Annotated in this window: 40 protein-coding genes (1 of these 40 cut by a window edge); 22 read left to right on the forward strand and 18 right to left on the reverse strand. The window is 47.8% G+C overall.

Going from position 1 to position 47,114, the window contains the following annotated elements; translation table 11 throughout:
* From BUA34_RS15630 to BUA34_RS14005, 4 genes are all read left to right on the forward strand, one after another.
* A protein-coding gene (locus tag BUA34_RS15630) for a restriction endonuclease subunit S (RefSeq protein ID WP_083579806.1) crosses the window boundary here: on the forward strand, positions 1-512 show its 3' portion. It extends 751 nt beyond the left edge of the window; only the last 512 of its 1,263 coding nucleotides appear in the window; the start codon falls outside the window, past its left edge; it ends in the stop codon at positions 510-512.
* Position 513: 1 nt separating this feature from the next.
* Positions 514-1,491: a DUF3644 domain-containing protein gene (locus tag BUA34_RS13995; RefSeq protein ID WP_072830618.1), complete on the forward strand. Its 978-nt coding sequence runs from the start codon at positions 514-516 to the stop codon at positions 1,489-1,491.
* Between the two features lie 105 nt (positions 1,492-1,596).
* The gene (locus BUA34_RS14000) at positions 1,597-2,403 is read left to right on the forward strand and encodes an exonuclease/endonuclease/phosphatase family protein (protein WP_072830620.1); all 807 of its coding nucleotides are present in this window, start codon (positions 1,597-1,599) and stop codon (positions 2,401-2,403) included.
* Between the two features lie 14 nt (positions 2,404-2,417).
* Positions 2,418-3,089: a hypothetical protein gene (locus BUA34_RS14005; protein WP_072830622.1), complete on the forward strand. Its 672-nt coding sequence runs from the start codon at positions 2,418-2,420 to the stop codon at positions 3,087-3,089.
* A gap of 15 nt (positions 3,090-3,104) precedes the next feature.
* Here BUA34_RS14005 and BUA34_RS14010 read toward each other — a convergent pair whose 3' ends face one another.
* The gene (locus tag BUA34_RS14010) at positions 3,105-4,280 is read right to left on the reverse strand and encodes an AAA family ATPase (protein ID WP_072830624.1); all 1,176 of its coding nucleotides are present in this window, start codon (positions 4,278-4,280) and stop codon (positions 3,105-3,107) included.
* A 221-nt stretch (positions 4,281-4,501) separates the two neighbouring features.
* On the opposite strand from BUA34_RS14010, the gene BUA34_RS14015 reads away from it, so the two are divergent.
* The 3 genes from BUA34_RS14015 (at position 4,502) to BUA34_RS14030 (ending at position 7,204) form a co-directional block, all read left to right on the forward strand.
* Positions 4,502-5,728 (forward strand): nuclease-related domain-containing protein, encoded by a 1,227-nt coding sequence (locus BUA34_RS14015; protein ID WP_175545465.1) that lies wholly within the window; start codon positions 4,502-4,504, stop codon positions 5,726-5,728.
* A gap of 286 nt (positions 5,729-6,014) precedes the next feature.
* Positions 6,015-6,329, forward strand: coding sequence for a RhuM family protein (gene rhuM, locus BUA34_RS16025; RefSeq protein WP_254794497.1), 315 nt, complete (start codon positions 6,015-6,017; stop codon positions 6,327-6,329).
* A 215-nt stretch (positions 6,330-6,544) separates the two neighbouring features.
* Entirely contained in the window at positions 6,545-7,204 is a 660-nt protein-coding gene (locus BUA34_RS14030; RefSeq protein WP_072830630.1) for a fibrobacter succinogenes major paralogous domain-containing protein, read from the forward strand.
* A gap of 50 nt (positions 7,205-7,254) precedes the next feature.
* On the opposite strand, the gene BUA34_RS14035 is transcribed toward BUA34_RS14030, so the two are convergent.
* On the reverse strand, positions 7,255-7,977 hold the full coding sequence (locus BUA34_RS14035) for a tRNA 2-thiocytidine biosynthesis TtcA family protein (RefSeq protein ID WP_072830632.1): 723 nt from the start codon (positions 7,975-7,977) through the stop codon (positions 7,255-7,257).
* An 89-nt stretch (positions 7,978-8,066) separates the two neighbouring features.
* The gene (gene dnaN, locus BUA34_RS14040; RefSeq protein WP_072830634.1) at positions 8,067-9,188 is read right to left on the reverse strand and encodes a DNA polymerase III subunit beta; all 1,122 of its coding nucleotides are present in this window, start codon (positions 9,186-9,188) and stop codon (positions 8,067-8,069) included.
* 213 nt (positions 9,189-9,401) lie between these two features.
* Between dnaN and BUA34_RS14045 the strand changes: the two genes are divergently transcribed.
* The 3 genes from BUA34_RS14045 to BUA34_RS14055 are packed head-to-tail and all read left to right on the forward strand — an operon-like array spanning position 9,402 to position 11,487.
* Positions 9,402-9,686, forward strand: a complete 285-nt coding sequence (locus BUA34_RS14045; protein ID WP_072830636.1) for a hypothetical protein — start codon at positions 9,402-9,404, stop codon at positions 9,684-9,686.
* Entirely contained in the window at positions 9,673-10,494 is an 822-nt protein-coding gene (locus BUA34_RS14050) for a M23 family metallopeptidase (RefSeq protein ID WP_072830638.1), read from the forward strand. The genes BUA34_RS14045 and BUA34_RS14050 overlap by 14 nt, the downstream gene beginning before the upstream one ends.
* 18 nt (positions 10,495-10,512) lie before the next feature.
* Entirely contained in the window at positions 10,513-11,487 is a 975-nt protein-coding gene (locus tag BUA34_RS14055) for a haloacid dehalogenase-like hydrolase (protein ID WP_072830640.1), read from the forward strand.
* 10 nt (positions 11,488-11,497) lie between these two features.
* Here the strand turns inward: BUA34_RS14055 and BUA34_RS14060 are convergent, their stop codons facing one another.
* Positions 11,498-12,178 carry a hypothetical protein gene (locus BUA34_RS14060; RefSeq protein ID WP_072830642.1) on the reverse strand — a complete coding sequence of 227 codons (681 nt, stop codon included), beginning with the start codon at positions 12,176-12,178 and terminating at the stop codon, positions 11,498-11,500.
* Positions 12,179-12,401: 223 nt separating this feature from the next.
* Between BUA34_RS14060 and BUA34_RS14065 the strand changes: the two genes are divergently transcribed.
* Positions 12,402-13,937 (forward strand): Rne/Rng family ribonuclease, encoded by a 1,536-nt coding sequence (locus BUA34_RS14065; RefSeq protein ID WP_072830644.1) that lies wholly within the window; start codon positions 12,402-12,404, stop codon positions 13,935-13,937.
* Between the two features lie 142 nt (positions 13,938-14,079).
* On the opposite strand, the gene BUA34_RS14070 is transcribed toward BUA34_RS14065, so the two are convergent.
* Positions 14,080-17,820 (reverse strand): fibro-slime domain-containing protein, encoded by a 3,741-nt coding sequence (locus tag BUA34_RS14070; protein ID WP_072830646.1) that lies wholly within the window; start codon positions 17,818-17,820, stop codon positions 14,080-14,082.
* Positions 17,821-18,079: 259 nt separating this feature from the next.
* Complete coding sequence (locus tag BUA34_RS14075; protein ID WP_254794498.1) at positions 18,080-21,955, reverse strand: fibro-slime domain-containing protein; 3,876 nt, start codon at positions 21,953-21,955, stop codon at positions 18,080-18,082.
* Positions 21,956-22,231: 276 nt separating this feature from the next.
* Between BUA34_RS14075 and pta the strand changes: the two genes are divergently transcribed.
* Entirely contained in the window at positions 22,232-23,635 is a 1,404-nt protein-coding gene (gene pta / locus BUA34_RS14080; protein ID WP_083579807.1) for a phosphate acetyltransferase, read from the forward strand.
* Between the two features lie 366 nt (positions 23,636-24,001).
* Here the strand turns inward: pta and BUA34_RS14085 are convergent, their stop codons facing one another.
* The 7 genes from BUA34_RS14085 to BUA34_RS14110 all read right to left on the reverse strand — a co-directional run bounded on the left by BUA34_RS14085 (position 24,002) and on the right by BUA34_RS14110 (position 31,457).
* Complete coding sequence (locus BUA34_RS14085) at positions 24,002-24,841, reverse strand: hypothetical protein (RefSeq protein WP_072830652.1); 840 nt, start codon at positions 24,839-24,841, stop codon at positions 24,002-24,004.
* A gap of 8 nt (positions 24,842-24,849) precedes the next feature.
* Entirely contained in the window at positions 24,850-24,993 is a 144-nt protein-coding gene (locus BUA34_RS15960; protein ID WP_015731986.1) for a hypothetical protein, read from the reverse strand.
* Positions 24,994-25,014: 21 nt separating this feature from the next.
* A complete protein-coding gene (locus BUA34_RS14090) occupies positions 25,015-26,352 on the reverse strand; it encodes an ATP-dependent 6-phosphofructokinase (protein ID WP_072830654.1) in 1,338 nt (445 codons plus the stop codon).
* A gap of 155 nt (positions 26,353-26,507) precedes the next feature.
* Positions 26,508-28,427 carry a sensor histidine kinase gene (locus tag BUA34_RS14095; RefSeq protein ID WP_072830656.1) on the reverse strand — a complete coding sequence of 640 codons (1,920 nt, stop codon included), beginning with the start codon at positions 28,425-28,427 and terminating at the stop codon, positions 26,508-26,510.
* Positions 28,409-29,137 carry a response regulator transcription factor gene (locus BUA34_RS14100; RefSeq protein WP_014546027.1) on the reverse strand — a complete coding sequence of 243 codons (729 nt, stop codon included), beginning with the start codon at positions 29,135-29,137 and terminating at the stop codon, positions 28,409-28,411. Before BUA34_RS14100 ends, BUA34_RS14095 begins: the two co-directional genes overlap by 19 nt.
* A gap of 47 nt (positions 29,138-29,184) precedes the next feature.
* Positions 29,185-29,949 (reverse strand): hypothetical protein, encoded by a 765-nt coding sequence (locus BUA34_RS14105; RefSeq protein WP_072830658.1) that lies wholly within the window; start codon positions 29,947-29,949, stop codon positions 29,185-29,187.
* A 107-nt stretch (positions 29,950-30,056) separates the two neighbouring features.
* Positions 30,057-31,457: a COG3014 family protein gene (locus tag BUA34_RS14110; RefSeq protein ID WP_139255957.1), complete on the reverse strand. Its 1,401-nt coding sequence runs from the start codon at positions 31,455-31,457 to the stop codon at positions 30,057-30,059.
* Positions 31,458-31,463: 6 nt separating this feature from the next.
* Here BUA34_RS14110 and BUA34_RS14115 point away from each other — a divergent pair, with 6 nt between their 5' ends.
* Positions 31,464-32,360, forward strand: a complete 897-nt coding sequence (locus BUA34_RS14115; RefSeq protein ID WP_139255958.1) for a hypothetical protein — start codon at positions 31,464-31,466, stop codon at positions 32,358-32,360.
* 64 nt (positions 32,361-32,424) lie between these two features.
* On the opposite strand, the gene BUA34_RS14120 is transcribed toward BUA34_RS14115, so the two are convergent.
* Together BUA34_RS14120 and BUA34_RS14125 are read right to left on the reverse strand one after the other, a co-directional pair.
* Complete coding sequence (locus BUA34_RS14120; RefSeq protein WP_072830664.1) at positions 32,425-33,033, reverse strand: penicillin-binding protein activator LpoB; 609 nt, start codon at positions 33,031-33,033, stop codon at positions 32,425-32,427.
* A gap of 107 nt (positions 33,034-33,140) precedes the next feature.
* Positions 33,141-33,686, reverse strand: a complete 546-nt coding sequence (locus tag BUA34_RS14125; protein ID WP_072830666.1) for a PEGA domain-containing protein — start codon at positions 33,684-33,686, stop codon at positions 33,141-33,143.
* Between the two features lie 143 nt (positions 33,687-33,829).
* On the opposite strand from BUA34_RS14125, the gene BUA34_RS14130 reads away from it, so the two are divergent.
* The 5 genes from BUA34_RS14130 (at position 33,830) to BUA34_RS14150 (ending at position 39,618) form a co-directional block, all read left to right on the forward strand.
* A complete protein-coding gene (locus BUA34_RS14130; RefSeq protein WP_254794492.1) occupies positions 33,830-35,605 on the forward strand; it encodes an ABC-ATPase domain-containing protein in 1,776 nt (591 codons plus the stop codon).
* A gap of 106 nt (positions 35,606-35,711) precedes the next feature.
* Complete coding sequence (locus BUA34_RS14135; protein ID WP_072830670.1) at positions 35,712-37,094, forward strand: hypothetical protein; 1,383 nt, start codon at positions 35,712-35,714, stop codon at positions 37,092-37,094.
* Positions 37,095-37,267: 173 nt separating this feature from the next.
* Complete coding sequence (locus tag BUA34_RS14140) at positions 37,268-38,698, forward strand: T9SS type A sorting domain-containing protein (protein ID WP_072830672.1); 1,431 nt, start codon at positions 37,268-37,270, stop codon at positions 38,696-38,698.
* 126 nt (positions 38,699-38,824) lie between these two features.
* Positions 38,825-39,238, forward strand: a complete 414-nt coding sequence (locus tag BUA34_RS14145) for a hypothetical protein (protein ID WP_254794493.1) — start codon at positions 38,825-38,827, stop codon at positions 39,236-39,238.
* A gap of 5 nt (positions 39,239-39,243) precedes the next feature.
* The gene (locus BUA34_RS14150) at positions 39,244-39,618 is read left to right on the forward strand and encodes a hypothetical protein (protein ID WP_254794494.1); all 375 of its coding nucleotides are present in this window, start codon (positions 39,244-39,246) and stop codon (positions 39,616-39,618) included.
* 36 nt (positions 39,619-39,654) lie between these two features.
* Here the strand turns inward: BUA34_RS14150 and murJ are convergent, their stop codons facing one another.
* Positions 39,655-41,247 (reverse strand): murein biosynthesis integral membrane protein MurJ, encoded by a 1,593-nt coding sequence (gene murJ, locus BUA34_RS14155; RefSeq protein WP_072830678.1) that lies wholly within the window; start codon positions 41,245-41,247, stop codon positions 39,655-39,657.
* A 72-nt stretch (positions 41,248-41,319) separates the two neighbouring features.
* Here murJ and BUA34_RS14160 point away from each other — a divergent pair, with 72 nt between their 5' ends.
* Positions 41,320-41,889, forward strand: coding sequence for a hypothetical protein (locus tag BUA34_RS14160; protein WP_072830680.1), 570 nt, complete (start codon positions 41,320-41,322; stop codon positions 41,887-41,889).
* A 59-nt stretch (positions 41,890-41,948) separates the two neighbouring features.
* Here the strand turns inward: BUA34_RS14160 and BUA34_RS14165 are convergent, their stop codons facing one another.
* Positions 41,949-42,962 (reverse strand): hypothetical protein, encoded by a 1,014-nt coding sequence (locus BUA34_RS14165; RefSeq protein ID WP_139255959.1) that lies wholly within the window; start codon positions 42,960-42,962, stop codon positions 41,949-41,951.
* 45 nt (positions 42,963-43,007) lie between these two features.
* Entirely contained in the window at positions 43,008-44,174 is a 1,167-nt protein-coding gene (locus BUA34_RS14170; RefSeq protein WP_072830685.1) for an SGNH/GDSL hydrolase family protein, read from the reverse strand.
* Between the two features lie 208 nt (positions 44,175-44,382).
* Here BUA34_RS14170 and BUA34_RS14175 point away from each other — a divergent pair, with 208 nt between their 5' ends.
* The 3 genes from BUA34_RS14175 to BUA34_RS14185 all read left to right on the forward strand — a co-directional run bounded on the left by BUA34_RS14175 (position 44,383) and on the right by BUA34_RS14185 (position 46,991).
* Positions 44,383-46,077, forward strand: coding sequence for a vWA domain-containing protein (locus BUA34_RS14175; RefSeq protein WP_254794495.1), 1,695 nt, complete (start codon positions 44,383-44,385; stop codon positions 46,075-46,077).
* Between the two features lie 111 nt (positions 46,078-46,188).
* The gene (locus BUA34_RS14180; protein WP_072830687.1) at positions 46,189-46,713 is read left to right on the forward strand and encodes an adenine phosphoribosyltransferase; all 525 of its coding nucleotides are present in this window, start codon (positions 46,189-46,191) and stop codon (positions 46,711-46,713) included.
* Positions 46,714-46,799: 86 nt separating this feature from the next.
* Entirely contained in the window at positions 46,800-46,991 is a 192-nt protein-coding gene (locus BUA34_RS14185; RefSeq protein ID WP_072830689.1) for a hypothetical protein, read from the forward strand.
* Positions 46,992-47,114: the final 123 nt, after the last annotated feature.

The following is a 47,114-nucleotide window of genomic DNA, read 5'->3' on the forward strand; positions in this document are numbered from 1 at the left end:
GAAATTATGGCGGTGAAATTGTTTGGATAACGCCCAAAGATTTATCTGACCAGAATTGTAAATTCGTTTATCAAGGTGCAAGGAACATAACCCAAGCCGGCTATGATTCTTGCAGCACGACAATGGTTCCAAAGGGAACGGTTGTAATGTCAAGCAGAGCTCCGATAGGGCTTCTGTCTATCGCTCAATGTGATTTGTGCACAAATCAGGGATTCAAAAATATGGTTCCTAATGATATGACAGATTCTAAATACCTTTATTACACAATTCAACAACATATTCCGCAAATCCAAAATCTGGGAACCGGAACCACATTTAAAGAAGTTTCAAAAGATGAATTGGGACGATTTGCAATTCTTTATCCGCCGAAAAAGTTGATTGCCGCTTTTGAAGAAAAGGTGGCTCCCATCTTTGATGTTCAATTTAACAAGGTTAAAGAAATCTCTCGCCTTATAAAACTACGAGATAAACTTTTGCCGCTATTGATGAACGGACAAGTGGAGGTGAAATAAGATGACTATAAAAAGACATCGTTCTGTAGGATCCATAAAAAATGAATTATTACAAAAGAGTCGTGAGGCTATGCTCTCTGCAGTTCAGATTTATAATAATCCAAGCATTCAATTTAAATCAGAGACATATATAGTTCTTTCAATTATTGCTTGGACATATTTACTCCATGCTTATTACAGAAAAGAAAAGATTGATTATAGTTATTATAAATTATCTCCCAAAGGGAGAAAAATATACGATAAAACAAAGCATGGTGCAGTAAAGCATTGGGAACTTGAGAGATGCCTAGACGAAAAACGTTGCCCTTTGCAAAATGATGTGAAAGAAAACTTAAAATTTTTGATTGGAATACGACATGAAATAGAACATCAAATGACTTCAAAAATTGATGATGCCATAAGCAGTAAATTTCAGGCATGCTGTATTAATTTTGATCGTTTTATCTCTACAGAATTTGATACAAGATTTAGCATAAGGAATCATCTTTCTGTATCTTTACAGTTTTCATCATTGACTGAGCCTCAAGTAAAACAATTGAAAGATATGACGGATTTGCCTAAAAATATAGAGGCTTATATTAAAGATTTTGATGATAAATTACCGCAAGATGTTTATGAAAGTCCAAATTATGCATATAGAGTATTCTTTGTAGGGAAAAGTGTAAATCATAAAGGTCAGGCAGATAAAGTCATATCCTTTATTTCTGCTGATTCTCCTGAAGCAGAAGGATTGAATAAAAGTTATTGCCTTATTAAGGAACAGGAAAAGAAGAAATATCTTCCTAAACAAATTGTTGAAATGATGAAAAAAGAAGGCTACAAGAAAATTAATTATCATCATTTTGCGTGCTGCTGGAAAGAGATTGATGGAAAAAATCCTCAAAAGAAATTGGGTGTTTTGATAGGAGAGCGTCAATGGTTTTGGTATGATGGAATTCTTCCGCTTATACGGGAGTATTGTAAAAAGAATAAACTGTAAATACGCTTCATATTTAAAGTGTAAAATAAAAAAAGGATTGTTATGACTATTAAATGTTATATGTGTGATAAAAATATGTGTATTGTGCATAATTGAGGAAATGAGATGAAAATAACGATAGTGTCCTATAATATTTCAAAATCATTGTATTTGCAGCAGGCAGTTGAGAAGTACCTTAATAGCAAAAATGACAGAATTGTTTTTTTGCAGGAAGTTCCTAAAAATTTTAGTATAGGTAGTGGTTCTCCAAATATTTTTGTTCCCCAGATATCCGGTACGCCGAATGGAACCGTTGTAATGTTCTCGAAAAACATTACAAAGTTTTTTACAAAGGCGGAATACCGAAAAGGCTTTTTAGTTGTCAGGACTAAGTATGGAACATTTGCAAATGTTCATATGCCTAATATGTATATGAGGAATTCTCCAGATGAGATTGATCGTGCAAAAATAGAATATGCACAGATTGTAAAAAAGGTAAAGTCTTTGCGCAATTTAAAAATTGTTGGCGGAGATTTTAATTTAAATGTGTTTGATTCTTGTATGGGCTCCGCAGGGGAATGTATGTGGACCGCGAAACGATCTGTTAAGGAAAAACCTAGAGATTATGATATTTTCATAAATCCCTTTTGGAGCGTAATGTATTTAAAGAAAAATGAGACTCCGGTGGGAACGACAGAAGATACTCATCATACTAGTGTTGTGAGTAAGGTTGTATATGATCAATTTTTAATAAAACCAGATATGGTGAATGATATTTATTCGTATGGGATTATTGATAGATTGGGACGAACATCTATAAAACAGTTGAGTGGGTGGGCTAGATTAGCAAAAAAAAATTCTCCAATTAACGGTGTGTACTATGATTTTGATGGAAGCTACCATTTCCCAGTATATATAACATTAAAATTTTAATCAAGGAGTAAAAAATGGACTTTGAAATAATAAGACAATCTATTGAAAATTTCAACATTCAGGATGATGTTGAAAAACGATTTGAAACGGAATTAAATCAATTTGTTTCCTTCTTGAGTAAAGATGTATTCCAACAATTGAAGTGGTCTAATGAAAAAATGGATGTAAAGTATATTCCATCTTTCAGGCATTGGCTTGTTGTAGTTGGATCGTGCTTTTATAAAGATGATGAAACAACAATGTTCGTATATTCTTTAAGAGATGGTAGGATTCATCGTGAATGCCCGTCTTTTTTCCAAAATAACAAATATGAAGATTCGAATTTTGATGATTCTTTTTGGGAAAAACAAGCGCCAAAAGAATTTATGACACTTTTTAATCTTCCTACTTTTCAAAGAACGATGCGAATTTATGAAGAACTCTCGCAAAAAGATCCTTTTGAGTTGGAAATTTTTTTTGATAATGAATTTCGTTTTAGTCCCCACAATTTAGTTATCAATGTCTCTCATGACGAGTTTTTAACTTTGAGAAGGGATCGTTCAGTAGTTGTTCCGTATACGAGTGTGGTTCACCATCCTTATGTTTTGCAGGATTATATTAATAAATTGGGTGAATTAAATGGGTTTGTTTGTAGAATTGTTCAAATTGTTGATGCCAATCATATTAAAATTCAATTGGATGAATGAATTAATTGCCATTTATTACCTCCACACGACATCTTCTTCAGCCTTGCGGTTCACTTCTGCAAGGTTGATTTTCTTTTTTGGCTTGTGAAAGAGCAAGTTGGTTGCGTTCTGGGAACGGCATTTCTGGTGTTCCTTGGGGGCGATTTTTATTTGTCCGTCGCCATTCAAGATTCGTGACACTTGACTTTTCGATATGCCGGAGAGTATTTCTATTTCGCGGACGGTAAAGCCCTGCGTTTGCAATTTATGTAAGTCGTCGGGAGTGCTGCCAACGAATGACTTGTAAATATTCTTGAGATAGTCGCATTCAATAGATGCATCGCTGAATGTGATGTCTGCCTTAATGATTTTTCTCAGATTAGCTGGGCAAGGCAATTTCTTGTTTAAGCCGAGAATCTTTCGGAAAAGGCGCGGGGTTCTGCCTGCAATTTTGAAATCATCGAGGAATTTGTTCAGGATGGATTCTGCGATTTCTTGCAGGTCTTCTTGCGTGTATCTGTTGAAATCGACAATGGAATCGAAACGGCGAGAGAGAGCCTTGTCAAAATGCTTGAAAAGGTTTGTCGTGGCGATGATGGTAATTTGTTCGTTCAGGTTGTCGAAGCCCTTGAGAATGGCCGATGTGGCACGGCCCATTTCGCGAAGGTCGTGAGAGTTGGTTCTGTCGAGAGCAATGGCGTCTATCTCGTCGAACAGAACGAGGATTTTTTCGGGGTGCGCAAAATGGTTCAGTTCATCGAACAATGCGGCAATGTTCTTTTGCGTCTGGCCGAGCTTGCTGTCGATGATGGTGTCGAAATTGACGCAGAATAGGTCGCGCTCCAGAATGCGGGCGATTTGCCGTACGGATTCGGTCTTGCCTGTTCCGGGTGCGCCCTGGAACAGGAACTTGTTGATTCCCATGTTCCGCTGGATGGCGTTGATGATTCCGATAATGTCCTTTTCAATGGGCGTGGGGAGCGGCAGCGAATCGTGCGAAGGGGTGACCTTGCGGAAAAAAGTCATCTGGTCTTCGTGCATTTGCGGCACAAAGGCGTTCGCGCTGGACATAAGGGCCATGATGTATTCCGAAAGCTGAAAATCGCCGCTAGCGTCAAAATCCCGGGCAATTTCGTATGCCTCCTCGCGGAATGCGGGGTCGTTTTTCTCGGCGTAATAGCGAATCAGATTGATAACATTCTTCTTTTTCATGGACTTGACCTACCTTATTTCGTAATATAAATAATTACGGGACAAAATACAAGTATTTTGGGACAAAATGTTTGATTTTTGTCCTGGTGGCTTGTATTTATTTGATGAGATTTTGATGAAAAAACGTCGAAATTTGCCGAAAGAAAGTATTTTTAGACAAGAATCCCTTACTATAAATCCCCATGTCCTCCCCGTTCCTTACAATTCCTCGCGCGCGTAGCATGATTTGGCCCGGTTCCCAGCAGACCATGGGCGAACTTTTGGACCAAGACAAGTTGACTTGCAAAATGCTCCGCCAGGCGTCTGCCAAGGCAGAAAACGAGCAGGTCCGCAAGGCTGCCGAGGTTCTCCTTGTCGATAGGGAGCGCAAAATCCGCGAATACATCGATGGCGGCAATCTCCCCAGGAATATTGACGAGGCGGTCGCTGTCAAGGTCGCGGATAACGGCGGCTGGGCGACTATTAGGGAACTGTGGTACAGGCACAACGGCTGCATGGATTGGAACCGCCTGCATTCGCTCATGGGCGAAACCCAGAGTGCCCAGATTCGCTCGGCTTGCGTCATTCTGCTGGGTTACCATTATCAGGTTGAACGCCAGAAGATTCTGGACGGCAATGGCCCGCTGCTGGTGACTTCTCCAAAGAGTTCGTATCTGCTGCGCAAAACGGAACGTTACCTTATAAGGGAAGGGCTCGTGATTGGCGCTGCCTTGGGGCTCTGCGTTGCGTACTTGCTGTGGTATGCGTACAAGGCGTTTTTCGTATATGATTATTCGTCGCTTGCCGATTTGAATTGGCTTGCCTGGGTGATTATCGGCGTTGGCGCGGTGCTCATGCTTGTTGCAGGCTATTTTGTAATTATAAGGCCTCTCGACAAGATTATCAATTATCTCGATTCCAAGATTGCATCGTTCAAGAAGGGCTTCGAGGGCGAAGACCACGTTGTCGATGCCCTGAGGGAAACGCTGGACGGCAGTTGCCATATTTTCAGGAATCTGCATTTTAACGGTCGCAAGGAAGATATCGACATCGCCCTTGTTTCGCCGTGGGGCGTGTTCGCAATCGAGGTAAAAAACCGTTCCGGGACTTTTGAATATTCCGGCTCCGATTTCTACGAGAAAAGAAAAACTGGATACGAAAAAGTTGACGATCGATTGAATCCCATTAAACAGGTGAGAAATAACGCCAAAGCCTTAAAAATATTTCTTGATCCTGAATTCAACCGGAACAAGGAACGGGCTTTCGTTGAATCGATTGTTGTTTGGGCAAACCCCGAAATCAAGGTATATCATAAAAAGTCGACGGTCCCTCAAGGCCCATACAGCCAAGAAACTAGGTGCTGGCGGATAGAAGACCTTTCCTTTGAGTTGGATTCCATACGCTGCAAAAATAGCCTTTCTGAGAAGGCTCAACGTGAGATAATAAAGAAACTGGAAGGCTGCTATTGAGGGGGTGTTGATGGATTTTTTTATCAGTTTGTCATTTCTTGTCATCCACTTGTAAGTATATTTAACGACCAGATTGCCGAACTTTTTGACACCTCAAAGCAAAATATAGGTCAACATGTGGCTAGTGTCTTGCAGGACAAGGAATTGGACAAAAATTCAGTTGTAAAGTGTTACTTTACAACTGCCGCAGATGGCAAGAATTACAATGTCCGTTTTTACTCCTTGGATATGATCTTGGCTATCTTCTGTAGTTCGCAAGCTGGATATTTATATTGCCAAGAATTATCTGACTCACGACGAAATTGATTCGCTGAACCGTTTGACGGTGCTGTTCCTGGATTCTGCGGAATTGCGCGTGAAGGAACGTCGGGACTTGACACTGGATTTTTGGCGCAATAATGTAGATGCCCTGCTTAATTTCCAAAATAAAAATGTATTACGCGATGCGGGGCACATTTCAAATAAGCAGATGGAATCGCATGTTTCCGAGATTTACGACGAATTCGCTCTCCGTCGCAAGAATCAAGAGGCAATTGATGCGGATAAAGCAGACATGGAAGAATTGCGACAAATCGAGCAAGAGGTTGGGCGTAGAGGGTAAGGACTTCGTTTTCTTTACCCCCACACAAGTTCTTCTGCGGCCTTGCGGTATAGTTTTGTTGAATGGCTTTGATAATCCCGATGATATTGAAATCATACAAACCTGACATTTTAAGTGGTTCGTATAGTTTCTAAGAAAACGGGATATTGGGAAATTAGGAATAGGTCTGTTCCCCGCAATTCTTATGATGAAAAACATTTTTTTAAATTCTCCCTATGCGCATCCCTTTCCACACCTCTCTCGCTATCGCCACACTCTCTTTCCTCCTCTCGGCTTGTTCCGAGTCTTTCACGGATCCGCGTGACGGGCAGAGCTATGATGTTGTGAAGATTGGTGATCTTACATGGATGGCGGAAAATCTGAATTACGAAACGGAGACAAGTGCTTGCCCGGATGGCGACTCGCGAAATTGCAAACGCTTGGGTCGCCTTTATACGTGGGCAGAGGCGAAAACGGTTTGCCCTGAGGGTTGGCGCCTCCCGACGAAGGCTGATTTCGAGGCTTTGGTGAACGCGGCGTCTGGGGATGCTGCGCAGTTCCACAATGGCAATTCTGACGCGGTTTCGAATAAAGTTGGCGCGGCTTTAAAATCTCGCGATGGTTGGTTCAAAAAAGGTAACGGCACCGATGACTTCGGATTTAATGCACTCCCGGCGGGGTATCGCGGCGCAATCTCGAAGGCGGATGACGGTGCAATTACGGGTGGCAAGTTTGATGGCATCGGTGGTTACGCGTATTTCTGGAGCGCGACCGAAGACTCTGAAAATCCGGAATCGAATGCGTATTATTTGTTCTTGTCGTTCAGCAGTGATGTGGCGAGTATAAATGCGTTTGCAAAAGAGGATTATCGCTCGGTAAGATGTGTAACGCCATAAAGGAGGTGCCCGCTCGGAGGCGGGCATGACAATGTCGGGCGCGCGCATTCCTATAGCAAATAATCCATCCTGATATTTCTCATGCTTTCGAACAAGTTTGCCTTGAGCGTGGAGCTTCCTTTCGTTAGGCTTTTGATTTCTTCGCGGATGGTTTTGCGGTGGCTTGCTTTCGAGAATTCGCAGGTGCAGGTGAACTTGCGAATGTCCGCGTCCTCGGCGTACGCGATGATTTCGCTTTCTTCGCAGTAGCAAAGCGGGCGGATGATGCTGCACGGATATTTCTCGTACGGTACCATCGGTGGCATGCCGCTGAATTCGCCCTTGTACAGCATGTTCATCAAAAGCGTCTCAACGATGTCGTCCATGTGGTGGCCGAGCGCAATCTTGTTGAAGTTGTTTTCGCTTGCGAATTTGATGAGTTCCGTGCGGCGCTGCGTGCTGCACCAATAACAGTTGAGCTTGCGGCCTTCTTTGAGGCGGGCTTCCACAGCGACGTCTTTAAAGTAGAATGGCACTTGCGGATATTCTTCTGCCATGCGCTGCAAAAATTCGCGGGGAGCCTTGTCTGCAAAATCGCTTTGGATGTGGATGGCTGCAAGTTCACACTTGGGCCCGAATTTGCCGAGTCGAGCAACGAGCTCCATCAACAGCACGCTTGAATCCTTGCCACCGCTTGCGGCGATGAGCACGCGGTCTCCGTCTTCAATCAAGTTGAAGTCGTGAATGGCTTTTGTGATTTTCTTATTGACTCGTTTACGAATTTGACTTGACATAATTACTTTATCCAAAGCGCGCGCATTTCCCTAACATTTCAACAAAAAAGGCTCTCTCTCGAGAGCCCTTAAATTTGTCCGAACTGCGGTTAGTTGTCCGTCAGGTGTGTCGGCATCAACAAGAACGAGAAGTTCATGTTTTCGCCAACCGGTTCGATGATGCAAGCGCCGAGCGGGTTGTTCATCTTCATGATGACTTCTTCGCTCTTGCACATGCCGAGGATTTCTGCGAGGAACTGGCCGTTGAAGCCAATGCAGAAGCTGCCTTCGCCGTTGTGCGTGATGGCGAGTGCTTCACGAGAATCGCCGCCGACATCCGGGTCCGTTGCGCTGAGTTCGAGGATGTTGCCGTCGAACTGCAAGCGGATCTTGCGGGTGCGTGCGTTGGCCATAGAAATCACGCTGCGGATCTTGTTCTGGAATTCCGTGGTGTTGGCCTGTGCGGTGCGTTCGAACTGTGTCGGGATCACGGAGCGGTAGCTCGGATACGGTCCTTCGTACAGCTTAGAAATCACCTGGATAGAACCGGTGTTAAAGAGGATGTGCGTTGCGGAGGTGCGAACTTCGACAGTGGAATCGCCCTTGGCCATGTGCAAAATGTATTGCAATGCCTTGTGCGGGATAATGACACCGTTAGAAAGTTCTGCGCCTTCCTGGTCGATGGCTGCGCGGCCCAAGCGGTGACCGTCTGTTGCAACCATAGAAATCTTGCCGTCCTTAGCTTCGAGGAACACGCCGTTCAAGCTCAAGCGGGTAGAATCGGTAGAGGTTGCAAATAAGGTCTTTTCGGCGAGGAATGCAAGTTCGCTTGCAGCGATGTTGAGCGTTTCGCCATTTTCGATTTCCGGGAACGGCGGGAAGTCGTTTGCATCAAAACCGATAATGCTTGCTTTACCGCGTTCGCTCCACTGGATCTTGACCAAGTAATCCTGTGCATCAAAAGTAATGTTCGTGATGCTCGGGTCCACGAGGCTCTTCACCTGGTCGAACAACTTGCGTGCGTTGATGACGACTGCGCCATCACGTTCGCCCTGCACTTCCACCTTGACCCTGATACCGAGGTCCAAGTCGGTGGCGCTCACTTCGAGGAAGTTGCCTTCGAGACGGAGTGAAAAGTTGTTGAGGATCTGAATGGTGGACTTGTTCGGGACGGCGCTAATCGCTGCCTGCAAGGCATCCTGCAATACATTCTTTTGGATGGTAAACTTCATGAATTAGCCCCTCTGGATGATCATGGTTCCTACGAAAAATACAACGACGATGATTGCGAGGGCCACGATAACTCGTTTATCCAGCGCATTAGACTTCTTTGGTACGAATTTTTTGACGTTTTGCTTTGCTCTTCTGCGATCGCTACGACTCATAGGAAATTCTCCGTTGTTTTATATCGAGAAATCTACTATTTTAGAGGCAGGTCGAATGATATGATAAATGAAAATACTCTAAATAAGCTGAAAAATACGGCTAAGGACTGTGCGTCTAACGTACTTTCGCGTGTTGAATTGTCGATGGTGGAGTCTAAGCTCAAGGCCAAGTTCCAGTTGCTCGGACAACATGTTTACGAGGCTATTCAGGAAGGCCGTCTCGATTCCATCAAGGATGACCCGTCTACGGTCGAGGCCGTGGGGGCTATTTTCGAAATCAAAAAGCAGATCGCCGAACTTGAACAGAAACTGAACAAAGCCGAAGGTCCTAGTGAAAAAGCTTGAGGTGCACATTTATCCGAACCAGGATACCAAAGGGCGCGATATAACGTTCTCTGTCCGTAAAGTTGTAATTTACGTTGTTCTAACTATTTGTGCAATTTTGGGCTTTATTATGTTCTCGCCATTTCAGATTGTGGAGAACTTGTCGAACGGCAACTTGATGGACGTCTATCACCAAAATTCCGTTATCAAGGATGAAATCAAGAAAATCCGAACGGTGGTGGATACGACGATTTTGAAGATTGAAGAAACGCGCATGGTTCGCGATAGTTCCATGAAACTTGGCGGGTTGGGGTTCACTCTTGAAGGTGGCTCAGAAGACGATGGCTCCCCGAAAAAGAATTTGCCTGAAATGAGAGCGACGCTTCGCAAAACGTTGAATATTTTGGAAAGAGATTCTGCGCTTGCGGCGCGCGTTCCGGTGCTTCATCCGCTCAAGAATCATCATGATATCAAGAGCCGTTTTGAAATGGTGTTCGATGCGTTTACCGACCAGGAACTTCCGCATAGAGGTGTGGATTTTCTAGCTGCAGAAGGCGATACGGTTTACGCAACTGGCGGCGGGACGGTCGTTGAAGTTCGCAAACATCGCGGTTTCGGATTGACCATGAAGATTGAGCACATGGAACATGTAAAGACGTTCTACGCGCATCTTGGTGAAGCACTTTTGAAGCCTGGCGCTAAAGTTCGTCGTGGTGACCCGATTGCAATTATTGGAAAAAGTGGTCTCCAGTCGAGTCTTGGCTTGCATTACGAAATCCGCGTAAATGGTGTCCCCGTCAACCCCGAAGATTATTTTATAACGAAATAAATTTTTTCGATTGGAAATATGAAATCGCCTTTTGAACAAAATATCATTGCTATGGTGTGGGATTGCGACAAGACCCTCATCAGTTCTTACATGCAGGAACCGCTTTTCAGGCATTTCAATGTCGATGGCGGCAAGTTTTGGCAAGAGGTGAATGCGCTCAAGGCCTATTATGGCAAGCAGGGAATTTCCGTCAATTCCGATACGAGCTATTTGAACCATATCTTGACTTACGTGAAAGCGGGGCTTTTCAAGGGCTTGAACAATGCGCTTTTGCGTGAGTTTGGCAAGGAACTCAAATTTTATCCGGGGTTACCGCAATTTTTTGGCGAGGTAAAATCGCTCATCAACGATGACGAAAAATACAAGGCGTTCGATATCCGCTTGGAACATTATGTTGTAAGCACTGGATTTGCCGAAACGATTCGCGGGAGTGCAATTGCTCCGTTTGTCGATGGAATTTATGGTTGCGAATTTATTGAAACTCCGGCCCAGCCGGGATTCTTGAATAGTGCAGATGTCTCGGATGCCGCGGACATTCACGACGCATCTCGAGAAATTTCGCAGATTGCATCGGCGCTCGATAATACTTCCAAGACGCGCTATCTTTTTGAAATCAACAAGGGTAGCAACAAGTATCCCGAAACGATTGACGTGAATTCCTCCATTGCTCGCGAAAGCCGTCGTGTGCCTTTCGAAAACATGGTGTATATTGCCGACGGTCCGAGCGATGTTCCGGCATTTAGCATCCTCAATTACAATGGCGGTAGCACGTTCGCCGTTTACCCCAAGGGCGACGTGAAGGCTTTCAGGCAAGTCGATGCGCTTCGTCGTGATAATCGCGTGCAAATGTTTGGCGAAGCCGATTACGAGACTGCAAGCCAGTCATGGCTTTGGCTCACCGAAAAAGTCCGCGCCATCGCGGATTCCATCGTCGAACGCAAGCAGGCCGCCATCCGCAACAGCGCCGGCGCCCCGCCTACGCATTTGAACTGATTTTTCGCTGTTACCCCAGCCAGCCGATTTGTTCGACTGCAATAGTTATCAACAGCAATGGCCATGCGTTATCGAAAAAACGCCCGGTATGTTTTCCGGTGAATATGTTGTACATAAATACTAACGAAAACGTGGCAACGATACCGCCGATAACTCGAGAAAGAGTGGCTCCTGGTGTTATGAAAAATCCAGGATAGCTCCCCAAGAACAAGCCTGCTGATGCTTTAGATAAACAAAATCCGGTGATGCCTAAGTCGAAAGTTCTGTTCTTTTGGCGCAGATAGCTCCATAAATAAGCTAGAATAATGCCGACGACTGCGCTTACGTAAGGAAAGTATGGCAAGACTTCGAGGTTACTGATTGTTTTGAGAGCGTCTGATGAACCAAACTGCTTGTTTTGCAGGAAATAAGCGATTTGTTTTGCCGCATAAGCCCCACCAAAAACAACACCTAGGGGCCACAATCCAATGGCTCTTTTGAGTTTTTCCTCTTCTTCTTGGAGCTCCTTTTTCTTTTTTTCAATCGGCTCAAGTTCGTCAATCCGTTTTTCGACGATTGCAATGCGTTCCTCGGACTCTGCTTTTTCGGCGGCGTCTAGCTCGTCATAAAGTTCATCGTACGAGAGCGTGCGAATACGCTTCTTGAACGCTTCCAAAGATTCTTCTGCTTGATTTTCGGCACAATTTTTCATCGCGGATAAATATAATTTCTTCCAATTCCTAATTCTCCCTACAAATCTACCAACTATTAACCACTAACCACCAACCACTTGTTATATTTATGGTCCCCAGGCTTTGCAATGCAGGCGGGCGGTACTTTCCGTCAAGAAACAAAGGGAGCTCGGACACGGTCCATACTTTTGGACTGGTCTTGGGGATATCTATCAAGTTTTGCTTTACCCTTTAGGAGTTTTAATGGCAAATAAGTGTAAGCGCGGAATCTTGATTAGTAAAACGCCGTACGAAAAGCGTATCGCCATCATGGAAGATGGTGAACTCGCAGAATTGGTTGTTGAAGGTGTTTCGTCTAATCGAGTTCTGGGCAATATTTATAAGGGTGTCGTTCAGAAGGTGCTTCCCGCACTCAAGGCGGCATTCATTGACATTGGTCTTGAGAAGGCTGGCTTTTTGCATCAGGAAGACGCCATGGACCGCAACGAATTGTTGCGCCGCGAATATGGTGACGATGATGACGAAGGCGATGCCTCTAAGGAAATTTCGATCGACGAAATTCTCCAGGAAGGCCAAGAAATCATGGTGCAGGTGGTCAAGGAACCGATTAGCACCAAGGGTGCCCGTTTGACGACACACTTGAGCTTTGCTGGCCGTTTCTTGGTTTGCATGCCCGGTACAAATTTTGTGGGCGTCTCCAAGCGTGAACGCGATCCGGTCAAGCGCCGCGAGTTCAAGAAGGCCGTCCGCCGTCTTAAGGGCCGCGATGTGGGTTACATTGTCCGCACTAACGGCCTCAACGAATCCGAATTCGAAATCAACAAGCAGATGCGCGAACTCGAAAGCAAGTGGGAACAGACGAAGTACAACTTCGAAACCATGCCGCCCGAGACCTGCATTTACGAAGAATCCGATTCTATCGAACAGACTGTTCGCGAATACTTCGGTGACAACACGGACTACGTGTACATCGACAACCGCGACGAATACTTCGCTCTCCGTGATTATCTGAAGGTTCTCTCTCCGGATAAGCTCGACAAAGTGAAGCTCTGGAGTTCCAGCGAAAGCTTGTTCGAATACTTCAAGATTGAAAACGACTACGCTCGCTCTTTGCAGCGCCAGGTTCCGCTTCCGCGCGGTGGCAACCTCGTCATCGAACAGACCGAAGCTCTCGTCTCTATCGACGTGAACACCGGTCCGAAGGTTCATGGCAAGGATCAGGGCAAGATCATTCTCGAGACAAACCTCGATGCTTGCCATGAAATTGCAAAGCAGCTCCGTCTCCGCGATGTGGGTGGTCTTATCATCATCGACTTCATCGATATGGAAACGGACGAAGACCGCGAAGCCGTTTATCAGGAATTCCGCAAGGCAATCCGCCGTGACAAGGCCCCGATTAGCCCGGCTCCGATTAGCCAGTTCGGTCTCATGGAAGTGACCCGTAAGCGCGTCCGCGTGAACCTCATGACCGAGAAGACCGAGTGCTGCCCAGTGTGCAACGGCAGTGGCCGTATTGCCACACTGGAATCGACGCTTGGTATGATTGACCGCTGGCTTGCACGTGCCCATACCAAGGGTCGTCTCCGCGAGGTTACCCTCGTGGTCAGCGCTCCGGTCATCGATGTTCTTTGCAAGGACTTGAACCGTATGTTCAACTATCTGGAATACAAGCATAACATCAAGATCTCCCTCGTGGAAGATGAATATGCCCACATCAACCAGTTCTGGATGTACGACAAGAACAATGAAGACATTACGGATTTGTACAACTTCGCATAAGTTGTCGTCCGCGATTCTCGCGCAGACATTCCCGCGTTAAACGCAAAAAGTCCCGGCTCTGCCGGGATTTTTTTATTCTAAAAAATACGCACAAAAAAAGACGCCTGCCCATCGCAGGCGCCTTTAGAGAGAGGAGGAAGTCCTAGTAGAGCTCGAGAGTAAAGCCTTTTGTCTTTCCGTGACGCACGCCCCACAAGAAGTCCTGCGTACGGTCTACAATGACTCTTTTCCCGATTCTAATCTTATATGTAAGTCTTGCAATATAGACGCCTGTGCCAACGAGTCTTCCGTTCTTGGAACGCATGTTCCAGGCGAGGAATATCTTGCCATCGTTATTGCTATCGAGGCAGTTCCCGTTGTAGAGTGTATCTGCACATGTCAGCGAGCCGGAATTGCTGTTCACGAATATACCAAGGCTTGTGAAGTACTGCGTATGGTACTCAAGCGAGGTCTTTGCTGCAAGATCATTCTTGATTTTTTCGATTACAGAGGAATTGCCGTTAGCAATGCCTGTCACATCGGTCGCGTTAATGACGTTGTTCTTATAGGCATCCACGATTTCGTCGCCAAGATGGAATGTCTTGTTCGCCTGATCGATACTCATTGCACCTGCTTGCACCTGAATGAGCACTTCTTCGAGATGCGGGCCGCCCTTTTCGACGCTCGAGGCGTTGAAATTCTTGACCGCAGCTTCAAGGTTTGTGACTTCATCCTTCACCAAGCTAGATAGACTCAAGTCGCCAAGATAATGCCCTTGCGCTCCGTATTCGGTTGCGACTTCCTTTGCCGTTTTGGGCTGGTCTTCGGGTACAATCTTCGGGACTGTTGTCGTGGGGCTCGTGATGATTTCTCTAGAAGTTTCCGTTTCGCCAATCGTTACGACCGGAGCGCTTGTAACAACAACCTTCTGTTCGCCGGAGATGCGGACAAACGGGTTGTTAAGCGGAGTGCTTCTGTGGAGAAGGTCTGTGTGAACACCAGGAACGAGCTTGATGGAATCGCCCATGACCGGGATGTTTTCCTTGTCGTTGCTGGAACTCCTAAAGATGAGTCTCCATCTGTACTTCTTTTCTTTTGCAATGATGTCCGGGACAATGTCATGTCTTTCGAGACCTGTTTGCTTGAAGAAGTACGTGAAGTAACTTGCATCGACATCGTTTTCGCAGTCAAGCCCTTCGCTGAATGTGACTTGAAGGACTGTCGAACCGTCATCGCTGTAAGAAATTTCTGCTGCTGTAATGACTGGGCCAACGGAGTCGGCGACATCGCTTGTGAGGCTTATTGTTGTCGGGGTGGCTCCTTCCGTATATTTCCAGAACGGCGTAATCTTTCCGCTATAGACTGATTCTCCGCCACCGGTGAATGGAACTGTTCCGAAGCCGCCGAGTGCCGTGATTATCATGGTGCTGTCAAAATCGTTTGTTGCAATGCTGCTCGGGTCGATAATGGTCGGGAACGTTTCGCCAAATTCCAACTGCACGGAATCCATGCTGACAAGCATTTTGTTCAAAGTGCCAACGGGCTTGTTGAGCTTTGCATAAACGCTGTCGCCGCGACCGTCACCGTCTCTGTCGAAGATGCTTGCATAAACAATCTGCGGTACAGGCGGTTCCTTGAACGAAATGTTCTTCCAAATGGCTTGCTGTGTTTCGTCTGCGCTAGAGACAATGAGCTTGATTCCTTGAACCGGAGCGGTTGCCTTGACGTAGAATGTCGCCTTACCGTTCTTGAGCGTAATGGCGGTAATGGGGTTGCCGTTTTCGTCGCAGGGGGTGACTGCAACATTGTTTGTGATGACATAGACGACATCGTCAAATGTAGCCCATTCTTCGAACATCACGTTTACAGGGTAGCGCGTGTTGACCCACTTGCCGAGCGTATCAATGGTTCCGTCGACTTCGTTGGCGCCGGTGGCCATGTTCTTGGTTCCGATCGGAGTCCATTTGTTTTGATTATCGACGCGAGCGTAATAGATTTCGGGGGAGTCGTACTTGTCGATGACAAATGTAATTTCGTTGTACTGGGTTTCATCGGTTTGCAAGGAGAAGCGCAATTGGTAAGTTCCCGGCGGGAGCGTACGCATTTGACGAATCATCTCGGTATTGATGGTAAATCCTGTGTAGCCCGGTTTGATGGTAATGCCGCCGTACCAGACGCCAACGCTATCCAGAGGAACACCCTCGGCGTATGCGCCGCTGCCAATCAAGGTAAAGTTCGAAGGTGCCACGACTGTATCTGTAGTCGTTGCTCCAGAAAAGTCGCAAGAAAGAGCCTGCTTGCTGACGCGCTGGTAAATCTCGTAATTGATAAGCCCGGCCTCAGAGAGGTCTTTTGCGAGAATGCTTGCTTCGGTCTTCAAGTCGATAGATGTTTTCATCTTGAAGTTCGATTCGGAAGTATGGCGTTCGGCATAGAAGATATGGAACGGATAGTTGACACCTTCTTGAAGTCCGAGCGTATCCAAATCAACGGCTCCCGCAACTTGTGCGTGCTGGCCACCGATATCCACAACAAGGCGGTTGTTGATGAACACCCACACGTCGTCATCGCCAAAGAATTCGAAGTACTGGCCAGGAACGTATTCGAACGTGGCCTGGATCTTCATAGTAAAGCCGTAGTTGTGTCTCTTGCCGCCGCTAGAGATATTGTCGAAATAGGGGTTGGGGATAGTTCTTTCTGCATCGAGGTATTGGAAGTCATCGAGCAAGAAGAGGCCGCCTTCTGGGCTAGACTTGTCTTTTTGTCCAAGCCAAAGACCGTCGTTGTCAAGATTGAGTTCGATGGAACGGCAAGTGGCGTTTGTAACGGGCTGTCCATTCTTTTGGGCAATGACTTCGGGCAAGAACCATTGTCCGAGATGTGTTGTAATCTTGCAGTTTTCGGGGAAGTTTGCTGCCGGTACAGGGACTCCGTTTGGACTAAGATATTCTTCGACCATTCCCTTGGTATGGTGGGCGCATCCGCCAGAACCGAAGTCGGCGCTCACTCCGTTTGCAGGGTCGCCGTTTTTGCCTTCTGCGTCGCCATCGCCCTTTGTGCCATGCAACCAGTCAAACATCATCACGGGGAGTGTTTTGGTGGGGCAGTCGCCTAAAACACCGGGGTATTTTGTATAGACGGTCGTTGCGGCTCCGATATCCTTGCCTGCCTTGACCCAGATGGTGTCTGCTTCGGCAGCGGCTTCGTCGAGCGAGAGCAAAGTCGATTGCGTAATTGGGGTTATCTTGATGGAATTGTGGATGTCGGTGACGTATTGGTTGCCGATGGTCTGCTTAAAGTAGACTTGCAAGGAGCCTTGGGGCGGGGTAATCCTCGCTTCAAACCATCCGCAGTAATTTTTGACTGTGGTCATCTTCGCGGAATCGCCGCCAGCGACATAGAGAATTGCAGATGTGTTGGTCCACGGAGCGAAGAAGCGTATGACTTTTCTCTTGACTTGCGGTGGTGGGTTTGTGCCGGGGCCGTCGCCGGGACTCGTTGGAGCGGTAATCGGTTCTGCACTGTTGACCTGTGTTATTCCGTCATCGCTAATCGTGAGGATGAAGTTTTCGGCAACGGGTTCTGTACCTGCCAACGGGGAAACAGAACCGATAGAACGATTGTTGCTGCAAGTACGGTTCGTGTAGAATGTCAATTTGGGCTCATCGGCGGCATCGATTGTCGCCTTGACATAAAACATGTCGTCGCCATAGCTTCGAAGAGCCGTACAGCTTGATCTTTGGGTGCGCCCGGCTGCGTTTTTGTATTGCAAAACAACGTAGAGGTCCGCTCCACTGTTTTTCGTCGTCCCGTTTACGACAAGAATATTATACTCGCCAGCTATCGATGAAATAGCTGTAAACAGAAGCAAAACTATGCTGAAGAAAATATTTTTACACCGCATCCACGACTCCCTGTACAATAAGCCTATATCAATATTGAAAATACACTCAATATTGTGATATTAATCAAAAAAAATTTACCAAAATGTAAAATAAATTGTGAAGAATGCAACGCTGGGGTGAAAATTCCCCAGGGAGGGCGAAAAGTTCCGTTTTTTTGCGCAAAAATGTGTAAGAATGGCGAATTGCGTAAGAATGGCGTTTTGGGGTACAAAAAAGGCTCCCGAAGGAGCCTATTAAAATAGATTGCCTAGTTGCGAATTATGGATTCAGGTCAAAATCGATAACTGCAAGTTTGCCGTGGCGGAATCCCCAGAGGAAGTCCTGGGTGCGTTTGGTGATTCTCTTTCCGTTCACGATGAGGCGGATTTCGAGGCGTGCAATGTACACACCTGTGCCGGCAAGGCGGCCTTTCTTCGAGCGCATGTTCCAGGCGAGGTAAAGGTGCCCTTCGTTTCCGAGGCAGTTTTTGGCGCCGTCCTTCTTGAAAATATCGTCGTTGCAGGCAATTCGACCTTCATCGCTATTGACGAAATGACCCAGGCTGGTGTAGTAGATCGTCTTGTAGCTGAGTTCAGTCTTGTCGGCCATGGATTCGGCGATGGTCTTGATGTCTTCAGGAGTGCCATGCGTGTAGTTCTGCAGGTTATCCTTGGTCAAGAGCTCGTTCTTGTAGGCGTTGATGATGACATCGCTTACGCCGAACCTTTCCTTGGCTTCCTTGGGGGTGATCTCCTTCCGGTCCATCATGGAGATAATTGTTTCGAGCGTGACGGAGGTCGACGGGCTTCCGTTCTTGACGGCATTCTTATCTTCGTAGATGGTGTTTGTCTTTACGACTTTCGCAATTTCGCTGATTTCGTTTTCGACAAGCTCAGACATGTTCATGTCGCCGAGGTAGTGACCCTGGGTACCGTAAATTTCGCCGACCTGGGTTGCCGTAAGCGGCTTTTCGCTTTGAACAAGGATAGGAACCGTTGCAGAATCGCTGCGGACGATTTCCTTGGTCTTTTCGAAGTTGGGGGAGTTCTTGTCCATGGTGACGACTGGCGGGCTTGTCACGGTAATGCGCTGTTCACCCGTGATGCGTACCCATGGGTTCTTGACATGTGCCGGAGTGCCAACGAGATCGACTACGAGTCCGCCTTCGATGGGGGACTTGATGCGTATGGAATCGCCGACGATGGGAACGATGTCAGAAATACTCTTTTTGGAGAAGATGAGCTTCCAGCGGTTTGGCGGAGTCGTTGCCACGTAATCGGCTTCTTGAACAATCGTTGAAAGCGTGCCGCTGCCGTAGCTGCGGTAGCCGAACAAGCTGGAGCTAGCTGTTGCAGCGACAATGCCTTCGCTGAAGGTCAGTGTAAGCGTCGTCTTTCCGTCATCGGTGTACGAGATTTCGGCGGCCATAATGATGGGGCCGATGGCATCGTTGAGGGCTCCGTCTACAGAGAAGTTCGAGATGGTATGGTCTTCAGGATTCGTGTACGTGTAAAGTGCAGTGATTTTTCCGGCGTAAGGTTCAAGTGCGCCGCCCGTGGATATGGCAGGGCCAAATCCATCGCCTTCGGCGGTGAGCGAAAGCTCGCGGGCGCCTTCGGCATAGTTGATGCTTGCAGTTTCGTAATGCGTGAGCCCGAACGTGAACGAGATGGCGTTGAGCACGCTGTTGCCGCCAAGTGGCTTGTTGAAGCTGATCCAGACGCTGTCGCCGCGACCATCACCGTTTCTATCGTAGATGTATGCTGTTTCGATTTGCGGGACCGGCGGTTCTGCGATGTTGATGTTTGTCCAGTTGACGCTCTTGTTCTTTGCGACTGTCGAAGAAATCGTAAGAGTTCCGTTGATAACGGCTCCTGTCGCTTTCACGTAGAATGTGTTCTTGCCTTCGATAAGTACAAATTCGTTATTCGGGAGCGGAGAACCGACTGAATCGCAGGCGATGAGTTTCGGATCGTTTGTCGAAACTTGAACAGTCATACCGCTGTAGCTGTGGGCCCATTCTTCAACATAAGAAACATTGACGGGGTAGATACGGCCTGCCCAAAGTTTTTCGTTCTTGTTCATGTTGATGGGGAGCGTGTCGCTGCTGATGTTGCGGCTGACTTCGTTTCCGAGCGGTTTCCAGTACTTGTCGAGACAGAGCGTGTCTTGATTTACGATGTCGGCAATAAAGCAGTAGTTGGAGTCAATGATATCTGCAAATGCGAGGTTCGGAAGTTCCGTGGGCGGAATCGTGAAGTAAACGTCCTTGAATTCGTTCGGGTTGTTCTTGAGCGATACACGGACGTAGTAGGTTCCCGGCGGAAGAGTCTGCATGCGGGAAATCGTCGTCGTGTTGATGGTGAGCATCGTATAATCGTTTGTAATCGTGATGCCGCCGTAGTATGCGGTATCGAGCTTGCCTAAGGCAACTCCTGTCATCGGGAGGCTCTTTCCGAACAACGTAAAGTTAGACGGGCCGCGTTCCGTACGCTTTTGTTCCGAGTTTGCGGAGAAGTCGCAAGCGAGTGTCTTTTCGCGGATGTTCTGCCATACTTCTTTCTTGATGAGCGTCGTATCCGTAGAGAGGTTCGTGAGGAACATGCTGGATTCGACCTTCAAGTCGATGGATGTACGCATCATGAAGTTGGACTGGGTGCGCTTGCGTTCGGCATAGAAAATGTGGAACGGATAGGTTTCGCCCGGCGTAAGTCCGAGGTCGTCCAAGTTAACGGATTTCTTGACTTTTCTATGTTGTCCGCCAATATCGACAACGAGTTTGTTGTTGATGAACACCCACACGTCATCGTCGCCATTGAATTCAAAGTATTGGCCTTTCACATAAACGAATTCCGCTTGAATCTTCATCGCAAAGCCATAGTTGTGATGGCCCGGAACATCGTTTCCGCCGCTGATAGAATCGTAATACGGGTTTTCGATTGTCTGTGCTGCATCGAGCCAGCGGAAATCGTCGAGCAAGAAAAGACCGTGTTCGGGACTTTCGTCATCCTTTTGACCAAGCCAGAAACCGTCATCCGTGAGCGTGAGTTCAAGGTCACGGCATGTGACGTTTGTATAAGCGTTCACACCGTCATTGTAGATAACTTCGGGGAGGAACCAGTTGTTGAGGTGCGAGGAATTCTTGCAGCCGCTGGGGAAGTTCTTTGCCATCACAGGGACGCCGTTGATGCCGAGTTGCTTTTCGACCATGCCTGTCATCGGGGAACCTTCGCAACCGCCTTGACCAAAGTCTTCACTTGTGCCGATGCCATACATGGGAGTGCCTCGCATGTCAAAGCCTGTGCGGCCTGCACCGGACTTGTGGTTGTAGAGGCCGTCCTTTGAACCATCGGAATTCACGGAACCGTCGTACCAGTCGAACATCATCACGGGGAGGATTTTCGGGAGGCATTCGCCAAGAACGCCCGGATATTGAACGTGAACTTCGGGTGCACCATATTGGTAGGCGACGACCCAGATTGTATCGCTAACAGCGAGTGCGGAATCGAGTAATAGCGGGACGAGGGCTGAATCACCATCAACGGCGCCATCGGCTCCAACATAAGTTGTACCGATGGTCTGCTTGAAGTAGACCCATGCGCTGTCGGCGGGCTTTGTAACCTTGCTTTCGAACCAACCGCAATACGGGGATCCCACTGCGCTCATGTAGTTTTCCATGCCGTTCAGGAACATGATGGCATTGGTGTTGGTCCATGGAGTCAAAAAGCGGATGTGTTTCTTAGGCTTGACCGCGACCACCGGTTTAGTGTCGGAAATCGTCAACGTTTTGTCATCGTTGATGACAATCCAGATTTCCATCTTGTTGTAAATGTATTTTCCGTCCTGGATGGAGTTTTCCCTGTACTGGGGGAATAGTTGTCCAAGGAGAGGCTTGTTGTCGGGACTTAAGTCTGTATGGCATGTGTTGCCGTTACAGCCTACCCCGAATTGCAGGTGGCGGACGTCTTTTTTGCCGTTTGCCAGGCGTTCGTCGGTGAATTCGATGGTAAACGTGCCGTCGTCGCCCTTTTCAAGGGATTTGTACACGAAATTGCTTTCGTTGTCGGCATAGTATAAGACATTGCCGTCGTAAATGATGTGTGCAACTGCAACCGTCTGCGCAAGCGCACAGGCACAGAATACCGCCAAACACACCAAACTCCTGGAAATTAGCCCACTGATCCTCATCCGTGACTCCTAATATTTAAGTCCCCCCTCCTATTCCACAGTTTTTTCCCATACACTTTGCGTAAAAAATAGTAATAAAGTATTGTGGTCTAGGGTTAAAGGATATAAAAGCAGTCGGTTTTTGCGTAATAAAAATGAAAGTTTCTATTCGAGGTTTTATTATGAAGTTTTTTTCATAAAAAGGGTGCTAGATTGGGTCTAAAATCCTACTTTTACACTTGTAAATTCAAAATGGAGAAAAAAATGAATCGTGTTTACCTAGTTGCCACGGCTGCCTCCAAGATGGAAGCCAAAGTCCAGGAAATTGTCGACGCAGTAACGAAGGCTGGCCTCATCGCCGCTGTCTACAAGCCGCTCAGTGTTATCAATGCCGCTGATAGCGTGGAAGAAATCAAGGCAGGCAAGTCTGCTGTTCTCATGGAAAAGATTTGCGCTGATTTCCTTGCCCAGAATTTCGATGCAGTCGATGCTGTTGTCGTAGAAGGTGCAATAGGCATGAACGATGTCATTGCTCACAAGTATAACGACGATCTTGCATCCGCTCTCGATGCCAAGATTTTTGCCGATGGCGAAGATGCTGAACTCTTCTGCCCGAAGCGTTTGCTCCGTTGCGAAAAGTGCCTCGCCGGCGATCTCGCAGCTCCGGCTGCCGAACGCCGCGTTAGCCAGGCCATGTTCCGCGCAAGCCTTCTCTCTAAGGCTTCCAAGTGCGTGAAGCGCATTGTGCTTCCGGAAGGTTCCGAACCGCGTACCGTGCAGGCTGCATGCCTTGCTGTCGAACGCAATATCGCTGTGCCGGTCCTCATCGGCAAGAAGGCTGATATCGAAGCTACTGCAAAGTCTGTAGGTGTAAAGCTCCCGGCCAACATCGAAATCATCGAGCCGAACGCCGAACTTGCTGAAAAGTATGTGCCGACTCTCGTGGAACTCCGCAAGGCTAAGGGCATGACTCCGGAATCTGCACGCGTTGCTCTTTCTGACAACGTAATGCTCGCTACGATGATGCTCAAGTTCGGTGAAGTGGACGGCCTCGTTTCCGGTGCCATCCACTCCACAGCGGATACGCTGCGCCCGGCTCTCCAGATTATCCGTACCGCTCCGGGTGTCAAGTCCGTGAGCTCTGTGTTCTTCATGTGCATGAAGGACAAGACATACATCTACGGTGACTGCGCTATCAACCTGAACCCGCTCGCCGAAGAACTCGCCGATATCGCTCTCCAGTGCGATGACACTGCAAAGGCTTTCGGCCTTCCGAGCCGTGTTGCTATGCTTTCTTACAGCACCATCAATTCCGGCAAGGGTCCGGATGCTGACCTCGTCGTGGCTGCTACTGCTGCTGCAAAGGCTGCCCGCCCGGAAATGCTCGTCGATGGCCCGCTCCAGTACGATGCTGCTACCGTTCCGAGTGTTGGTGCCCTCAAGGCCCCGAATAGCCCGGTCGCTGGCAAGGCTACCGTGTTCGTGTTCCCGGACCTCTCTGCCGGTAACATCGGCTACAAGGCTGTACAGCGCTCTGCCCATGGCACGATCGCTATCGGCCCGATGCTCCAGGGTCTCGCCAAGCCGGTGAACGACCTTTCCCGCGGCGCCCTCGTTGAAGACATCGTCTACACGATCGCTCTCACCGCCGTTCAGGCTCAGAAATAAGACCGTTCGGCTCTATGTGAGGTATAACCTCCGACTTCGCCTCACTCTCGCCGCCATGCCTCGTTGATACGAGGCACTTGTGGCTCACGGAAGACCGCTCGCGCTTAGATTCATGTAGAAATATGTGAGCAGCGCTCGCTCTCGCAAAAGCGTGCAAAACGAGTGTCGCAAAATTATGCTTGCATAATTTTATGACTGAGTGCAGCCGCGGACGCCAAAGGCGTCAACCGCGCCTCGTTAATACGAGGCGCTTGTTGCTCACGGAAGACCGTTCGTGCTCTGCATTTGTCACCCCGGCCTCTGTGCCGGGGTCGCCATTACAAAAAAAACGGACTTTCAAAGTCCGTTTTTTTTGTTTATAAGAAATTATTTCTTCTTGTTCTTCGCTCTCAGCGCTTCGATTGCTTTTCGGATGTTTTCGCCATCTTCAAGATGCTTTGGCGAAAGTTTGTCCCTATGCTTGTAGTCAATCTTTTTCCAGAGCTCTTTCAAATGCCAGCGGGCGCGCTTGTCTTCAAGAATGTAACCGGGGCGCACGCCTGCATCAAGGCCTTGCACAATCAGTTCCACGGCGTCATCAAAGCGGTCTTGGTCATAGCGCAAGTCGGCAAGGAAGTAATAGTTGTAAATATCCTTGCGGTTCTTTTCAAGCGCCATTGTCAAGTATTTGTCTGCAAGCTTTTCATCGGGCCATGAAAGAATCAGCGGCACGTAGGGCAGTACAAAGTGCGCGCGTCCAAGAATCTGCCAGTCTTCGGCCTTGGTGGCGACATCGCGTACTTTCCCCGCAATGCCTTCCTTGATGGACGAAAATACGTTGCGTTCGGAGCCCCACATCGAAAGTGTCGAGGCGTAGACGTGTGCAATTTCTTTGTTCTTAGGGAATTTCTCGTAGGCGCTCTTGCTTGCATCCATCAGCGTGTCCAAATGGAGCTGGCGCTTCTTTTCGTCGAACTGCACAAATCTAAAGCAAAAGTATAGCGTCTTGACGTAGCCTTCTGTAGCTTGTTCCAAAACGGTGGAATCTTCCATCGCCTTGCGGTAATTCTCCTTCATCAATTTTGCATTCTTGGCGTCGGCTTTATCGCCATTGGCGCGCAGAGCACGTGCTGCATAGCAGGAATCCGCTATGTGCAAATACTCGTTTGCACTTGCGAAACAAATCGCAAGTAGCAATGCAAAAATAATGTTCCGCGTAATTCTCATGAATACGCTTAGACTTTCCAGTTCTGCAATAACTTGTTCACCGTGGCAATGCGAGTTTTTTCTTCGTCAGTGCCGTGGAATGTCTTGAACAGGAGATTGCGGTATTCCATGAGTGCGGTACGGATGATGACTTTTTCTTCTTTTTTGAGCATGGTGATAAAATAATTAAAGGATTACTTGCTGCGTTTGCCCTTGCCGGAGAAATAGTCCTGCTGGCGTGTGATACCGAGAACGGCATGCCACAGGGGGCCATTGGGGTTGATTTTCTTGCGTTCGCTGACGGCGTATTCTATAGGCACGTGCGAGAATACGTTGTTCATGCTGCCAACGACCATGTCCGTCTTGCCTGCCATGCCTGCATGTACTGCGTTTTCTGCGAGCTGGAAGCAGAAAATGGCGTCTGTGCCCTTGGCGGGGATGCTACGCACCGTGTAGCTCGGGTCAAAGTACTTGATGTTGATTTCCTTGCCGACGCTATCGAAATGTTCCTTAATCTTGTGGGTCAGGAATTCACCGATATCGTTCTTCAGGATATTGCCGCTAGCGTCCCTGCGTTCTTCCTGGTTCTTGAAAAGTTCCTGTCCGGCGCCTTCGGCGACGGCGATGACGGCGTGAGTCTTGCCGCTGGCGTAACGGCTTTCGAGCGCCTTGAAAAGCCCGTCCAGCGTAAAGGGAACTTCGGGGACAAGGCAGATGTTCACAACGGTCGTTGCAAGCGATGCATACGCTGCGATAAAGCCGGAATCGCGGCCCATGAGTTTCACGAGGCCAAGGCCATTGAACGCGCCGTTTGCTTCGATATGGGCGCTAGTAATTACATCGGTCGCGCTGAGCACGGCGGTTTCAAAACCGAACGTCCTGTCGATCAAGTTCAAGTCGTTGTCAATTGTCTTCGGGATGCCGATAATCGAGATGGGCTGCTTACGCTTCTTGACTTCTTCTGCAATGGCGTGTGCGCCGCGGAGCGTTCCGTCGCCGCCGATGCAGAACAACACGTTGATGTTTAAGCGCATAAGCGTATCGACCATGATAGCCGGGTCCTGCATGCCGCGGGAGCTACCGAGAATCGTACCGCCGTCTTCCTGGATGGCATCGACCACGTCCGGGTCAAGCACAATGGGGGAGTAACCGTAATTCGGGTTCAGGCCACGGTAGCCGTACGGGATGCCGAAAATGTTCCTTACGCCATAGTCGAACCAGAGCACTTGTACAAGGCCCTTGATGACGTTGTTAAGGCCGGGGCAGAGGCCGCCGCAAGTGACGATACCTGCGCGCGTCCAAGCGGGGTCATGGAAAATTGTCTGTCGGGGGCCGGCCACTTCGAGGGACGGTACCGGGATACCCTTCGTCAAGTATTCAGAGATGAGATTGACGTCAGTGGTAAGGCTGACCTTGTCGTTTTCCGAAACGAAAGGAATGCCGTTCATCGGGGACTTGAGCGTGCCCTTGCCAACGGTTTCAATGGAAAGATCATAATCCGACGGATTCTTAATGATATCGTCCTGAGTCATACCGCGCCTCTTTGAATTTTAGAGTTTCCGCCTTGTGAACGGAATACATCAAAAAATATAGTAAACGAAAAAAAGCGAGTTGATGTTATTAAAGCTACTAGAATGTTCTGAAAATCTCTAGTACATCTTAACTATTCTAGTAACTAGTAACTTTATTAAATCGACAAGCTCGGGAAGTGTATTTTTGTACGGAGGCCGGGATTTGCATTTTCCAATTCAATGGTCATATTGCAAAGCGTGCAAAGTTTCTTGACCATCGAAAGACCAATGCCCGTGCCGCTTGTCTGTCTTGTCATTTCGTTTTCGACTCTGTAGAATTCCTGGAATACCTTCTTCATTTCGGAAGGCGGAATACCCGGACCGTAGTCGCGCACGGCGAGGTACATGTCGGTACCCTTGATTCTCAGTTCTACGTTGATCATCTTGTAATCGGCGTTCTTGGAGAACTTGAGCGAGTTGTCGACAAGGTTCATCAAAATCTGCATGATGGCATCGCGGTCAATCATGAGACTGATGTTGTCTGCATCCGTATCCGAAGAAACGGTGAGCTCAAAGCCTTGCTTTTCGACGTTCTTGCTGTAAGTGGAGATAAAGTCATCCAGGACTTGCTTTGGCTTGTCCATGCGGAGCTGTACATTCCAGCGGTTTCCATCGAGCTTTGAAAGGTTCAGCACGTTTTGAATGAGTCGTGAAAGTCGGTCGGCTTCGCTTGCAATTTGTCCGTAATACTTCTGTTTCTTTTCTTCGCTCGCGACCCAAGAATTCTGCAGCAGTTCCGCATACATCTTGATGGCTGTTAGCGGTGTCTTGAGTTCGTGCGTAATGGCAGAGACAAAGTCTTGGCGTTTGGCGGCAAGCTTCACGCGGCTCTGTGTCACATGGTAAATCGAAATCAAACCGATAGCGAGCACGGCAAGCATCAAGAATCCGATGAAGAATACGAATTCACCGCCGGGGGCGCGTTGCGTCGTGTACATCTTGAAGGTAATATCCGAGAGCGGTGCCTGCAACGTTTCAGAGAGAAGTTCCGTCGTGATGTTGTTGCGTTCGCCAAAGGCCACGAAAGCCTTGTTCTTGTGGAAGAATGCGAGCACGAGCGGATCTTGCTGGTTACCCTTTGTGACGCCCTTGTATTTTTCGATTTCGTTTTTGACAAGGTTCGTGAGGTAAGCGCGGGCTTCTACGATAAAGCCTTGGATAAATACTTCGGGGCCGCGTCTAACAGTGCGGTGGAAAATGATGTAGTTCGAATCGACGATTGCCTGGAAAAAGTCAATTTCTGCTTCCATGGAGTGCGTAGCTTCGTTGTTGATCAAACGCACGAGGAGACCTGTTGTATCAAGCTTTGTAGATTCGACACCGAAAGCGAAATCGCCAGTTTCGGTAATGTGTTCGACGCGGGGCTTGTTAGTCTTCTTTTTCTTGCGTGTACTTGCAATGTCGAGGTCTTGCTTGTAAATCTGGTCGATGAGCCTGCTGTCGTTCTTTTGCGTCGAGTCGATGTTCTTTTCGGCGCTGCTCGAAGGCGTTACATTTGTTGTTGAAGAAATTGCAGAGAATCCCGAAGTGTTGAGAATCTTGCTTATTTTGTTACGAATCGCCAAGCGTTTTTCCCTATCGACCATAGGGATTTTTTCAAGGACGCCATCGGGAAGCACAGGCGTACTCAAGTTGCCGGACGGGTCAATCTGGAAATGCCCGATGAGGCCAATGTAATGGCTCCTCTGCGGAAATTCCGCAAGTTCGGACATGGTGATTTCTTCACCGCCAAATACAGGAACGGAGCGAATGAATCGGTAGTCGGCGTAAGAGCGCCTGTCTTCAATCGCTAGGTCTGCTGTAATGTTCTTGTTCAAATTCTGGAGCACAGAGAACGCATGTTCCTTGTAACCAAAGAGCGAAGACGTTTGCAACTGTGCGTAAGAATGGCTTAAAAGCATTATTACGGGAATCGCAATAACGATAAAAATCGCCACAAAAATGAGACGATCTTTAGAGGCAAGAATAAGGCTCCGAAGAGCCTTGTACTTGCTAGAGAGGTATGTTGAGAATTTATTTATACTGATTTCTCGCATTCTGGTGCCGAACGCATCTGGTAACCTTCACCGCGGAACGTGACGAGCAACTTCGGATGTGCCGGATCGTCTTCGATCTTCTTGCGGAGCTTGGTGATGTGGATGTCGACTGTACGGGTATCCACGGATTCGGCATTTTCGTAACCCCAGACCTTGCGGAGGAGTTCGGAACGCGGAATAGCATGGTCGCGGTTGTTCCAGAGGTATTCAAGAATTTCGATTTCCTTGCGGGTGAATGCAAGTTCTTCTGTACCGCGTACGCCCGTGTATTCACGGAAGTTCACGCGGAGGTTGCCTGCTACAAGCTTGCCTTCATTTTCCATTGTCTGGCGGCTACGGCGAAGCACTGCTTCGATACGTGCAAGGAGCATCGGAACGGAGAACGGCTTCGGGATGTAGTCGTCGGCGCCGAACTTGAGCCCGTTGATGATATCGTCATCGGAATTCTTTGCAGAAAGGATGATAATCGGGAGGCTCTTGTCCTTTTCGCGGATCTTGTCGCAAACGGTAAAGCCGTCCATGCCCGGAAGCATGAGGTCCAGAAGTACGAGTCCGTACTGTCCGGAAAGAGCTTCGGCAAGGCCGCTTTCGCCGTCAACAACGTGCTTGACGCGGTAACCGTTGAGCTCGCAGAGGTCTACGAGGCCTTCGGCAATGGCAATTTCATCTTCGATGATGAGGATGTTCGTGCTGCTTGTATTTTGAGTCATTCTTGGATACCTACTCTCTTCTAACCAACTTTTTTTAATCTACAAAATTAAAGGGCAAAACCGCCACCGATTTCGAATGCAAAATTACCGGCGTCGATGTCGCTATCGTAGTCACCGCCGAGATAGCACTTGACGTTTGCATAAGCTGCAATCGGGATAATCGGGAGCTTGAAGCGGACACCGGCGAGCAAGTGGATACCGATGCTCTTGGTGAGGCCTTCGTCTTTGGCGTAGTCGACAACCTTGTCCTTAAGTGCCTTTACGAATTCGTCTTCGTCTGCAGGATAGTTGCCATCTGCAAATGCCTTGTCCATCACGTTTTCAACAAATGCCTTGTTCAAGACGAACGTGTTCCAGTGGATGGTGAGACCGCCACCGACATACGGACGGATCGGGAAAAGCGGGATAGAGAACGGCTTTGTGACGGAGAGGTCTGCGTTCATGGCGATGTACTTCGGAGTTGCCTTGGCAAACGGGGTACCGCCGAGTTCAATTTCGAGAGGAATCTTGCGTGCGTCTTCGCCTTCACCTACCCAGAGTGCTGCATTGTAAGATGCAAACTGGATGTTGAAAGTGGCTTCGATATCGACGAACGGGAGAACATCGACCCATGCCTTGAAACCGAAACCCTGGATGTAGTCGAAGCTACCGTGGCTAAAGCCGATTTTGCCGTCGGTTCCCTTGATGTCTGCTCTTTGAGCTTCTTTAAGGGTGGTTCCAACTGCCGGGGTGTAGTGGGCGCCAATACCTGCAATAGCAAAGGACTGGGTGGCAAGCAAAGCTGCTGCTGCGAAAATAAGTTTGAAATTCATTGATTATTGCTCCTAGGATTGTTTTTTCTTGAAACTAAATAATTATTTAGAAAAATGGAGTTTACAATTTAGAAAATGGTGCTTTTTCGCCTATTTTATGTCTTTTTTTACTTGATTGCAGGTACAAAGATGAACTTCTTTTCGCCTTTTTTCACGTCAACATTGCCGAATTTGAAAATGTTGACCGTGTTTCCTTCGCTTCCTTCGGCGGCCACAGTGACTTCGTGTGAACCGGGTTCGACCGGGATTCGCGTCATCTGGAAGGAGTTCGGCAAAAAGAGTGCAATACGCAAATCGGCCTTTTCGAGCTGGTCTTGAGCAATATCCGTACCGATACTTGTAAAGAGGTTTAACAAGGCGTTGTCCGACTTCAAGGCTTTCTTGGCTGCCTGTGAAGCGATTGTGCGGAGGACGACGCGGATGGCTGTACGGGTCATGGTGTTCGCAAAGTCATCCTTGAGGTTCATTTCGAGTTCCTTGTCGATAGCCATTACCTTTTCGGGGCGGATTCCGGACTGGTTGTCTACGGATACGTTAAAGCGGTGGACTAGGCTTCTGAAAGAATGGGCTTCGGGGAGAGCTAATGAAATGTGGAATGTTTCGCCATTGCTTGCTCCTGCAACGGGCGGTGCGCCTACGTTAGTGCTTACCATTTGGCCTGTCTTTCCATCTTTGTAGGAAAGGTTCAAAAGGCCTCCGTTTACATAAGTTCCCGACATGCGCAGTTCGTTTAGAATCGGGCCGTGTCCAGCGTAACCCACAACGATGATTTCTTGACCGAGGTCGTAGGCGGCTTTGGCCTTGGAAGTTTCGGTCGCCATATCGAGTCCGAGTGTCCTGATGTCGTCTTCGCGGTCTGTGCGCTTTAAGCTTTCGATAATAAACTGGCGAGCTTCTTTCGGGAGGTTCAGGATGTTTTCGTTGTAAGCCTTGACCGTCTTGTAGTAAGCGATGGCCGCTTCGTCGGGTTCACCGGCCATTTCGTAAACGATGGCGGTGAGGTAGCGCAAAAAGCCGTTGTCGTTTGTCTTGCCGTTGTCTTTTTGGTAGAGTTCTGTCATTGCCTTTTGGGCGCGGTTGACTTCGACCAAGGCTCCATCGACGTTCTTTTGTGCGAGGAAGTTCAATATCTGCAATTCATGGAGCACAAGCACTTCGAAGGGGCGAGCCCTGTACGGGCGGATGTTGTCGTTTGTGACAATGGCTGCAGCTTCGTTTGTTACGGAGTGGGTGTAGAGGTCATCGTAAATCTTTTCGGCCTTTTCCAAATTGGCGGCGCTTTCTTGATAGTTCCCGCTGTAGTGGTAGAGAACGCCCAAGTCAAAGTAATAGAGAAATTCGGTCTTTTCGCCGTAAAGGTCTTCTTGCTGTTTCTTGACTTCGTTAATAGTCGCTTCGTAGCCTTTGTGTTCAAAAACAGGGGCGAGAGCCTCGTAACGCGTCATGGACTTGTTCGCACAGCCGGAAAAAAGTAAAACTGCCGAAAGGATTAATAGGAGTCTTTTCATAATCTTATGCGAATTTGTTGTTTATTGTTAAATCTACAAAAAAAATATTATGGTATTCTTTTTTTTAAAGATTATATGAAGAAAAGGGGATTTATAGAAAAAAAGTTTTTTGCTATCTTCGTCAATATGATGAATAAACGAGTTGTTTTGAGCAGTTTGCTTACGGTGTTTCTGTTGGCCTTTGTTGCATGCAAGCCTTCAGAAATTAAACCTAAAGTCAAGATTGAATATATGAAAATGGCCGAATGGCCTGGATTTTTATTAAAAGATGCTGTTGAGTGGTATGTGACGGATGCCGTGTGGACTGTCAACGATTCTCACTCTGTCGATGTTTCGGGGAAAGCTCTTTTTCGAGATAGTTTGGTTAATATTGTAATTCAAGCCCTGTTGCCTGCAAATGATTCCCTTTGGGCTTTAAAAATGTTTATTGATGGGCGTGCCGCAGATTCTTCAGAAACAGAGAACATATACGATAATATGGCTCGTGGTGTCGCGAATGCTTTGTACCAATCCATACGTGAAGGTATGACCGATTCCAATTTGACGAAACAGGAACTAAGTCCATTTGCAAAGTCTAGTCTTGCAATGGCAATGCAAAATTGTAAGAGTTATATCTCTGAACCTGAATCCTTTAAAAAAATGGAACCAATAAAACAGAGCGAAAGAGTTTTGCATTTATCGGAATGTGTAATAAACAACACCTCGAATAAGGAAGTTATTGGTTTTTATGCGAGATCTTTGAAAACAGCTAGATTGGGTTTTGCTGCTACTTATGCGCCTAAGAAGACTTCTTTTTATTTAGATGAATTAATCGCAGCCGATTCTTCTATGATGAAACTTTATGGGCTAAAAAATGAGAATGGGGTTTTGAAAAGGGAAGAATCTGAAATCCCCCAAAAATAAGCCCGACAAAGTCGGGCACTTTCTTATCTAAGCTTTGCTAACTATGTTCTGCCAACTATTCAGACTAGAACTTCACGCTGCTTTTAGCTACGTACTTCTTGATCTTCTTGTCGCCAAGCCAAACCTTGCGGTGGCTCTGGATATCGGTAAGTTCCATGTCGATCTGGTAGAAGACCACCTGTTCGCCGCCTTCCTGGTCAATGACGGAGTTGATGGATCCGGTAAGCATGAGGTCAGCACCGATTTCCATGCCGGCATCTTTCTGGGTTTCTTCGGTGACGTTGCCCTGCTGGTCTGCAAGTTCGTCGCGGAGGTCGGCGCGTTCGTTGGAGTTTGCTACGAATTCAGCCTTGCCGGAATTGATGAGGGCGCGTTCGATATCCTTGATGAACGTTTCAACACGGATATGTTCGTGGCTCTTGTTGCGGACTTTGCCAATCACGATAGTCGGTACGGAACCCTTCTGGGCGGAGAACTGGCTATACCACGGACGACCGAGGCAGTCGTTGATCATTTCTTCGGCGACAAGGCGAGAATCGGTATCGTTCCAGCTGCCAGAGAGGTCGGTAACAGAGTTTGCATCGAGGCGGGTTACTTTTTTGCCACCGTCACTAGCGCAACCAGAGAGGAAAGCAAGGCCTGCGCAGAGGGCGAAAATCCAAATTTTTGACATTTTTTTCTCCTAGATTGGAAACATTATGTTATAAACATACAAAAAAAAACATAAAAAAAACTCCCCAAACGGGGAGTTCTTTGAAAAAAGTCGCGTTTTCGTGCGAATTAGCGTTTCTTCTTCTTGGAGCCGGTTGTAGCGTCAAGATTGACTTCAACGGTTTCTTCGCCCTTGACGGTCACGAGTGCTTCTGCGCTCTTGCGGTTGCTGCACTGTGCGCGGACCATGTGGTCACCAGCGTCAAGGTTGTGGACAACGAGTTCTGCACCGTCGGTCTTGTCTGCCTGTTCGCCATCAACGAAGATGAGGCAGCGCGGCGGATTCGTCGTGACCTTGATGTGGCCCTTCGGAATTTTGGTGCTGAAGTCGAAGTTGTTGCGGCTGTCCTTGCCCGGCCAAATGTTCACGCGCTTGTTCACGAGTTCAAAGCCCTGGTCAATAACGACGAGCGTCTGACGACCGGACTTGACTTGCATGTCTTTAATCGGGCTCTTGCCGAGAGGTTCACCGCCAAGGAACACGTCGCTGTTAGGCGGTTCGGTAATGATGTTGATGGTTGCGGCCTTGCCACGCGGAGGTGGATCTTCTTCGTCTGCAACGACGGTCGTAAAGAGGAATGCCATCATCAAGGCAAAAATATACAGCTTTTTCATGGGTTGTACTCCTGATTTGCATGTAAAAGAGTTAGTTCACCTCTAGAATTTAATTCTTTTTTTACAGGACAAATGTTAAAGTGCCGTAAAATGTGCGTAAATATTAGGTGTATAATTGGTCTAGTTTAACTACTTTTGTGTATATGAAAGCGCTTTATCAAAAAATTCGCAGTTTACAAGGGAAAAATTACGGGCTTTATAAATCCTTAGCCGACAGGACGTGGGATTTTGGTGACTTTGTGCTGGAATTCTTGCATGTGCAGGGTGACCCGTACGCACCGGCTTCGCGCGTGATGATCAAGGCTAGCTTGCTTATGCTTGGTTTCCCGAGCGAATGGGGTGGCTCTTTTGAACGCCGCCTTGCGCTGAGCGATTACCTTTACCGCAGGCTTTCATCACTTGTTCGTGAAAAGTACCCCGATAGGGATGCTGCGGTTGTTTTTGATACCGCTGGACCTGAAATGCTGGTGCGAAACGCACTGTGGGTCGATAACGGAGAATTGCGAGCCTGCTTGCAAGTGCGTTTGCCGGGCGATGGCCGCAAGATTCAGGCCGAAGCTGCTGCCGAAATTTTGACGATGGTGCTCCCGGACTTGGTGTCGGCTGCGCTTTACAATTCGGGTGAATCGAAGAAGGACGGCGTGGAGACCGAGCTTGTTGAACATTACCGCGTGCTTGCCGAGCGCAAGGAAATCTTGTCGCAGCTCGAAGAACGTGGACTTTGTGCGTTTGTGCCAGATGGTGCTGTGCTCCCGCGTGCATCGGGTTTGAGTGAACTCCCGATGGAAGGGGCTGTTCCGTTTACTGCTCCTGAAGAAATGGCGGTGACGCTTGTCGCAAATGGACGTGAAATTCGCGGCATGGGAATCCCGAAGGGAATCACGGTGATCTCGGGCGGGGCTTTCCATGGAAAATCGACATTGTTGCAGGCTTTGACGAAATCGGTTTACCCGCATATCCCAGGAGACGGTCGCGAAGGCATTGTCGTGAGCGAATCGGCGGTGCGCGTGGGCGTCGAAGATGGCCGCAGCGTGCGTGGCACGGACCTTTCGCAGTTTGTACGTGACCTGCCGGGTGGAATTTCGACAAAGAACTTTACGACTGCCTGTGCGTCGGGCTCGACGAGCGAGGCCGCAAACTTGATGGAAGCGATGGAAGCGGGGAGTGATGTCTTCTTGATTGACGAAGACTCTTCTGCGGTGAACTTCCTCATTCGCGATGTCCGTGTGCGTAAGCTTTTGGGCGATGACCGCGAACCGCTTATCCCGCTCACAGATCGCATCCGTGAAATCAAGGGCCGTAGCTTTATTCTGGTGGCGGGCGCCTGTGGAGACTTTTTGGACTTGGCGGACAACATCATCGTGATGGCGTCGTACAAGGCGGAATGTGCAAGAATCAATGGAAAGAATGTGGCGGCTGGACTCGGTGAAACTGGGAATGGTGCCGATAATGGCTTCGGTGATGCTGCTGGTGATGTCGCAAAAATCGTGCCGGGATTGCCTGCGTTTGTGGAACCTGAGTGTCGTGACTTTGCAGAATACGTGAAGCCGTTGCTCCCGTCACTCCGCCCTGCATCTGCTGTGGAACGCCAAGTGAAAGTGAAAATCTCAGGTGATACGTTATTGCAAATTGGTTTCCTTGTCTCGGATACGTCTAAGGCAGGTGCGCTTGTGGATAAGCAACAGCGATTCGGTGCTGGCTTTATGTTGTTAAATCTCTGCCAGAACGCCGCAAGCAATAACGATGTTAATGGTGAATCTGCGAAGGCGACGATTATGGAACGCATCAATGCGCTCTGCGAAAAAATCAAGAACGTCGGATTCCGCAATTTGCCGCAAGGCCTGAGTCGCGAAATGAGCTTGCCTCGTCCAATTGACATTGCCTGTGTACTTTACCGCTTGCGCGATAACGGAAGGTAAATTGTCCACACTCTTTTGCTTTTTTCGGTCCTGTTTACGTTATAATTGTTTATTTTCTGAAGAGCAATTTCTTATATAAACAGGATATAAAGTTTTGGGGTGTAAAATGAAAAATACAAGAGTTTTGCAAGTGCTAGGTGTTGCGCTAGCTTGCGCATGCGGCAGTGCTTTTGCAATTACGGCGAATCCGAACGTGAGTCTGGGCAAGAACCTCTACGTGGCGGGTGCTGTCAATTCCAACTGGAAACCAGAAGTTTATACCGATGGAACGCTTGACTTTAACCAGGTCGCGTCGGTGTCAGATTTTGCGCTGAATGTGGGCGAGGGCCCGACAAAACTGTTCATCACATGGGAAACTCGTGGCGATGAGGCTTGGGCAAGCGAAGAATTTGTGCATGCAGCGAGTTGCCAACATTCCTTTGCCGAAGGCGCAACTTTAAAGAACTTCAAGGTGATGACGTCGGCGAATACGACGAACGGCGTAGATGGCGATTGGGAAACAGTTGCCGAAGTGGGCGAGAGCGGTGTTACGTCCCGTGGGCTTGCGATCGATTTTGCAGGCAAGTCCTGGTTCCGCATCGTGGCTGAATCTCCGGTGAAAAATCTCGAAGAAGTCGGTGCTTACGACATCAGCAATGGCGGGGACGATACGTGGTTCTTCATGGGCACGAGCATCAGCCAGATGGGCATGAAGCAGTTCACCGTTGATTCAAATTTTGCGCAGTTGGTGCACGCACGTTTTTCGGATTACTACCCGGCGATGTTACGCGGTGGCATTGGTTGCGTTACGAGTCAGGGCGTTGTCGATGCACTCAAGTATTACGTGGAATACGTAGGGAACGTAAAGTTCTGGGCGATTGAAATGGGAACAAACGATGCATGGGGCGGCAGCAATGCGAATGTCGAAACGTTCACGAAGAACTTGCAGACGATTATCGATACGGCGAAAGCTCATGGCATTACTCCGATTATCGCTCGCATGATTGCGACGAATCCTGAAATTGCAAAGTGGCAGGTGCATCAGGATTACCTCGATGCCATTGACAAACTCACGTTTGATAACGAGCTTCCGAATGGCCCTGATTTCTATAATTACTTTTTGAAACATCCCGAAGAACTTTCTGCAAGCGATGGCGTACACCCGGCAGAGCCTAAGGGCGGACAGTCGATGCACCGTTTGTGGGCGGAGACGGTGGCGCCTTTGTACAAGGACGATCCTTGCGCTGGTTTGCCAGATGTTGTTGGCTGTGGCGGAACGTCTCTCCCGAAAATGCACAATGTGAATTTTGCAATGCCGCGCGTGAGCGTGAACGGTCGTGAAATCTCAATTTCCGGATTGCGCGAGAATGACCGCGTGACCATCATGGATGCCATGGGACACGTCGTATGGAACGGCTCAGCGGGATTTCCAAAAATGCCCGCAGGGAATTACTTTGTAAATATTAACGGTGCAAATAGCAATTACTCTACAAAGATATCCATTAAGTAAAAAATTGCTAACACTACTGTTTGGAGTATTCTATTTTGTGCCGAATTTCATCGATTTAAATGTCAAAAGGTGACGTGTGTCACCTTTTCTGATATGTCAAATTTCATACATTTTTTAAATTTACCCCATAATAACCTATTTTATAATTATTGGCGTGAAATATGGGGTGTGGTATGTCCTTGGATAAATTTACACATATGCTTTTAGGTGCTGCGCTTGGTTGCGCGGTCGCTTGTGGTAGTGCATTTGCTATTACGGCGAATCCTAATGTAAGCATAGGTAAGCCCCTTTATGTTGCGGGGGATGTGGCCAATTATTTAAATCCTTTGGCCTATACAGATGGTAAATTGGATTCTAACCAAATTACCATTGTGAATGATTTTGCATTGAATGTGGGAGTGGGTCCGAAAAAATTGTTCGTCACGTGGGATACTCGTGGTGACGAAGCATGGGCTAGCCAAGATTACGTGTATGCGCAGGGCTGCTTGCATAACGTTTCGATTGGTTCCACATTGCAGAATTTCAAGATCATGACGTCTGCAAATTCAACAAATGGTGTGGACGGCGATTGGCAGATTGCTGCTGAAATTGGCGAGAGTGGTGCGGCATCCCGTGGTATTGCCATTGATTTTGAAGGAATGTCTTGGTTCCGTATTTTGGCTTCGACTCCGGCAATTTATTTGGAAGAAGTCAGTGCGTATGACATTAGCGATGGCGGTGATGATACGTGGTTTTTCATGGGTACAAGTATTACCCAGATGGGGATGAAGCAGTTTGCTGTGGATTCGAACTTTTCGCAGTTGATTCATGCACGTTACCCAGATTATTATCCGGCAATGATTCGTGGCGGTATTGCTTGTGTTGCAAGCCAGGGTGTTGCCGATGCACTTAAGTATTATGCCGAATACGCTGGCAATGTCAAGTATTGGGCTATCGAAATGGGTACGAACGATGCTTGGGTCGGTAACGATTATACTGTCGAGCAGTTCACAAGAAACATGCAGATGATTATCGATACTGCAAAGGCTCATGGTATTACACCGATTATTGCTCGTATGATTGCTACCAATCCGGCATATTCCGGTTGGCAAGTTCCTCAGGAATTCTTGGATGCGATTGACAAGCTTGTCAAAGACAATAACTTGATGCCGGGTCCGGATTTCTACAACTTTTTCTTGGCTCATCCGGAACTTATTTCCGAAGACGGTGTACATCCGGCAAACCCGTTGGGTGGCCAGGCGATGCACCGCTTGTGGGCCGAAGCCGTGGCTCCGTTATACAAGAACAAGAAGGCGGAACCGGTTATTGGTTCAAAGGCTCCGGGAACTACTGCTATAACGGCTCCGAAAATGCATAAAATGCATGTTGCCATGCCGCAGGTGAAGGTCGATGGTCGTTCCATTTCGATTGCTCGTGTAAATGAACCGGTGACAGTGACGATTGTGGATTTGACGGGCCATATCGTGTGGAATGGTCGAGTCGGGCAATCTACTGAAGGCTCGTTGGAATCCTCGCATCTTTTAAGTGCGATACCTGCCGGGAATTACATTGTAAAGGTCCGTGGGGCAACGACCTCTTACAAGGTGAGAATTTCTATACGATAAATATTACGGAGCTCGGTGGAATCGCCGGGCTTTTTTGTTTGCGTTTTATCGTTAATTTTTGCTACATTGTCAAAAATTTTTAGTGACGTTATTTGTGAATTGCAGCCGTCGCCTTATATTACGGGTATGAACTTTTTGAAACCGATTATTTGTGTGTTGCTAGCACTTAGCCTTGTGGGTTGTGCCGTCAGCAAGAACCCGAACCCCATGATTCGTTATGGGGCGAATGCTGGTGCAACGATGGCGTTACCAGGGCTTGCTGGGGCTGCGGTTATTGCTGTGGTGGCTGGCGCTGCAGACGAAGATGATAAAGATAAAAGCTATATGAGCGATAGTGAAAAACAAAGACAAAAAGAACGCGATGATGCCTTTTTTGCTGCGTTTGGGGTATCGCTTGCTGTCGCTGGTGTAGGTTGCCTTGTTGGTGGTTTAATCGGTGGAACCGTTGGATTTATCAAGTGGATGATTAACGGTTTTGAAGACGACCATGATGCTGCATATTCCGATTTACCGGAAGATATTTTACCGCCGACTAAATGAGTTCTATGAAACTAATCATTTGCATGTTGCTTGTGCTGAGCCTTGTAGGTTGTTCTGTGAGCACGAACCCGAACCCCATGATTCGTTATGGTGCGAATACGGCTACGACTATGGCTGTTCCCGGTTGGTTCGTGGCTACGAATGGTAGCGGTAAGTTCCATGCAGTGGATGTAATGGATTTGCGCCTGTTTCCTCTCAAACTTGTTGCGCTTAGTGCTGCTGGGGTTGGTTTTGCAACCGGGGCTGTGCTCGGCGGAACTGTAGGCTTTTTCAAATGGATGATTAACGGATTTGAAAAAGATGACGTCTCTGATTATGGGACGTTGCCAGAAGAAATTTTACCGCCGACGCGGGATGATGAATACCATGGTCGGTTGTAGTCGGCGGGCTTGACAAGAATGATCTTAATGCGCGAGTTAATGAGCCAAATGCAGCTTGCGAAGAACCTTTCCTAAAAGTTCGTTCAAAATATCCTTGGCGTCTTTACTGCCGAGGTAACGCTGGACAATGAGCGTAAGCGTAAAGAGCGCGATTCCAGCGGCGCAGGCGTAAACGACGAGCGTTACAAAACCCGCATTGCGGACAAAATCTCCAGAGATGTGATCGAGACCGATGGCGGCTGCAATCATGATGCCGAAAGCGACGAGGGCGCGTGCCATGTTGAAGATTGCTTCCTTCATGCCGTCGGTGCCGTTCTTCTTAGCCCACATGAAAATCATCGAAATCACTTGCAGGATGGCGCCTGTAGCGCCGATAATCGGAACGCTCTTGATGCCGAGCCCCACTTCGGGGGCGCCAAGCAAAATGTAGGCGGGGATGGTCGCTGCAAAGATACCGGTATTCAAAAGTGTCGGAACCCACATGCGTTCGCAAGCGTAGAAGCTGCGGACGAGAACGGCCTGCAAACAAAGCCCAAGGCTCACGGGCAAGTACCAACGGAGAATTTCAGAAATCGCTTCGGTTGTTTCGCGGTGGAACGCGCCGCGTTCAAAGAGAATGCGCACTGCCGGGAAGCTCAATGCCCACACGGCGACAACAGCCGGAATCAAGATGCAGAACATGCGCGAGAGGCTCTTCCAGATTTTACGGTTCAGTTGCGGGAAGTCGCCTTCCTTGACGAGACGCGCCATGTCGGGGTAGCTCGTGACGCTGACCGAGAATCCGAATACTGCAACGAGCGTGTACATGACGCGATAAGCGTAATTGAGGCTCGAAATGCCGCTCGTGCCAAAGTTTGCGCCAAAGCTACGGATAATAAATTCAAGGCCGAACATGGAACCCACGCCAAGAGACATCGGGAGCATCATCTTGAAATAGCGGATAATGTCCGGATGCTTGGGTTCGCAAATCAGTTCGTAATGGACGCCGCCACGCTTGGCGCCAAAAATCTGGAGGGCGAAAAATCCGATGAATGCGCCGACCGGAACGCCCCAGGCGAATCCGGAGAGACCGTAATCGTTGCCGGTGTATTTACTGAGTGCGAGGCCTGCGGCACCGCCACCGACAATCGCAATGTTGTAAATAAGGCCCGTGAGGGAGGGAATCAGGAACTGCTTGCGAGTGTGCTGAACCGCGACAAGGATGCTACCGACAAAGATGAAAATCTGCCCCGGCAAAATAATGCGGCCGTAGTAAGTTGCGCGTTCCAAAAGCTCGGGCGTCACGCCATCGACGGTCAAAAGCGAGATGAGTTCCTTCATCCAGATGAACGCCGGAATCACGAGAATCAAAAGCGCAAGCCCAAACGTGTTGAGCACGTTGCTGAAGAACTTCCAGCCGGCCTTTTCGTCACCTGCGACTTTATAGCCCGTGAAAATCGGAATGAAGATAATCGACAAAAAACCGGTACTTACGACGTGGTTCAGGATGTCTGGAATCATGAACGCGAGGTCGAGAGCGTTTTTTTCGAGCGACACGCCAGCGGCGTGGGCAAGTAGCATTTCACGGAAAATCCCGAGCACGCGGCTCAGAAGCATAGAAACGGCAACAATTATAGCGGCTTTATTCATGAGTGCTGTAAAATATAGAATGGTTGAAAGTTCTTTGCTCCAGTTGTGTAATCTTTTTGTATATTTCTAAATATGAAAAAGATTCTTTTACTCATTACTTTCCTCGCCCTTGCGGCATTTGCTCAGAACTACGACACTATTGAACCGGAGAAAAAACTCCAGCGTCCGGTTTATAGTTTCCAGACGGCTGGTTTTGGCCTTTCTTTCTGGAGTAACTATAAGGATGACGTGAAGAATCCTGAAAAGGATCACGTCACGGCATTCCCGCTTATCCGCTACGGTCACATTTGGGAAATGACGACCCACGGCGCTATTACGGCGATTTCGAACTGGCATGCCGAATTTGGCACGGACTGGGAACTTGAAGGCAATATGCTTATCGGTGGCCGTTTTTCTCCGCTTGATGAAATCGTAAGTCCGTTTGTCGGCGCTGGTATTGGTCTTGGTTTCCAAGTTGACGCCTTCTTTGACGACTGGATTGGTGCTTTCGGTATGTGCTTGGGCGGTGAAGTCGGTTTGAACTTCTTCCACAATTCTGCCGTTCAGCTCGAAGCCGGTTTTGGTTTCAACATCCTTGCTACGAAGGTTGACTTTACCAAGGGCTTCAAGAGCTGGAACCTCTTCTTCGCTGTGAACTACTAATTTGCGAAGAATACTCGCGATTTTATGATGTCAAGCCCGCCTCCGAGCGGGCTTCTCCTTTATACTGCGATTTTGAAATCGTTCAGCAATGAGTTGCGCTTGATTTTGCCTTGTTGCTGTAAGCGCTCAACGAGAATTCCTGGGCGCACATGGAACAGCCCTGAAAAATGCTGGATGCAACGGCGTTCATTAAAGCGACCGCAACAGATGAGTTCACATTCTTCGGCTTCGGAAAGCATTATGTTTTGTGCAAATGTTTCAGCTTCGATTTCTTGGATGTTCTTGGCGGTAGCAGGGGTGCACTGCGCGTTCATTTGATTACCCAGTTGCAAGCAAGAGGTACGCAAGGGGTGATAAAGTACATGTGCTACTGCATGGAACAATGCTTCAAGGAACTTGGCGTCGTCCATTTTAGTTGTCGGGAATTGAATGACAGGACGATAGCCTCTCCAGTAAAAGGCGCATGTCGGAGTGGGTGCCGTGAGGAACGGTTCTACTTCGATAATTTCGATTCCGCAATTGTTCAGAGCTTCACGGGCGATGTTGCGTAGTTTTTGACCGTAAAGATAAACGTTTGTACGCAAAAATTTCAAGTTTGAAAGGATTGCTTCGTAGTCTGGAGTGTATTCGGTTGTTGAACGCTCGATGCGCAATTCGCCAAGGCGTATCCAGGCGGCGTACGTTTGCGGGTTCATGGATTGCAACGTGGTGCTGTAATAGTTTTTGAAACCTGCAATGCTTCCGATTTGCATAAAGCGGAAAATGGCGCGTACAAGGTCGGCGTCCTTGACGTTCGTGGGAATGAGCCCCATGCTTTGCAAAGTGCGGATAGGGAACTTGCGGGCCCACGGGAGAAGTTTTTCGAGTTCCTTGGATTCACGAGAGCCTTTGCGAAGTTTGTCATCGTTGTGCGAATCGTGAATAGAATTTTCTCCGAATGCGTAATCGAATGTTGCTGCCACTTCGGCAGAATTGCCTTCCATAATGCTACTACGGGTACAACCAAGACGACGCATGAGTTCGTCTTGCGTGATATGCTCCCGTTTCTGAAGTTGCTTAATGGAATCTTTCAAGCTCATAGACTTAAAATAAATATTTAATGTCTCGATTGGCGAAAATTATTTAAGCAATTCTTCGGGAACACATTCGGCCATAGCTTCGTATGCCTTGGCACTCGGGTGCAGATGGTCGCCCGAGTCGAAGCCTGCCGCAAAAGCCTTCGGATCGTCGTGCCCGCGGACAGCCTTGTCGAAGTCTACGCAGCCGTCAAAATCCGGTGCGGTTCTCAACCATTCATTAAATGCGGTGCGGATGATGTCGCGATTTTCGTTGTAGGTGCGCCAACCGTAAATCGGCAGTAGCGTGCCGCTGTAAATCTTGAGACCGAGCTTGCGTGCATGCGTGATGTAAAGTGAGCGGACGCCGTTGATGAGGTCGTCTGCTGTAGGCATGTCGCTCCAGGGGCGGAACTTGTTGACTTCGACACCGACGGGGTGGATGATGTCGTTAATGCCGTGCTGCACGATAACGGTGCGAGCTCCTGCAACGTTCATTTCAATCGGGAAGCGCGTGGCGCCTTTGAGTCCGTATGCTGCGTAGGTGATGCAACTGTATTCGCGCAAAATGCGTGTGCCGCTAACGGCGCGACGGATGATAGATACGTTGTTGAAACCTTCGCGAGCGCAACGGAGTGCGAGGTAATCGGGCCAGTCCTGTGCCGTGATAGAATCGCCAAAGCAGACAAGTGCGAAGTTCTTTTCTTCGGTGAAAATGTCGATGGTATTGAGGAAGTAAATCCAGTTGGTTTTACGTGTGAGGTCGTCGGGAAGCGTTTCGCTTTTTGCAAAATTGCCGTAGCTATACTTGCCGCCCGAAAGCGGCCCCGTGATGGCTGTACCTGCGTTCATTTGTGTGAAATCTGCAAAGTAGAGGCTTACATCGAATGTCTCACCTGCGGTTACGTCAAACGGAATTTCGTCGCTCAAGATTTCTTCGCCTGCAGGGATGCTTGCAGAATTCTTGCCGCCAAAAGTGATAGCAGTTGGAATGTAAGACTGCGCGTTTGCCGTTTGGGATTGCGCAGATTTTGCGATGTACGCTTCGCTGATGGTTACGGGCTCAGTGCCGGTGAGATTCGAAAAATGAAACCGCAATTTGCTCCCCGAAAAGCAGGCGCGAATCGGATAGCGGAGAGTTAAATCCTTGGCGTATGTAGCTTCTTTGCGGTCTGTGATGGATGTGGCATTACCCCAGCAGGCAACCCATTTCGAAAATTTTTCTGGCATATAGGCTCCGCGAAAAATGGACGACGAGCAAAAATAGATAATTTGGAGAAACTTTGCTAGGGGGTTGTTTGTGTAAAGGAATTGTGTAATTAAATGACAAAAAAATTACAATGAAAATTGTAAAAATCATTTATCTGCCTTCTTTGCAAAATCGTTGGTTTCGCAAAATCGAATGTGCTAGTTTGAAAGAAAAAACAAGGAGGACATCATGAAAAACATGAAATACAAACTGTTCGCTCTGATCGCTGTGATTGCGGTAACTGGCACATTGCTGTGTGTATTTTTCTGCGGTGGTAGCGATCATGAAAAAACAACTGACAATAAAGCCACCAGTGTCGATGAGTCCGATGACGGACGCGTGGAAGTTGCAACTGTGTACACTGTCAAAGATGACGGCCCAAGGTTGGAACGAGCGGAGGAACATGGCTCTAAAGGGATGCCAAAGGCGGCGCCTGTCGATCGCGGTGTGCTAAAATTGATGGCTTCAAGACCTGTTTCTGGAGAAGCTAAATTTGCAAAAGATATAGATAAAGTAATGAAAGAAGTAAGCGGTCTTTCTACATCGGGAAAAACAGTGCTTGGCGGAAGACGCGGGAAGTCTGCAGCGTTTAACGAAGGTTATGTTGCTGCTGGTTCAGGCGGTATTGGCGATGGTTTAGCGGGACTGCTTGGAGGGAGCGCTTCAGGTATAAAAACTTCTAAAGCGAAAACTGGAAGATCGTTAAAATCTTATGATATGTCGGTTTCTCGTGATGAACCGTCTTCAAGAAAAAGCAAGGTCCGAGTCTCTGAACGCCATGAACGAGTCGTTGAACGTGACGATGAGTCCTCTTATAGAAGAAGGCGCAGCGGTAGGAATGAAAGTCGAAGGGCGGGACTTCTCACGGCTGGCGAATGGAATGATTTGGACAATTGGAAATTTTGGACAAATCTTCTCGATGATGATGATTTCAGTGGAAAAACCGATTACTGGGATTTTTTCCCGAAAAACCTCGTAGTGGTAAGAGTGGTCGATGGCAACAGGGTCGGTATCGCCAATGTCGATGTGGAACTATTTAACAGTAATGCTATAGAGTTTACAACCAAGACGGATAATGCCGGGTATGCATATTGCTGGATTAATTTGTTCAAGGATAGCTCCAAAAAGCTTAAAGCCAAGGATTATTCGCTGAAAGTCGATGGTGATTGGGTCAAGGAATCGATTAAGCTCACTACCATGGATGATAAAAAATTAAATGTAAACGTTGTTGTCGATGATGAAATCAGACATCCGAAAGCCAAAGCCGATGTTGCATTCATCGTGGATGCAACGGGTTCCATGAGCGATGAAATTAAATTCCTCAAGTCCGATCTCAGTTACATTATTGACCATGCAAGTTCGGAAAGCAAGGTGGCATTGCGTACGGCTGCATTGTTCTATCGTGATGAAGGCGATGCTTACTTGACTCGTGCCCATGATTTCACCGATGATGCTTCTGAAACACAGGATTTTGTTTCTGAGCAGAGTGCTTCTGGCGGTGGTGATTATCCCGAAGCTGTTCATTCTGCGCTTGAAGCCTCGTTGCAGGATCTTTCTTGGAATAGATCGGCTCGCGCACGTATTGCATTCCTTATTCTCGATGCACCTGCGCACCATGAAACGGGTGTCATTGAAAGCCTTCAGGAATCTATTATGCTCTATGCAAAACATGGCATCAAGTTGATTCCGGTAGCTGCAAGCGGTGTGGATAAGGATACGGAATTTATGCTGAGATTCTTTGATGTTGCGACGGGCGGCTCCTATGTGTTCCTCACGGATGACAGTGGTATCGGCAATTCCCACATCAAGGCGTCTGTAGGTAATTACAATGTGGAAAGCCTTACGGATATCATGATTAGGCTTATCAAGAAATATGTAAAATAAGGAGGTGTTGAACGAAAAAGAATGAAAGATAAATTAAGAACGGATGAAAAGTCGTGCATGAAAAATGATGCACGATTTTTTATTATATTGAAATATAAAGTTGGAGGGTAAATCATGAAAATCGAAGACTATATTATTTCTGTTCCTGATTTTCCAAAGAAGGGTGTTCTTTTTCGCGATATTACTGGAATTTTGGGAAATGCCGATGCGCTCAAGTTGACACTCAATAGCCTTTACGAAAGGCTCGAAAAGGTTGAGTTTGATGTTGTTGCTGGGCTTGAAGCGCGTGGCTTTTTTTTCGGCGTTTCAATAGCAGAACATTTCCACAAACCGTTTGTGCCTGTGCGCAAAAAAGGGAAACTCCCGCGTGAAACTGTTGGTATCACGTACGATTTGGAATACGGTACGGCTTGCATTGAAATTCACAAAGATGCCGTTAAGCCGGGTGAACGCGTTGTGATTATCGATGACTTGCTTGCTACTGGCGGCACCGCGCAGGCTGCGATACATCTTATCGAAAAAGTTGGCGGCAAAGTGGAGTGTTGTGCTTTTATTATAGAACTTACCGATCTTAAAGGACGTGATGTTCTTTCGGGGTATCGCGTAGAATCGTTGACTCAATTCTCGGGTCATTGATTTTTAAAGACGATGTTTGGCTTTGTTGTTATTTCGTAAATAGCTATATTTTTACAAGGTGAAAATTCTTGCAGGAGATTTATGACATGGCTGAGAATCCTGATAAAAAGAACTCCGACTTGCAAGGGAACGCGAGTGCTGAAGTCGCAAAAGATTCCGTGCGAATAAAAAGAATGCGCGGTTGGCTCGGCGTGAAAAGCTCATCGTCGTTGGGCGGTTACGATGACAATGGCGGTGGCGTTGCCTATGGTGACGGGCATTCCGGCTGGAATAGGTAACATATAAATGAAAAAATCCCTCGGTTTAAATGATGTGAACCCCGAAAGTTGGACATAACTTTCGGGGTTTTCATGTATAAAAAACACACTGAAGAAGAATGGGCTACAGCCTACAAGCTTCAC

Source organism: Fibrobacter sp. UWB12 (assembly GCF_900142485.1).
Taxonomy (GTDB): domain Bacteria; phylum Fibrobacterota; class Fibrobacteria; order Fibrobacterales; family Fibrobacteraceae; genus Fibrobacter.

Coding starts and splice junctions, on each gene's coding strand:
- BUA34_RS13995 (WP_072830618.1), top strand. CDS start 514: ATGACTATAAAAAGACATCGTTCTGTAGGATCCATAAAAAATGAATTA.
- BUA34_RS14000 (WP_072830620.1), top strand. CDS start 1,597: ATGAAAATAACGATAGTGTCCTATAATATTTCAAAATCATTGTATTTG.
- BUA34_RS14005 (WP_072830622.1), top strand. CDS start 2,418: ATGGACTTTGAAATAATAAGACAATCTATTGAAAATTTCAACATTCAG.
- BUA34_RS14010 (WP_072830624.1), bottom strand. CDS start 4,280: ATGAAAAAGAAGAATGTTATCAATCTGATTCGCTATTACGCCGAGAAA.
- BUA34_RS14015 (WP_175545465.1), top strand. CDS start 4,502: ATGATTTGGCCCGGTTCCCAGCAGACCATGGGCGAACTTTTGGACCAA.
- BUA34_RS14030 (WP_072830630.1), top strand. CDS start 6,545: ATGCGCATCCCTTTCCACACCTCTCTCGCTATCGCCACACTCTCTTTC.
- BUA34_RS14035 (WP_072830632.1), bottom strand. CDS start 7,977: ATGTCAAGTCAAATTCGTAAACGAGTCAATAAGAAAATCACAAAAGCC.
- dnaN (WP_072830634.1), bottom strand. CDS start 9,188: ATGAAGTTTACCATCCAAAAGAATGTATTGCAGGATGCCTTGCAGGCA.
- BUA34_RS14045 (WP_072830636.1), top strand. CDS start 9,402: ATGATAAATGAAAATACTCTAAATAAGCTGAAAAATACGGCTAAGGAC.
- BUA34_RS14055 (WP_072830640.1), top strand. CDS start 10,513: ATGAAATCGCCTTTTGAACAAAATATCATTGCTATGGTGTGGGATTGC.
- BUA34_RS14060 (WP_072830642.1), bottom strand. CDS start 12,178: ATGAAAAATTGTGCCGAAAATCAAGCAGAAGAATCTTTGGAAGCGTTC.
- BUA34_RS14065 (WP_072830644.1), top strand. CDS start 12,402: ATGGCAAATAAGTGTAAGCGCGGAATCTTGATTAGTAAAACGCCGTAC.
- BUA34_RS14070 (WP_072830646.1), bottom strand. CDS start 17,820: ATGCGGTGTAAAAATATTTTCTTCAGCATAGTTTTGCTTCTGTTTACA.
- pta (WP_083579807.1), top strand. CDS start 22,232: ATGAATCGTGTTTACCTAGTTGCCACGGCTGCCTCCAAGATGGAAGCC.
- BUA34_RS14085 (WP_072830652.1), bottom strand. CDS start 24,841: ATGAGAATTACGCGGAACATTATTTTTGCATTGCTACTTGCGATTTGT.
- BUA34_RS15960 (WP_015731986.1), bottom strand. CDS start 24,993: ATGCTCAAAAAAGAAGAAAAAGTCATCATCCGTACCGCACTCATGGAA.
- BUA34_RS14090 (WP_072830654.1), bottom strand. CDS start 26,352: ATGACTCAGGACGATATCATTAAGAATCCGTCGGATTATGATCTTTCC.
- BUA34_RS14095 (WP_072830656.1), bottom strand. CDS start 28,427: ATGCGAGAAATCAGTATAAATAAATTCTCAACATACCTCTCTAGCAAG.
- BUA34_RS14100 (WP_014546027.1), bottom strand. CDS start 29,137: ATGACTCAAAATACAAGCAGCACGAACATCCTCATCATCGAAGATGAA.
- BUA34_RS14105 (WP_072830658.1), bottom strand. CDS start 29,949: ATGAATTTCAAACTTATTTTCGCAGCAGCAGCTTTGCTTGCCACCCAG.
- BUA34_RS14110 (WP_139255957.1), bottom strand. CDS start 31,457: ATGAAAAGACTCCTATTAATCCTTTCGGCAGTTTTACTTTTTTCCGGC.
- BUA34_RS14115 (WP_139255958.1), top strand. CDS start 31,464: ATGCGAATTTGTTGTTTATTGTTAAATCTACAAAAAAAATATTATGGT.
- BUA34_RS14120 (WP_072830664.1), bottom strand. CDS start 33,033: ATGTCAAAAATTTGGATTTTCGCCCTCTGCGCAGGCCTTGCTTTCCTC.
- BUA34_RS14125 (WP_072830666.1), bottom strand. CDS start 33,686: ATGAAAAAGCTGTATATTTTTGCCTTGATGATGGCATTCCTCTTTACG.
- BUA34_RS14130 (WP_254794492.1), top strand. CDS start 33,830: ATGAAAGCGCTTTATCAAAAAATTCGCAGTTTACAAGGGAAAAATTAC.
- BUA34_RS14135 (WP_072830670.1), top strand. CDS start 35,712: ATGAAAAATACAAGAGTTTTGCAAGTGCTAGGTGTTGCGCTAGCTTGC.
- BUA34_RS14140 (WP_072830672.1), top strand. CDS start 37,268: ATGTCCTTGGATAAATTTACACATATGCTTTTAGGTGCTGCGCTTGGT.
- BUA34_RS14145 (WP_254794493.1), top strand. CDS start 38,825: ATGAACTTTTTGAAACCGATTATTTGTGTGTTGCTAGCACTTAGCCTT.
- BUA34_RS14150 (WP_254794494.1), top strand. CDS start 39,244: ATGAAACTAATCATTTGCATGTTGCTTGTGCTGAGCCTTGTAGGTTGT.
- murJ (WP_072830678.1), bottom strand. CDS start 41,247: ATGAATAAAGCCGCTATAATTGTTGCCGTTTCTATGCTTCTGAGCCGC.
- BUA34_RS14160 (WP_072830680.1), top strand. CDS start 41,320: ATGAAAAAGATTCTTTTACTCATTACTTTCCTCGCCCTTGCGGCATTT.
- BUA34_RS14170 (WP_072830685.1), bottom strand. CDS start 44,174: ATGCCAGAAAAATTTTCGAAATGGGTTGCCTGCTGGGGTAATGCCACA.
- BUA34_RS14175 (WP_254794495.1), top strand. CDS start 44,383: ATGAAAAACATGAAATACAAACTGTTCGCTCTGATCGCTGTGATTGCG.
- BUA34_RS14185 (WP_072830689.1), top strand. CDS start 46,800: ATGGCTGAGAATCCTGATAAAAAGAACTCCGACTTGCAAGGGAACGCG.